The organism is Sphingobium sp. (genome assembly GCF_036170395.1).
Classification (GTDB): domain Bacteria; phylum Pseudomonadota; class Alphaproteobacteria; order Sphingomonadales; family Sphingomonadaceae; genus Sphingobium.
The window spans coordinates 1-47088 of record NZ_JAVHPD010000069.1 but is presented as its reverse complement, the minus strand read 5'-3'; the positions used below and the strand labels follow the sequence as shown (position 1 = coordinate 47088).

The 47088-nt window shown below is 66.4% G+C and carries 47 protein-coding genes and 2 tRNA genes; 40 read left to right on the top strand and 9 right to left on the bottom strand.

Features of this window, described 5'->3' with window-relative positions:
- Window positions 1-85 (bottom strand) — tRNA-Leu (locus tag V2B31_RS17165).
- A 229-nt stretch (window positions 86-314) separates the two neighbouring features.
- On the opposite strand from V2B31_RS17165, the gene zwf reads away from it, so the two are divergent.
- The 5 genes from zwf to V2B31_RS17140 all read left to right on the top strand — a co-directional run bounded on the left by zwf (window position 315) and on the right by V2B31_RS17140 (window position 5895).
- Entirely contained in the window at window positions 315-1778 is a 1464-nt protein-coding gene (zwf, locus tag V2B31_RS17160; RefSeq protein WP_026002580.1) for a glucose-6-phosphate dehydrogenase, read from the top strand.
- Window positions 1771-3612 (top strand): phosphogluconate dehydratase, encoded by a 1842-nt coding sequence (gene edd, locus V2B31_RS17155; RefSeq protein ID WP_286865222.1) that lies wholly within the window; start codon window positions 1771-1773, stop codon window positions 3610-3612. The genes zwf and edd overlap by 8 nt, the downstream gene beginning before the upstream one ends.
- 111 nt (window positions 3613-3723) lie before the next feature.
- Window positions 3724-4698, top strand: a complete 975-nt coding sequence (gene glk, locus V2B31_RS17150) for a glucokinase (protein ID WP_286865220.1) — start codon at window positions 3724-3726, stop codon at window positions 4696-4698.
- 2 nt (window positions 4699-4700) lie between these two features.
- Entirely contained in the window at window positions 4701-5324 is a 624-nt protein-coding gene (gene eda / locus V2B31_RS17145) for a bifunctional 4-hydroxy-2-oxoglutarate aldolase/2-dehydro-3-deoxy-phosphogluconate aldolase (RefSeq protein WP_286865218.1), read from the top strand.
- Window positions 5325-5382: 58 nt separating this feature from the next.
- Window positions 5383-5895, top strand: coding sequence for a hypothetical protein (locus V2B31_RS17140; RefSeq protein WP_017184182.1), 513 nt, complete (start codon window positions 5383-5385; stop codon window positions 5893-5895).
- Window positions 5896-6002: 107 nt separating this feature from the next.
- Here the strand turns inward: V2B31_RS17140 and V2B31_RS17135 are convergent, their stop codons facing one another.
- Together V2B31_RS17135 and hemB are read right to left on the bottom strand one after the other, a co-directional pair.
- A complete protein-coding gene (locus V2B31_RS17135; protein WP_286865216.1) occupies window positions 6003-6572 on the bottom strand; it encodes a gamma carbonic anhydrase family protein in 570 nt (189 codons plus the stop codon).
- Between the two features lies 1 nt (window position 6573).
- Entirely contained in the window at window positions 6574-7569 is a 996-nt protein-coding gene (gene hemB / locus V2B31_RS17130) for a porphobilinogen synthase (RefSeq protein WP_286865214.1), read from the bottom strand.
- Window positions 7570-7718: 149 nt separating this feature from the next.
- Between hemB and gloA2 the strand changes: the two genes are divergently transcribed.
- Window positions 7719-8105: an SMU1112c/YaeR family gloxylase I-like metalloprotein gene (gene gloA2, locus V2B31_RS17125; RefSeq protein WP_130752585.1), complete on the top strand. Its 387-nt coding sequence runs from the start codon at window positions 7719-7721 to the stop codon at window positions 8103-8105.
- A 6-nt stretch (window positions 8106-8111) separates the two neighbouring features.
- On the opposite strand, the gene V2B31_RS17120 is transcribed toward gloA2, so the two are convergent.
- Window positions 8112-9701, bottom strand: a complete 1590-nt coding sequence (locus V2B31_RS17120) for a M28 family metallopeptidase (RefSeq protein WP_287213741.1) — start codon at window positions 9699-9701, stop codon at window positions 8112-8114.
- 108 nt (window positions 9702-9809) lie between these two features.
- Here V2B31_RS17120 and V2B31_RS17115 point away from each other — a divergent pair, with 108 nt between their 5' ends.
- The 8 genes from V2B31_RS17115 to V2B31_RS17080 all read left to right on the top strand — a co-directional run bounded on the left by V2B31_RS17115 (window position 9810) and on the right by V2B31_RS17080 (window position 17443).
- Window positions 9810-10571, top strand: a complete 762-nt coding sequence (locus tag V2B31_RS17115; RefSeq protein WP_443022194.1) for a head GIN domain-containing protein — start codon at window positions 9810-9812, stop codon at window positions 10569-10571.
- Window positions 10523-11245 (top strand): GIN domain-containing protein, encoded by a 723-nt coding sequence (locus tag V2B31_RS17110; protein ID WP_287213738.1) that lies wholly within the window; start codon window positions 10523-10525, stop codon window positions 11243-11245. The genes V2B31_RS17115 and V2B31_RS17110 overlap by 49 nt, the downstream gene beginning before the upstream one ends.
- Before the next feature lie 65 nt (window positions 11246-11310).
- Window positions 11311-12075, top strand: coding sequence for a 4-hydroxy-tetrahydrodipicolinate reductase (gene dapB, locus V2B31_RS17105; RefSeq protein ID WP_286865207.1), 765 nt, complete (start codon window positions 11311-11313; stop codon window positions 12073-12075).
- Between the two features lie 17 nt (window positions 12076-12092).
- Window positions 12093-12734 (top strand): endonuclease III, encoded by a 642-nt coding sequence (gene nth, locus V2B31_RS17100; RefSeq protein ID WP_286865206.1) that lies wholly within the window; start codon window positions 12093-12095, stop codon window positions 12732-12734.
- Between the two features lie 100 nt (window positions 12735-12834).
- Window positions 12835-13212, top strand: a complete 378-nt coding sequence (locus tag V2B31_RS17095) for a hypothetical protein (protein ID WP_017184191.1) — start codon at window positions 12835-12837, stop codon at window positions 13210-13212.
- A 296-nt stretch (window positions 13213-13508) separates the two neighbouring features.
- Window positions 13509-13585 (top strand) — tRNA-Arg (locus V2B31_RS17090).
- Window positions 13586-13983: 398 nt separating this feature from the next.
- Window positions 13984-14967: an AAA family ATPase gene (locus tag V2B31_RS17085; RefSeq protein WP_017500486.1), complete on the top strand. Its 984-nt coding sequence runs from the start codon at window positions 13984-13986 to the stop codon at window positions 14965-14967.
- Window positions 14968-15112: 145 nt separating this feature from the next.
- Window positions 15113-17443, top strand: a complete 2331-nt coding sequence (locus V2B31_RS17080) for a S8 family peptidase (protein WP_017500487.1) — start codon at window positions 15113-15115, stop codon at window positions 17441-17443.
- Between the two features lie 3 nt (window positions 17444-17446).
- Here V2B31_RS17080 and V2B31_RS17075 read toward each other — a convergent pair whose 3' ends face one another.
- A complete protein-coding gene (locus tag V2B31_RS17075) occupies window positions 17447-18166 on the bottom strand; it encodes a DUF6602 domain-containing protein (RefSeq protein ID WP_017500488.1) in 720 nt (239 codons plus the stop codon).
- A complete protein-coding gene (locus tag V2B31_RS17070; protein ID WP_026109030.1) occupies window positions 18163-18918 on the bottom strand; it encodes a nucleotidyltransferase domain-containing protein in 756 nt (251 codons plus the stop codon). The genes V2B31_RS17075 and V2B31_RS17070 overlap by 4 nt, the downstream gene beginning before the upstream one ends.
- Before the next feature lie 751 nt (window positions 18919-19669).
- Here V2B31_RS17070 and V2B31_RS17065 point away from each other — a divergent pair.
- The 16 genes from V2B31_RS17065 (at window position 19670) to V2B31_RS16990 (ending at window position 33677) form a co-directional block, all read left to right on the top strand.
- On the top strand, window positions 19670-21799 hold the full coding sequence (locus V2B31_RS17065; protein ID WP_043090875.1) for a ParB/RepB/Spo0J family partition protein: 2130 nt from the start codon (window positions 19670-19672) through the stop codon (window positions 21797-21799).
- Window positions 21800-21978: 179 nt separating this feature from the next.
- Entirely contained in the window at window positions 21979-22458 is a 480-nt protein-coding gene (locus tag V2B31_RS17060; RefSeq protein WP_017502723.1) for an SRPBCC family protein, read from the top strand.
- Window positions 22459-22484: 26 nt separating this feature from the next.
- Window positions 22485-22628: a magnesium transporter gene (locus V2B31_RS17055; RefSeq protein ID WP_156440760.1), complete on the top strand. Its 144-nt coding sequence runs from the start codon at window positions 22485-22487 to the stop codon at window positions 22626-22628.
- Window positions 22629-22949: 321 nt separating this feature from the next.
- The gene (locus V2B31_RS17050) at window positions 22950-23249 is read left to right on the top strand and encodes a DUF736 domain-containing protein (protein WP_017502721.1); all 300 of its coding nucleotides are present in this window, start codon (window positions 22950-22952) and stop codon (window positions 23247-23249) included.
- Between the two features lie 315 nt (window positions 23250-23564).
- Window positions 23565-24671 (top strand): IS110 family transposase, encoded by a 1107-nt coding sequence (locus V2B31_RS17045; RefSeq protein WP_151884995.1) that lies wholly within the window; start codon window positions 23565-23567, stop codon window positions 24669-24671.
- Between the two features lie 461 nt (window positions 24672-25132).
- Entirely contained in the window at window positions 25133-25978 is an 846-nt protein-coding gene (locus V2B31_RS17040; RefSeq protein WP_017502719.1) for a DUF932 domain-containing protein, read from the top strand.
- Between the two features lie 245 nt (window positions 25979-26223).
- A complete protein-coding gene (locus V2B31_RS17035) occupies window positions 26224-26475 on the top strand; it encodes a hypothetical protein (protein ID WP_017502718.1) in 252 nt (83 codons plus the stop codon).
- Between the two features lie 139 nt (window positions 26476-26614).
- Window positions 26615-26878, top strand: a complete 264-nt coding sequence (locus V2B31_RS17030) for a hypothetical protein (protein ID WP_017502717.1) — start codon at window positions 26615-26617, stop codon at window positions 26876-26878.
- 158 nt (window positions 26879-27036) lie between these two features.
- On the top strand, window positions 27037-27813 hold the full coding sequence (locus tag V2B31_RS17025) for a DUF2285 domain-containing protein (RefSeq protein ID WP_017502716.1): 777 nt from the start codon (window positions 27037-27039) through the stop codon (window positions 27811-27813).
- Window positions 27814-27933: 120 nt separating this feature from the next.
- Entirely contained in the window at window positions 27934-28200 is a 267-nt protein-coding gene (locus V2B31_RS17020) for a helix-turn-helix transcriptional regulator (protein WP_017502715.1), read from the top strand.
- Window positions 28201-28206: 6 nt separating this feature from the next.
- On the top strand, window positions 28207-29100 hold the full coding sequence (locus V2B31_RS17015; RefSeq protein ID WP_017502714.1) for a replication initiator protein A: 894 nt from the start codon (window positions 28207-28209) through the stop codon (window positions 29098-29100).
- Between the two features lie 271 nt (window positions 29101-29371).
- The gene (locus tag V2B31_RS17010; RefSeq protein ID WP_017502713.1) at window positions 29372-29893 is read left to right on the top strand and encodes a DUF2840 domain-containing protein; all 522 of its coding nucleotides are present in this window, start codon (window positions 29372-29374) and stop codon (window positions 29891-29893) included.
- On the top strand, window positions 29890-30468 hold the full coding sequence (locus tag V2B31_RS17005; protein WP_017502712.1) for a S26 family signal peptidase: 579 nt from the start codon (window positions 29890-29892) through the stop codon (window positions 30466-30468). The genes V2B31_RS17010 and V2B31_RS17005 overlap by 4 nt, the downstream gene beginning before the upstream one ends.
- The gene (locus V2B31_RS17000; protein WP_017502711.1) at window positions 30449-30781 is read left to right on the top strand and encodes a DUF736 domain-containing protein; all 333 of its coding nucleotides are present in this window, start codon (window positions 30449-30451) and stop codon (window positions 30779-30781) included. Before V2B31_RS17005 ends, V2B31_RS17000 begins: the two co-directional genes overlap by 20 nt.
- A gap of 3 nt (window positions 30782-30784) precedes the next feature.
- Window positions 30785-31687: a lytic transglycosylase domain-containing protein gene (locus tag V2B31_RS16995; RefSeq protein ID WP_026109513.1), complete on the top strand. Its 903-nt coding sequence runs from the start codon at window positions 30785-30787 to the stop codon at window positions 31685-31687.
- Window positions 31688-31946: 259 nt separating this feature from the next.
- Window positions 31947-33677: a relaxase/mobilization nuclease domain-containing protein gene (locus tag V2B31_RS16990; protein WP_026109512.1), complete on the top strand. Its 1731-nt coding sequence runs from the start codon at window positions 31947-31949 to the stop codon at window positions 33675-33677.
- A gap of 48 nt (window positions 33678-33725) precedes the next feature.
- On the opposite strand, the gene V2B31_RS16985 is transcribed toward V2B31_RS16990, so the two are convergent.
- From V2B31_RS16985 to V2B31_RS16975, 3 genes are read right to left on the bottom strand one after another with little or no spacing between them, the layout of a single operon-like run.
- A complete protein-coding gene (locus V2B31_RS16985) occupies window positions 33726-34223 on the bottom strand; it encodes a PIN domain-containing protein (protein WP_017502708.1) in 498 nt (165 codons plus the stop codon).
- Window positions 34224-34226: 3 nt separating this feature from the next.
- Window positions 34227-36734: an HsdM family class I SAM-dependent methyltransferase gene (locus tag V2B31_RS16980; RefSeq protein WP_017502707.1), complete on the bottom strand. Its 2508-nt coding sequence runs from the start codon at window positions 36732-36734 to the stop codon at window positions 34227-34229.
- Entirely contained in the window at window positions 36731-37255 is a 525-nt protein-coding gene (locus V2B31_RS16975) for a hypothetical protein (RefSeq protein ID WP_017502706.1), read from the bottom strand. The genes V2B31_RS16980 and V2B31_RS16975 overlap by 4 nt, the downstream gene beginning before the upstream one ends.
- Window positions 37256-37496: 241 nt before the next feature.
- Between V2B31_RS16975 and V2B31_RS16970 the strand changes: the two genes are divergently transcribed.
- From V2B31_RS16970 to trbF, 10 genes are all read left to right on the top strand, one after another.
- The gene (locus V2B31_RS16970) at window positions 37497-39527 is read left to right on the top strand and encodes a conjugal transfer protein TraG (protein WP_017502705.1); all 2031 of its coding nucleotides are present in this window, start codon (window positions 37497-37499) and stop codon (window positions 39525-39527) included.
- On the top strand, window positions 39524-39943 hold the full coding sequence (locus tag V2B31_RS16965; RefSeq protein ID WP_017502704.1) for a CopG family ribbon-helix-helix protein: 420 nt from the start codon (window positions 39524-39526) through the stop codon (window positions 39941-39943). The genes V2B31_RS16970 and V2B31_RS16965 overlap by 4 nt, the downstream gene beginning before the upstream one ends.
- A gap of 140 nt (window positions 39944-40083) precedes the next feature.
- Window positions 40084-41070, top strand: coding sequence for a P-type conjugative transfer ATPase TrbB (gene trbB, locus V2B31_RS16960; RefSeq protein ID WP_048938180.1), 987 nt, complete (start codon window positions 40084-40086; stop codon window positions 41068-41070).
- Entirely contained in the window at window positions 41067-41402 is a 336-nt protein-coding gene (locus V2B31_RS16955) for a TrbC/VirB2 family protein (protein WP_007406001.1), read from the top strand. The genes trbB and V2B31_RS16955 overlap by 4 nt, the downstream gene beginning before the upstream one ends.
- Window positions 41399-41680 (top strand): VirB3 family type IV secretion system protein, encoded by a 282-nt coding sequence (locus V2B31_RS16950; protein WP_017503596.1) that lies wholly within the window; start codon window positions 41399-41401, stop codon window positions 41678-41680. Before V2B31_RS16955 ends, V2B31_RS16950 begins: the two co-directional genes overlap by 4 nt.
- On the top strand, window positions 41677-44166 hold the full coding sequence (gene trbE / locus V2B31_RS16945) for a conjugal transfer protein TrbE (RefSeq protein ID WP_026109713.1): 2490 nt from the start codon (window positions 41677-41679) through the stop codon (window positions 44164-44166). The genes V2B31_RS16950 and trbE overlap by 4 nt, the downstream gene beginning before the upstream one ends.
- Window positions 44163-44879 carry a P-type conjugative transfer protein TrbJ gene (gene trbJ, locus V2B31_RS16940; protein WP_017503598.1) on the top strand — a complete coding sequence of 239 codons (717 nt, stop codon included), beginning with the start codon at window positions 44163-44165 and terminating at the stop codon, window positions 44877-44879. Before trbE ends, trbJ begins: the two co-directional genes overlap by 4 nt.
- An 8-nt stretch (window positions 44880-44887) precedes the next feature.
- Window positions 44888-45190, top strand: coding sequence for a putative entry exclusion protein TrbK-alt (gene trbK-alt, locus V2B31_RS16935; RefSeq protein WP_017503599.1), 303 nt, complete (start codon window positions 44888-44890; stop codon window positions 45188-45190).
- On the top strand, window positions 45187-46572 hold the full coding sequence (trbL, locus tag V2B31_RS16930) for a P-type conjugative transfer protein TrbL (RefSeq protein ID WP_048938181.1): 1386 nt from the start codon (window positions 45187-45189) through the stop codon (window positions 46570-46572). The genes trbK-alt and trbL overlap by 4 nt, the downstream gene beginning before the upstream one ends.
- A gap of 6 nt (window positions 46573-46578) precedes the next feature.
- Window positions 46579-47088 (top strand): conjugal transfer protein TrbF (trbF, locus tag V2B31_RS16925; RefSeq protein ID WP_328280723.1); only part of this gene is annotated, 510 nt, incomplete at its 3' end.

Genomic DNA, 47088 nt, shown 5'->3' with positions numbered 1-47088 from the left:
TGGTGCGGGCGGTCGGAATCGAACCGACACTCCTTGCGGAACCGGATTTTGAGTCCGGCGCGTCTACCAGTTTCACCACGCCCGCACGGCCTGGGAGCCGCCAAATGACAAAATCCGGCTCCCTCGTCCAGCCGAAAATCAGTCCGGGCCATAATCATCGCCCAAAGCGCCACGCCCGCCAGACTTTCACCATGCGATAGCAAGCCGTTGCAGCATCGCCGCCGGGACGATAGCCTCCTTGCGCTATCATCCGCGCGCGCTATAAGGGCGTCATCGTGCAGATATAGATATGTTCAACGGAAAAGGACCATCCTTTGGCCGAATCATCTGCTACGTTCCTATTATTCGGCGCTACGGGGGATCTCGCGCGGCGGATGATCTTCCCTTCGCTCTATAATCTCCTGTCCGACGGGCTGCTGCCCGACGATTTCCTGATCGTCGCCTCCGGCCGGTCGGAACTGGACGACGACGCCTTTCGCGACGATGTCGACGCGGCGCTGCGCCAATTTCTGGCGGCCGACCGCTATGACAGCCAAGTCGCCGCCACCTTCCGCGCGATGATCTGCTATCAGCCGGTGGAGGCGGGCAATGCGACCCAGTTCGCCGCCCTTGCCGATCGGATCGACGGGCGGCTGGAACGCGGCCTGTCGGTCTATCTCTCCACCCCGCCATCGCTGTTCGCCCCCACGGCGCAGGGTCTGGCGGACGCCGGCCTCATTACTCCGCTGACCCGGATCGCGATGGAAAAGCCGATCGGCAAGGATCTGGCCTCCTCCAAACAGGTCAATGACGGCATCGGCGCACTGTTCGAAGAGGATCAGATTTTCCGCGTCGACCATTATCTGGGCAAGGAAACCGTCCAGAACCTGCTGGCGCTGCGCTTTGGCAATCTGATGTTCGAACCCTTGTGGAACGCGACCGGCATCGACCATGTCCAGATCACTGTCGGCGAAACCGTGGGCCTGGAAGGCCGCGTCTCCTATTATGACGGCGTCGGCGCGCTGCGCGACATGGTGCAGAACCATATGCTCCAGATTCTGTCGATCATCGCCATGGAGCCACCCGCCCGCATGGACCCGACCGCGGTGCGCGATGAAAAGGTGAAGGCGCTGCGCTCGCTGCGCCCGATGACCGCCGAAACCGTCAAGACGCACAGCGTGCGCGGCCAATATACGCCGGGCGCCGTGGGCGGCCAGATCGTCACCGGCTATGCCGACGAACTGGGCAAGCCCTCGACCACGGAAACCTTCGTCGCGGTAAAGGCCTATATCGACAATTGGCGCTGGCAGGGCGTCCCCTTCTACCTGCGCACCGGCAAGCGGATGCCGGAACGCCAGTCCGAAATCATGATCCAGTTCAAGCCGGTCCGGCACTCCATCTTCGGGCGGGACGGCCATGGATCGGGGCTTGAATCCAACACGATGGTCATCCGCCTCCAGCCCGAAGAATATATCCGCCTGACCATCATGTCGAAACGGCCGGGCCTTGAACGGCAGGTGCATCTCGACGAAGTGACGCTCGACGTCTCGCTGACCGCCGCCTTTGCCGGGCAGCGCCGCCGCATCGCCTATGAACGGCTGATCCTCGATCTTCTGGCCGGTGATCCCACCCTGTTCGTCCGCCGTGACGAGGTGGAGGCGCAATGGACCTGGATCGATTCGATCATCGACGGGTGGAAGGAAGCCAATATGAAACCCGCCCCCTATTCTTCCGGGAACTGGGGTCCATCCTCGGCCATTGCCCTTATCGAACGTGACGGAGCCAGCTGGCATGACTGAACTGAACCCCATCATCGCCAAGGTGACGGAACGCATCGTAAAGCGCAGCGCCAGGAGCCGCCGCCACTATCTCGACCTGATCGAGCGTGGCCGCGACGCTGGCACCAACCGCGATCAGCTAAGCTGCGGCAACCTCGCCCATGCCTTTGCCGCCAGTGGCGAGGACAAGCCGGTCATCCGCACCGGCGCGGCGATGAATATCGGCATCGTCACGGCCTATAACGACATGCTCTCGGCCCATCAGCCCTATGGCCGCTATCCCGAAGCGATCAAGCTGGCCGCCCGCGAAGTCGGCGCCACAGCCCAGGTGGCGGGCGGCGTCCCCGCCATGTGCGACGGCGTGACCCAGGGGCAGGCGGGCATGGACCTTTCGCTCTTCAGCCGCGACACGATCGCGCTGTCGACCGCCATCTCGCTGTCCCACGCCATGTTCGAAGGCGTCGCCCTGCTCGGCATCTGCGACAAGATCGTGCCGGGCCTGCTGATCGGCGCGCTGCGCTTTGGCCATCTGCCCACCATCCTGATCCCCGCCGGGCCGATGCCCTCTGGCCTTGCCAACAAGGAAAAGGTCCGCATCCGCCAGCTTTATGCCGAAGGGAAAGTGGGCAAGGACGAATTGCTCGAATCCGAAAGCGCCAGCTATCACGGCGCTGGCACCTGCACCTTCTACGGCACGGCGAACAGCAACCAGATGATGATGGAGGTGATGGGCCTCCACATGCCCGCCGCTGCCTTCGTCAATCCCGGCACGAAGCTGCGCCAGGAACTCACCCGCGCCGCGACTCACCGGCTGGCGTCGATTGGCTGGGCCAAAGACGGACAACCAAATGACGATTATCGTCCCTTGGGTCACTGTGTGGATGAAAAGGCGATCGTCAACGCCATCATCGGCCTGATGGCGACCGGTGGCTCCACCAACCATGCCATCCACCTGCCCGCCATCGCCCGCGCCGCCGGGATCAGCATCGACTGGACCGATTTCGCCGAACTCTCCGATGCCGTCCCGCTGCTCGCCCGCGTCTATCCCAATGGCTCGGGCGACGTGAACCATTTCCACGCCGCTGGCGGCATGAGCTATATCATTCGCGAACTGCTCGATAATGGCCTGCTCCATCGCGACATCATGACCGTCGCACGCGGCGACCTCACCGATTATGGCAAGGAACCAGTGCTGGAAAATGAAGCGCTCCAGTGGCGCGACGTCCCCGCCTCGCGCGATGAAAACATGCTCCGCCCCGTTGCCAATCCGTTCAGCGCCGATGGCGGGATGAAGCTGCTGGCGGGCAATCTGGGCCGCTGCGTCATGAAGGTCAGCGCCGTCGATCCCGCGCTTTGGACCATCGAAGCGCCAGCCGCGATATTCCACGATCAGGACGACGTCCTGCGCGCCTTCAAGGCGGGCGAACTGGAACGCGACGTCGTGGTCGTGGTCCGCTTCCAGGGGCCAAAGGCTAACGGCATGCCCGAACTGCACAAGCTGACCCCTGCGCTTGGCGTGCTACAGGATCGCGGGTTCAAGGTCGCGCTGGTGACCGACGGGCGCATGTCCGGCGCATCCGGCAAGGTGCCCGCCGCCATCCATCTTTCGCCCGAAGCCTTGGGCGGCGGCGCCATCGGCAAGCTGCGCGATGGCGATCTCGTCCGGGTCTGCGCGCAGAGCGGCGCCATCGACGCGCTGGTCGACGCTGCGACCTGGGACGCGCGCGACATCCCCGCCGCGCCGCCCCCGCCCTATGACACGGGCCGGGAGCTGTTCGCCCTGTTCCGCCATCATAGCGACCTGGCCGAACAGGGGGCGTCTCCCATTCTCGCCGCCATGGAAGCCGAACTATAATCTCCACCGTCATCCCGGCCAACGCCGGGATCTCTCTTCTGCTTGCGCCACGCAAAGGAAGAGGGATGCCAGCCTGCGCTGGCATGACGGACATAATGATAGGATGTCCTGATGACCAACATCATCGCTGCCGACATTGGCGGCACCAACGCCCGCTTCGCGCGCGCCTCGCTCGATGAAAGCGGCGTGCCGACGCTCGGCACGGTGCGCAAATATAAGGTCGCCGACTATTCCAGCCTGCAATCCTGCTGGGCCGCCTTCACGCAGGATGAGGCGGATAGCGGCGCGGGCGACCTGCCCGACGCCGTCTCCATCGCCTTCGCCACCGCCATTGGCCGCGACGTCATCAAGCTGACCAACTCCAGCTGGGTGATCCGCGCCGATACGCTGGCCGAGGATCTGGGCGTTCGCACGGTCAAGCTGGTCAATGATTTCGAAGCGGTCGCCCATGCCGTCTCTCGCCTTCCGCAAGACAATCTGCCCTTGCTGTTCGGCGAGGATCGCCCCTTCCCCCGCGATGGCGGCGTCACCATCCTTGGCCCCGGCACCGGCCTTGGCGTTGCGATGATCGCCTATGACAATGGCCATCCCCACGTGATCGCGACCGAGGGCGGCCATCTCGATTTCGCCCCGCTCGACAGTCTGGAAGAAAAAATCCTCGCCTATCTGCGCGACAAATTCCTGCGCGTTTCGACCGAGCGGATCGTGTCCGGCCCCGGCCTCAACAATATCTACAAGGCGATGGCGACGATCGGCCATCATCGCGTGATGTTGATGGAAGACCCGGAATTGTGGCAGGCGGCGCTGGATGACAGCGATGCCTTCGCCCGCAATGCGCTCGAACGCTTCTGCCTCTGCTACGGCTCGGTCGCGGGCGATCTTGCGCTGGCCCATGGTCCCCATGCCGTCGTGCTGGCCGGTGGCCTGACCCAGCGGATGCGCGATTTCCTGCCGCACAGCGGCTTCCACACCCGTTTCAAGGCCAAGGGCCGGTTCGAAAGCCTGATGGCATCCGTTCCGATCCGCCTGGCCGTCCATGATGAAATCGGCCTTTTCGGGGCCGCCGCCGCCTTCAGGGAGCAATGATTATGAGCGAATTGACCGTCGAACAAGTGATGGAGCTGGCCCCGGTGATCCCGGTGCTGGTGGTCGATCGGGTGGAGGACGCCCTCACCATCGCCCGCGCGCTCGTCGCCGGTGGCCTGCCCGCGCTCGAAGTCACGCTGCGCACCCCCGCCGCGCTCGACGTGATCCGCGAAATGAGCCAGGTGGAAGGCGCTGTCGTCGGCGCCGGCACCGTCCTCAATCCCGAACAGCTCGACGCCGCAATGGCAGCAGGCGCGCGCTTCGTCGTCAGCCCCGGCCTGACCGAACCGCTGGGCAAGGCCGCGATCGCCGCGAACATACCCTTCCTCCCCGGCACCGCCACGGCGGGCGACGTCATGCGCGGCATGGACATGGGCCTTACCCATTTCAAATTCTTCCCCGCCGAAACATCGGGCGGTCTGCCCGCGCTCAAGGCGCTTGCCGCGCCGCTGCACACCGCCCGTTTCTGCCCGACCGGCGGCATCACACTGGAAAGCGCGCCGACATGGCTGGCCCAGCCCTTCATCAAATGCGTGGGCGGCAGCTGGGTCGTGCCCAAGGGGCCGGTCGACGGCGCGAAGATCGAGCAACTGGCGCGCGCCGCCGCCGCCCTCCCGCGCGGATGATCGGGCGCGGGTGACGGGGCCATTGCGCGCCGTCACCCGCCACCCTAGATGCAGGTTCATGATGACCCGTCGGCTGCTGCCCTATCTCGCCCTGCTCCTGTCCGGCTGCACCGGCGGACAGCTGACCTATCCCTCGCTCGCCAAGCGGCCGATCGAGAGCGCCCCGGTCGCGCAGGCCGCGCCGCCCCCCGCCCCGGTCGCCGCCGACGCCCAGCTGACCGAGCAGATCGCCCGCTTCACAGCGCAGGCGGAAACCGGCCGGACCGGCTTCGACGCCGCCTATGCCAAAGCGGAAAAAGCCGCCCGCGCCGCATCGGGATCGTCCGTCTCCAGCGACGCCTGGGTCGCCGCGCAGGTCGCCATCAGCGCGCTGGAAACCGCCCGTAACGACAGCGTTTCCGCCCTCGCCAGCCTCGACACCCTCTACGTCAATCGCACCAGCGCCATTGCCGATGGCAAGGAAAGCGGCGGCCTCGACGCCCTCGACACCGCCCGCACCACGGCCCTCGCCATCGTCGACAGCCAGAATGACCGCATCGACGCGCTCAAGGGACAACTGGCCCAGCCCTAGGGCGGAATAAACCCCACTCCGTTCGTTTCGAGCGAAGTCGAGAAACCTGTGCGCGACGTTTCTCGACTTCGCTCGAAACGAACGGGTTAGGCTAGAGTCATCGCGCCCTAAACCGCGTCCACCGCTGCCTTATGCGCCCGCGCATAGTCGACATAGCGCGCCGCGCCACCGCTCAGCTTCTTCACCATCTCGTCGGACAGGTCGCGCATATATTTGGCCGGTCGCCCCGCCCATAATTGCCGCCCCGGCAGCCGCTTGCCCGGCGACAGCAAGGCACCCGCCGCCAGCATCCCGTCACTCTCGATCACGCAGCCGTCCATAACGATCGCGCCCAGCCCGACAAACGCCCGGTCCTCCAGCGTGCAGCCATGCACCATCGCCATATGGCCGATCAGCACATCATCCCCGATGATGGTCGGCCATCCTTCCAGCGGCCGGTCGATCCCGTCGCCGGGGCTGTCGCAATGGATCACCGTGCCGTCCTGCACATTGCTGCGCGCGCCGATCCGTATCCGGTTCACATCGGCGCGGATGACGCAATTATACCAGATGCTCGCATCCTCGCCGATCTCGACATCGCCGATGATCCGGCATCCCGGCGCGATGAAGGCGCTGGGGTGGATGACCGGCGTCTTGCCCTTGAACGGGACGATGCTGACGCCCGGATAATCGCTCATCTCAAGCTCCCAGCAGCCGCGCCGCATGCAGCGCATGATAGGTCAGGACGCCCGAACAGCCCGCCCGCTTGAACGCCATCAGTGTTTCGAGCACCAGCGCGTCGCGGTCCCCCGCGCCAGCGGCAGCGGCATGTTCGATCATCGCATATTCGCCCGACACCTGATAGGCGAACACCGGCACCGCGAACTGGTCCTTCACACGGGCGATGATGTCCAGATAGGGCAGCCCCGGTTTCACCATCACGCTGTCCGCCCCCTCGGCCAGGTCCAGCGCCACCTCGCGCAATGCCTCTTGCCCATTGGCCGGGTCCATCTGGTAATTTTTCTTGTCGCCCTTCAGCAAACCGCGCGATCCCACCGCATCGCGGAACGGGCCGTAGAATGCGCTCGCATATTTGGCGGCATAGGACATGATCTGGACATTGACATGGCCCCCGCCCTCCAGCGCCGCGCGGATCGCGCCGACCCGCCCGTCCATCATGTCGCTGGGCGCAATGATGTCCGCGCCCGCCGCCGCCTGATTGAACGACTGGCCGATCAGCACATCGACGGTCGCATCGTTGAGGACATAGCCCCCATCGTCCAGCAGCCCGTCCTGTCCATGCGCGGTATAGGGGTCCAGCGCCACGTCGGTCAGCACGCCGATGTCCGGCACCGCATCCTTGATCGCCCGGATCGCCCGGCACATCAGATTGTCGGGGTTCAGCGCCTCCGCGCCATCGTCGCTGCGCCGGTCGGCCTGCGTATTGGGGAACAGCGCCAGGCAAGGGATGCCCGCATCCCGCGCTTCCCGCGCCCGCGCGACGATGCCATCCACCGACCATCGCGACACGCCCGGCAGCGCCCCGATCGGCTCTTCCACCCCATCGCCCTCGGTCACGAACAGGGGCCAGATGAAATCGCTGGGCGACAGGCGATTTTCCGCAAACATCGCCCGGCTCCACGCCGAAGCCCGCGCGCGCCGCATCCGCAGCGCCGGATAGGAAGATTGGGTCATGGCGCGGGTCTAGGCGCGCGAAGCCGGGGGATCAAGCCAGAGTGATCGAAGACAGGTCAGCGCCCCGCTCCCCTCAACAGGAAGGCCGCTCCATCCCCCATTCCCCATTCCCCATTCCCCCGGGCCTGCCCCTGCGATAGAAGGCCCTCATGCGCGCCATCCACCATATCGCCGTCATCTGTTCCGACTATGCCCGCTCGCGCGCCTTTTACCGCGACATATTGCAGTTGCCGGTGATCCGCGAAGTATGGCGCGCCGAGCGCCAGTCTTGGAAGTGCGATCTTGACGCAGGCAATGCCCAGATCGAGCTGTTTTCCTTCCCCGACCCGCCTGCCCGCACCAGCCGCCCCGAAGCCTGCGGCCTGCGGCACCTGGCCTTCACGGTCGCCAATATCGATGCGGAAGTGGCGCGGCTCGACGCCGCCGGGGTCGCGTGCGAACCGATCCGGATCGATGAATATACCGGCCAGCGCTTCACCTTCTTCACCGACCCTGACGGACTGCCGCTCGAACTTTATGAGCAACCAGCGCCCTGACCGCCGCTACCTGGCAAAGCGCCGGAAGAAACTGTCCGCGTTCCAGGTCGGCTGCGCCGCGCCATTGGCCACGCGCAGCGTCACCGCCGTCACATAGTCGTTCAGCTTCGCGCTTTCGGCGGGCATTACCGGCTGGTTCAGATCGTCGAACGGCGAATGGTAGATATTCGCCCGCCACGCTTTTTCTACCGTCGCTTCGGGCGTCCCCGCCTTGAACCCATATTTGAAGAACAGCGCCGGTATGCCTTCGCGGATGAAGGCATATTGGTCCGACCGGATGAACACGTTGCGGTCGGGGAAGGGATCGGGCGTGATCGGCAGGTTCATCGCCGCGCTCACGGCCTGGGCTTCTGTGCCCAGCGAACTCTGGTCATAGCCGATCGGCGTCACGCTGGTCAGCGGGAAGATCGGCAGCGCCATGTCGAAATTCAGGTCCGCAATGATGCTCTTCTGCGGCACGGTCGGGCGCCGCGCGAAATAGCGGGAGCCCAGCAACCCCTTCTCCTCCGCCGTGACGATGGCGAACAGGATCGACCGTTTGGGCTTCACCTTGCCGGCTTTGAGCGCGCGCCCGATCTCCAGCAGGCTCGCAACCCCGGACGCATTGTCCAGCGCGCCATTATAGATCGCATCGCCCTTGATCGGCGTGCCCACGCCATAGCCGTCCAGATGCGCCGACAGCACGACATAGTCCTGCCGCAGCTTCGGGTCGCTACCGGGCAGCACGGCGATCAGATTGGGCGATGACAGGTCGGCCCGCGTCGCGCTCACCTGCGCCTTCAGCCGCAGCGCCAGCGGAAAGGACGGCACGGGCGCGGACGCATCCGCCGCCGCCACGATCGCGGCAAAATCCTGTCCCGACCCGGCAAACAGCATGTCGGACTTGGCCGGATCGAGCTGGGCGCTCAGGAACGGCGTCTGCGTGTCGCGCAGGCTGACATCGCTATAATAGAGCGCGGGCGCCCCCGACAGGGCGATCCGCCGTACCCACGGGATCTCCACCTGCCTGGGCGTCACCAGCGTGATCAGCCCCAGCGCGCCCTGCTCCGCCAGCCATTGCGACCGCTCCGAACGCGCATGGGATTTGAGCGCGCCCGACAGGGTCGCCGGACCACCCGACAGCACGACCACGATCTTGCCCTTCAGGTCCAGCCCGGCAAAATCGTCATGCCCCGCTTCGGGCAGATGCAGGCCATAGCCCGCAAACACCATTGGCGCGTCGACGCTTTCGGGCACCGGCCCACCCCCACCGCCGAAGATCAGGTCACCCGGCACCGCCAGCGGCATCTCCCCCTGCGGTCCCACCAGCGCCGCGCTGGACCTGTCGGACAGGATGCGCTGCTCCACAAACGCCACCGGCTGGCGATAGCCCTGCGTGCCAGCCGGTTTCAGCCCCATCGCCTTGAACTGCCCGATCACATAGTCCGCCGCCCGGTCATAGCCCGGCGTCCCGGTCCCGCGCCCCTCCATCGCATCATTGGCCAGCGCCTCGACATGCGCCCACCAGCGCGCGCCCTTGTCCCCCTCGCCCGCGGCCGGCGCGGCGCTGCCCGCCATCAACGCGATCAGGGATATGCCGAAGGAAAGGCCGCGCATGGTCGTGCTACTCCGTTCTAATCTCGTCTCTATCTTGCCTCATCCTGCCTGACGAACAAGGGGGCTTGGAACCGCTACCACGAGCGTGTATTACAATGGCAATACAGTATGGAGATGACGATGACCCGTTCCCCTTCCCTGTCGGCCCTGCTGCTTGCCGGGCTTGCCCTGTCGACCGCCGCCTGCTCGCGCCCTGCCGATGATGCCGCGCCCGCCGCGAAGGGCGGCGCGACGCAGGACTGGTCGACGCTCAAGGATTTCAACGCCATCGAAGCGACCGGCCCGGACGATGTCGCCGTGACGATCGGCGATGCCTATTCGGTCCGCGCGGAGGGCGATCCCAAGGCGATCGAAAGGCTCACCATCGCGGTCAAGGGCGACCGACTGGTGATCGGCCGCAAATCGGACGGCAACTGGGCCTTTGGTCGCAAGAATGACGATAGCGACGTCACCGTCCATGTCACCATGCCCGCCATCCGCGCCGCTGCGCTGACTGGCGCAGGCGACTTCACGCTCGACCGGGCGGAAGGCGACATGCTGGATCTGTCGCTGACCGGCGCTGGCGATTTCGCCATTGGCGCCGTCAAACTGCGCAGCCTCAAGACCGACATTACCGGCGCTGGATCGGTCAAGATCGCGGGCACCGCCGACTCAGGCGAACTCGCCATCACCGGCGCGGGGGACATCGACGCCGACGACCTCAAACTGGGCACGGCCAAAGTGTCGATCCTGGGCGCGGGCAACATCGCCTTTGCGTCGGACGGCGCGGTCGCTATCAGGATCATGGGGCCGGGCGACGTGACGGTGAAGGGCAAGGCGCAATGTACGACCAGTGGCACAGGACCGGGCGAGGCGCGCTGCGCGCCCTGATCGGCGCGACCATCCTGATCGCGACGCCCGCAGCGGCGGCGACCCGCGGCTATACCATCACCAGCTTCGACGCGATCCGGGTCGATGCGCCGGTCACCGTCATCGTCACCACCGGCGCAGGCGCATCGGCCCGCGCGGAGGGGGATCAGGCGCTGCTCGACCGGCTGAACGTCGCCGTGTCGGGCCGCCTGCTGATCGTCGGCATGACCCGCGCGCGGCCCGGTGAAAAAGGCGGCGGCGCGGCGACCCTGCGCGTCTCCACCGGCGACCTGTCCCGCATCGTCCTGACCGGCGGCGGATCGGTCGCGGTCAGCCGGATGAAGGGGCTGCGCGGGGACATTGTGCTGGGCGGCAATGGCGATGTGAGCGTGGCGGCGGTCGATCTCGACCGGATCGACCTGTCGCTGGCGGGCGGTGGCCGCGCGACCCTGGCCGGGCGCACCGGCGTCGCCAATATCCGCGTCTCCGGCCCCGGCGCAGTCGCGGGCGAAGGCCTGCGCGCGCGGCAGGCGACCCTTGCCAATGACGGGCCGGGCAGCATCGCCCTCAGCGCAGACGTCACCGCCAAAATCACCGCCACTGGCTCCGGCGACGTCACTATCACTGGCAAGGCCGCCTGCTCGGTCGACAATCGCGGCACCGGGCGCATTGCCTGCGGCGGCGACTCCTATTGAACGATAATGACAAAGCGCCGTCGCTCTGGCATCGGCCGCTACGACTGGATGCGAACGGGGCGAACATGACGACTATCGGGATTTTCGGGGCAGCAGGCCGCATGGGCCGCGCCATTGCGCAGGTTGCGGCGGACGCCGGCCTTGGCATAGCGGGCGGCACCGACCGCGACGGCGTTGGCGAGATCGCGCCGGGCATCGCCATCACCACCGATCCGCTGGCACTCGCCGAGCGCAGCGACGTGCTGATCGACTTCTCCGTACCGGGCGCCCTCTCTGTTCATCTCGATGTCTGCATTGCCGCCAACAAGCCGATCCTGATCGGCACCACGGGCCTTGAAGCCGTCCATCACGCCCTGATCGACGAAGCCGCCGCGATGATCCCCGTCCTCCAGACCGGCAACACGTCGCTTGGCGTCAACCTGCTCGCCGCGCTGGTGGAACAGGCCGCAGCGGGCCTTGGCGATGACTGGGATATCGAAATCGTCGAAATGCACCACCGGCACAAGGTCGATGCCCCGTCCGGCACCGCCCTGCTCCTGGGCCAGGCCGCTGCGCGCGGGCGCGGCATCACGCTCGCCGACCATAGCGAACGCGGTCGGGACGGCATCACCGGCGCGCGGGCGCAGGGCGCGATCGGCTTTGCGGCCCTGCGCGGCGGATCGGTCGCGGGCGACCATCAGGTCATCTTCGCAACCGAAGGCGAACGGATCGAAATCGGCCATCGCGCCGAAAACCGCACCATCTTCGCCCGCGGCGCGGTCAAGGGCGCGCAATGGCTGATCGGCCAGAGCGTCGGGCGGTACGACATGAAGGGCGTATTGGGCCTCTGACGCCCCTGAGCATCGTCATGAACAAGGCCCAGATCTTCGCCTTTTTCAGCCGCCTGGCCGAAGCCAATCCCGCGCCCGTGACGGAACTGGAATATGGCAATCCCTATCAGCTGCTGGTCGCGGTGACGCTGTCGGCGCAGGCCACGGACGTCGGCGTCAACAAGGCGACCCGCGCCCTCTTCGCAGACGTCACGACGCCGCAGCAGATGGTCGATCTGGGCGAGGATGGCCTCAAAGCCCATATCCGCACGATCGGCCTGTTCAATACCAAGGCGAAGAATGTCATCGCCCTCTCGGAAATATTGGTGCGCGACTTTGGCGGGGAAGTGCCACAGGATCGCGACACGCTGACCACCCTGCCCGGCGTCGGGCGCAAGACCGCCAATGTCGTCGTCAACACCGCCTTCGGGCAGGAAACCTTCGCGGTGGATACCCACATCTTCCGCGTCGGCAACCGCACCGGGCTGGCGCCGGGCAAGACGGTGCTGGCGGTCGAGGCGAAACTGGAAAAGCGCGTCCCCCAGCCCTTCCGCCGCGACGCCCATCACTGGCTGATCCTGCACGGCCGCTATATCTGCAAGGCGCGCAAACCCGAATGCTGGCGCTGCCCCGTCGCCGACCTGTGCCGGTTCAAGCCCAAGACCCCGCCGCCCGCCTGACCCCTGCTTGTTCTTCCTGCGTTCAGAACCGGTCGGCTAGGACGGTTTTCACAGTCCTGCGACGTCGATTCGTTCAAAGACGTCTCTAAGGAGAGAATATATGTCCGTCCGTTTCGCTTTGGGTTTTGCGCTGGCTCTGGCCGCCGCCCCCGCCATCGCCAAGACCACGCCCGACCCCTATGTCCCGACCGGCGCGAAGGCCATGGATTGCATTCCGCTAACCTCGATCCGCTCGACCAATGTTCGCGATGACCGCACCATCGATTTCATCATGAACGGCAATAAAATCTACCGCAACACCCTGCCCAACAGCTGCCCCAGCCTGGGCTTTGAGAAGCGCTTTTCCTACCGCACCAGCCTGTCGCAACTCTGTTCGGTCGATATCATCACCGTGCTGTGGAACAATGGTCCTGGCCTGCAACCGGGGGCCAGCTGTGGCCTGGGCAAATTCCAGCCGATGAAAAAAGCATCGAAATAAGATGGCCCGGCGGCGATTTTGCCGCTGGCGCGGACGAACGGCCTTTGCTAAGCGGCCTGTCTGACACGGCTCACCGGCCAGCGTCATGCACCCATAGCTCAGCTGGATAGAGCGTTGCCCTCCGAAGGCTCGCGTCCAACGCGAGAGCAGCGATTTTATACAGTATTTACGAGGGTTTAGGAGGACGGAAGAAAGGACGGACGAAAAAACTCACCAAATTCTCACCGCGCTCGGACTGTCGGATTCGATCGCGGATTGACCTACCCCGGCGCAAATCTTACGGCTCCAAGCCATACGCACCCATAGCTCAGCTGGATAGAGCGTCGCCCTCCGAAGGCGAAGGCCAGAGGTTCGAATCCTCTTGGGTGCGCCAAAACTCCCAATGAAATCAGTGAGTTAAGACTGTCGCAGCAGCCTTGGTGCGCCGCCTCTCGAAGTCCAAAACTCACCACGCTGGCGGCGGCGCGACGCGAAGCCCCTGCATTTCCGCGGAAAACTTGTCGAACCGAACTCACCACGCCCTTTCGCGGCTGTGATGATCCGATGGGGGCGTCCTAATTCCGGGCTGGATGAAACGCATGGTCATCGGCAATCGAGACCCCGCGGATTGCGGCCGGCCAAGCGGACCATCGACGCCGGCTAAATGCTGTGTTGGCGAAGGGCAGAGAGGGCAGTAACGACCCCTTGTACGAATTCGCGTTACACAGCGAATCACCGACGCTAGATTCCCGAAAAGTTCTCCAACCCGAGGCCGGAACATTGAACTGACCTATGACAACCGCGCGCCACATCGTTGCACTGCTGCAAAGCCATATAGACGGGGATGAGGACCGCTTCCTCTCCGTGGCGACGCAACTAGCCGCGCACGAGGCGAGGCAGGGTCATGGGAAGCTCGCGCAGGAACTGCGCGAGTTGGTCGATGCCGCCAAGGGCAAAAGCGCGACGGTGGCGCGGCGCGGAGCCGGCCCCGTGCCGTTGGCGCAGCCGAAGGGCGAACTCGCAGGGCTTCTGGAAGCCCGCTATTCCGATGTCCGGCTGTCCAGCATGGTGCTCAAGCCCGAACTTGATGAGCGGCTTGCGCGCGTCCTTCGGGAACAGCGCCAGCAGGAGCGGCTCCGCGCGCGGGGGCTCGCCCCGCGCCGCAAGCTCTTGCTTGTCGGCCCTCCTGGCGCAGGCAAGACAATGACCGCCGCCGCCTTGGCCGGTGAGTTGAAGCTGCCCCTTTTCACGGTTCTTTACGATGGATTGATCGGCAAGCTCATGGGCGAGACCGCCACACGGCTTCGGCTTGTCTTCGACGCCGTTGCCATGCAGCGCGGTGTATACTTCTTCGACGAGTTCGACGCGATCGGCGCGCAACGGGCCGGGCCGAACGACGTTGGGGAAATTCGCCGGGTGCTCAATTCCTTCCTCCAGTTTCTCGAAAATGACGATGGCCCGAGCCTCATCGTTGCCGCGACCAATCACCCCGAATTGCTCGACAAGGCGCTCTATCGACGGTTCGACGATGTCATCAGCTACGATCTTCCTGATCCCTCGGTTGTGCAGGGCATCCTCGAAGCCCGGCTCGCGACCTTCGATCTCAAGCCGATCGAATGGGCGCCTGTTCTCGAATCCGCCGCCCATCTCTCCCAAGCCGAAGTCGCCAGAGCTGCCGACGAGGCGGCAAAAGTCGCGGTGCTGGATGGCCACGATGGCGTGACGACCGCGACGCTGCTGACCGCTCTGACGGAGCGGCGCGCGGCCATCCTCTAAGCAACGAGGCCCGATGGCTGTACCTCCCCGCGACCGCCCCCATTTCCACGTCGAAGGCGGCGGCCAAAGCGAGGCGTACACGTCACCCCGCCTGGTCATCAGCGGCCTCCCTCCGGCGCGGGCGCGTGCCGCGCACGCTGCACGGTTGGAACAGGCAATCGGAACGGCGCTCGCCGCCGGCCGCCAACGGCTCGCAGAGCGGGAAGACGGCGTCGCCGAGGGCAAGCCAGGCTTCTATCTGGAGTTCGATATCCCCGTAGCCGAGCGCGCCGCAGTCGAAGCCTTGGAGAATAAGCCCAAGGCTATCGAGCTGGTAGCGGTTCGACCTACGGCGGAGGGCGACGAGATGGTCTCGGCCACTGTATTCGTTCCGGAAGCTGCTGCCGATTTCTTCGTCAAGAAGATCGAAGCCTATCGCGATGAGGAGACGCGCACCGGCAAGCCCAAGAACGAGGCCCTGATCGCTCGGATCGACGACATCAGGGTCGCGGTCGCACGCTCGCTATTTACCGATGAAGCGCAGCACTTTCCCGCCGACGGCCGTCAGGTGTGGTGGGAAGTCTGGCTTCGGGATGGCGGTCTCGCGATCTTCCAGTCTGTCGCCGCCAAGCTCGATGTCGCGATCAAGGAGCACGTCATCAGCTTTCCCGAGCGCGATGTCGCGTTGGCGCTCGCCGATGAAGCGACGATGGATCGGCTGATACGCAATTCCGACGCCGTGGCTGAACTGCGTCTCGCCAAGGACACTCCATCCCTCTTTCTCGAAATGCGCACGGTCGATCAGGCCGCTTGGGCGAACGACTTGGCTGATCGGATCGCACCGCCGCCCCCCTTGGCACCGGCAGTCTGCATACTGGACAGCGGAGCGACCCAGGCCCACCCCCTGCTCGCGCCGGGCCTCGATCCTGCCGATCAGCATAGCTACGACGGTGACTGGGGCGTCGGCGACAGCGCCTTCTGGAATGGTCACGGCACGTCGATGGCTGGCGTCGCGCTTTATGGCGATCTCGAAGCGGCGCTTTCCCACGGCGAGCCGGTCGCACTTGGTCATCGCCTCGAAACGGTGAAGATCCTGCCGCCAACCGGGCAGAACGAGCCGCGACTTTACGGAGCGATCACGGCCACCGGTATCGCTCGTGCCGAAGACCATGCTCCCCGTCGCCGGCGCGTGTTCTGCATGGCCGTGACCAGCGACGTCGGCTTGCGCCGGGGCCGGCCGTCCTCCTGGTCCTCGTCAATGGATCAGCTCTGCTATGGCGGCGGTGACAGGCGACGCCTGATGGTCCTAGCGGCGGGCAATCTTCGCGGCGACATCAATCCGGCCGACTATCCTGACCGCAACGACCTCGAAGAGGTCGAAAGCCCGGCGCAGGCTTGGAATCCGCTCGTCGTCGGGGCCAGCACCGACAAGATCACGATCACCCATCCCGACTATGACGGATGGACGCCCGTCGCCCCGGCCGGCGACCTCTCGCCGGCAAGCCGAACGTCGGCCATCTGGGATCGGCAATGGCCGATCCGTCCGGATGTCGTGTTCGAAGGCGGCAACTTCGCGCATGACGGTGCCAACCCGGCCTCGGCGATCGACGACCTCCAACTCCTCACGACCCACTATCGTCCCAACATGCGCCTGTTCGAAGCGTTCGGCGACACTAGCGGCGCTGCCGCGCTCGGCGCGAACCTCGCCGCCGGCGTTATCGCAGCCCGTCCGACACTCTGGCCGGAAACGGTGCGCGCGCTCATTGTCCATTCCGCCGAATGGACGCCGGCGATGCGCCAGCGCTTCGACGCGGCCGGCTCGCAAGCTCAGAAGCTGGCCATGCTACGCCGCTACGGCTGGGGCGTGCCTGACCTTGGCCGGGCGCTGATGAGCGCGTCCAACGACGCGACTTTGATGGTCGAGGACGCCCTGTTGCCATTCCGCAAGGACGGCTCGACGATCAAAACACGCGATATGAATCTGCATCGACTGCCCTGGCCGCGCGCCGAACTGGCTGCGCTTGGCGATCTCGATGTGGAGCTGCGGATCACCCTGTCCTATTTCGTTGAGCCCAATCCCGGTGAACGGGGCTGGACGCGGCGCCACCGCTACGCTTCGCACAATCTCCGCTTTGCGGTGAAGCGGTCGCTCGAAGGCTTGGAAGCGTTCCGGCAGCGGATCAACAAGGCGGCTCAGGACGAAGAGGCTGGCGCTGTCGGCGCTGCCGCGGGCGGTGACTCCTGGGTTCTGGGTACGATCCGTGACCGCGGTTCGATCCATAGCGACATTTGGCGTGGCAGCGCGGCCGCCCTCGCCGAGCGCGACGCGATCGGAGTCTTCCCCGTCAGCGGATGGTGGAAGGAGAAGCCTTCGCTCCAGCGCTGGGATCGTTCCGCCCGCTACGCATTGTGTGTGTCGATCCGCGCGCCCGAGGCCGACATCGACCTCTATACCGCCATCGCCAATCAGATCGCGGTCCCGATCCCGGCGGCTTAGCGGTCAGTCGAGCCAAGCGGCATAAGCGCCCACGTCGATCATCGGGACGGTCGCGCTCGCCTGAAGGCGGGAGATGAGGTCGAGCAGGAACCGCGTCGCCGCTCGCACGCCGACCTGCGCCTGCGAGCAACCGTCCGTGTCGCAGCCGAACACTCCGTGCGCTGCGACGCATCCGATATCGAGGCGGTGCTGCCCATCGAGCGCTGCGAGCGCATCGGTCAGCGGCTGGCCGAGCGGTGGATTCCATTCGCTCTCGAACGTGAGCAGTCCGCCGATAATGGCCGGCAATGGTCGCGGATCGTAGATGCCGCCCGCGTGCGGTATCGGCAGGCTCGTCCGATGGAGTGCGCGAACGCTGGCCACCTTGTCCGCCGCATAGGCGACATGCTGCGCATTGATCGCCTGCTTGGTCTCGAACACAGCATAGACGCTCTCTGCCGGTACGATGAACTGATCTTTGAAATTGAAGATAAAGGGCGAATATTGGCGATCGAAGATGACGATATCGATCTGGTGGCTGAAGGCGCCCTTGCTGTCGACCACATGTGCGCCGGCAGCGCGATACCGTTCGGGCAAATAGCCCTGCAATAGCTCCAGCCACACAGCTTCGCTGGCGTCACCCTTCGTTCCGCCGTGACCGAAGCTGCCGCGCGCGATGCCCAGCTTCGCTTCGATCTCGTCGTGCAGGCTTTGCAGCAAAGTTTTGAGGGACCATTCGGTCATTGCACGAAGCCGCTCCAATTGCCGCCCAGCGCAGCTTCCGCCAACCGCCGCACCGCTTGCTTCTCCGTGCCGGTGAGATCATCCGATATGACATTGTTTCCATTGGCGGGATCGATCACCCGTGCTGCAGTGAACTTGTCCCTGAGATACTCCAGCACCGTCACGACATTCTCCGCCAAGTCAGGCGATGTCCTCCCGCTCAAGGCTGCGATCACGGTCAGCTCAAGATAGAAAGATGGGAATTCGAGCCGCTTCTGGTTGCGCCACAGTTTCAGGAGCCGCGACTCGCGCTGATGGCCCGCCATGACGACGGTGTTGATATGTGTCGTCACATTTGTCTTCGTCCAGGTATCGGCCGTGCGCCGGTAGAGGCTGTGATCCGTCGTCCAGGCGGACTGCCGCTTGCCGGGGACGAGATCGACATCGAAGCCGCCGATCGTCGCGTTGATCGACGCATTCTGCCGCTTTGGCACATAGCCGGCGCCTGCAATGGCGTTGAAGAGCGAGCCGTAAATATCCTTCAAAGTCTCGGGCGTGTCTTCGTGCAGCGAAATGAAAAGGTCGATGTCAGTGCCGCTTCGGTTGGCCGTGCCTTTGGCAAACGAGCCGCTCGGAGAAATCGACAGTAAGAAACGGTTTGCCCATTGCTGAAGCACAGGCGCGATTATTGTCTGGACCTGCCGAACAGGTGAGAACGCGCTGGTATCAACGGCCTCCCTAGCCAGAATCGCGTTTAAGTAGGCGCTGCTCATCACATATGCCTAGCGCTGCAATCTTTCTCCCGGAAGCACCGATGCAACGGCAAGAATAGGTATGGCGTCGCTTGACGGGGTCCGTCGCGGCCAATCGGCTGCAATCCCATGACGCGGGCCGCGTGCTCCTCGATTTTTCCGCCAGGATCGACTACATGGAGCCCGTATCCCCCGGTGGTCCCTGCTTTGCATACCGCCGGGGCACTTTATTTCTAGCCACAGCCTGAAGCCTTCGCAACGCGCTTCCAGCGTGCGGATCGTGCTGTTTCCGTCTTCATCCCAAACGGTTTGAGGGGGAAAGCCTTCCCCTACCGTCGAGTCCCTGACAGGTCTCGCCGGACCCCTTCGAGCGGGGACACCCCGCAACGCCCCAGATAGCACGCGGGGATCTAGGGAGCGCACACTGGCGGCTGAAGCCGCGCAGGGGTCGCGCGTTTTTATCTGCCCGCGTTTGCACACTTGCTCTGGCCGGAGGGCGCGGCGACGGCTGGCCCCCAGGCCCGCGCGCACGCCGCCGCGCCGGCCGTCCGCCGCAAGGGTGCGTCGTTTGTGGCGCCGCGAGCGGCGCGGAGCTTGGGACTCCGCCCCTGGCGCACTTCGGAACGTCTTCCGCCCAGCTTCCTCCGCTTCGCTCCGTGCAGCCGGTTCCCCGCGAAGCCGTCCCTCCGTTTGCACCCCCGGTCTCGCCGACGGGCAGGGTTTCAGCGCGGCGCTTCCGCTGCGCGGAAACCTAAGCCCAAGGAGTAAGGAAATGACCAATACCATCGAAACCGTGGCGACCGAGCAGAGCGCGCAAGACGGTCAGACCGTGTTCGTCCCCCTGAACAAGCTCAAGAAGTCCCCGAAGAACGTCCGCAAGGTGCCGCATACCGACGAGTTCATTGCAGCGCTCGCCGCGTCCGTCGCGGCCAAGGGGCTTTATCAGAACCTCGTCGTCGAGCCGGAGGTGAAGAACGGCAAGCCGACCGGCTGCTATCTCGTCACCGCTGGCGAAGGGCGCAGGCTCGCCTATCTGCTGCGCGCCAAGCGCAAGGAGATCAGGAAGAACCACCTTGTCCGCTGCTGGCTCGACACCGAGAACGATCCGGCCGAGGTGAGCTTGGATGAGAACTACAATCGGGAGCAGCTTCATCCGGCCGATCAGTTCGAGCGCTTCCACGAGCTTTCCCGCGACAAGGGATGGGGCGCGGAGGAAATCGGCGCGCGGTTCGGCGTGTCGCCCGAGATCGTCAAGCGGCGGCTGCGGCTCGGCGCGGTCAGCCCGAAGCTGATGGACGTCTATCGGCAGGACGGGTTGACGCTCGACCAGTTGGCGGCGTTCGTCATCACCGACGACCATGCCCGTCAGGAGCAGGTTTTCGATAACCTGTCGTGGAACAAGGAGCCGTGGATCATCCGGCGCGACCTCACCGCGAGCAACGTGCCCGCGAGCGACCGGCGGGCCGTGTTCATCGGCGCCGATGCCTACGCCGAGGCCGGGGGCAATGTCATTCGCGACCTGTTCACCGAGGATGACGGCGGTTTCTTCGAGGATGCGGGCTTGCTCGACACGCTTGCCGTGGAGCGGTTGCGCGAGATCGCCGGGGAGATATTGGCCGAGGGCTGGAAATGGGCCGAGGCGAGTATCGACTATCCGCACGGTCATGGGATGCGGCGCTACTATCCGCAACCTGTTGGCCTGTCCGACGAGGACGAGGCGCGGCTGTCCGAGGCGGCGGCGGCACACGACGCCCTGATCGAAGGCTATGACTCCTACGAGGACATGCCCGAGGACGTGGCGGTGAAGGCGCAGGCGTTGAGCAACGAGATCGACGCGATCAGCGCCAAGCGCTCGGCCTACGATCCCGCCATCATCGAGCGTGGCGGCGTGTTCGTCTCCCTCGGCTCCAATGGCGAGGTGAAGATCGAGCGCGGCTATGTCCGCGCCGAGGACGAGCCGCAGCCCGAGGTTGCCACCGAGGACGAGGGCGATGACATCGCGGAGGACGGCGAAGCCGTGGAGGACGACGAGGACGCCGACGAGGAAGAAGAGGTGGACGAGGCCGACGCGGGCAAGCCCATTTCGGACAGCCTCGTTCGTGACCTCACGGCCCACCGGACGCTCGGCCTCCGTCTCGCGTTGGGCGCGCAGCCCGACATGGCGATGGTGGCCCTCACCCACGCGCTGGTGCTGGACCTGTTCTATCATGGGTTCGGCAAGTCCTGCCTCGCCATCACCGCCAAGAGCGAAGACATCGCCAGCCATGCCGAGGGCATCGCGGACAGCGGCGCGGGCGAAGCGCTCGCGGCGCGGCACGATCAATGGGGCGCGCAGCTTCCCGACGATACGGCGGACCTGTGGCCGTTTCTCGCGGCGCTGGACGGCGACAGCCGCACCGAGCTTCTGGCGCATTGCGTGTCGCTCACCGTCAATGCGGTGAAGGTGCCTTGGGAGCGTTCCACCGCCCGCATCGAGGCGGCGGACGGACTGGCCAAGGCCGTTGACCTCGACATGACCGCGACGTGGACCGCGACCGCCCGCAGCTATTTCGGGCGCGTCACCAAGGCCCATATCGGGCAGGCCGTCAGCGAGGCCGTTTCGGTCGAGGCAGCCGAGCGCATCCTGCCGATGAAGAAGGCGGACATGGCCGACGCGGCGGAGCAGCTTGTCGCCGGGACGGGCTGGCTTCCCGTCCTGTTGCGCGCGCCGGAGGGTGAACCCGAGGCGGTGGAGGCGGAGGATTTCGCAGCGGACGCGCAGCCGTCCGAAGCGGAGGCCCCCGACACCGAAGCGCAGGACGGCGCGGACGCCGTGGCGCAGCCGACCGGGATCGAGGCGGACGCCATCGCGCCGGAACCGGAGGACGAGGGTCAGCCGCATTATGCGGTTGCGGCCGAATAGGTGACGGGCCGGGACCGCGCGAGCGGTTCCGGCCTTTCCCTTCGTGAAGGCCGGATAATTCGCGGCCGCGCTCTTGTCCGGGCGCGGCCGCTCTGGCGTTCAGGAAAAATGCGCTCGCCGGGCGTGGCCCGGCTCGCGATGCGTTGGCGGCTGGCCCCGCTTCCCGCTAATCATCCGGCATGGCGATAGCATCGGACAGCGCGCGAATCGACACGGCCTCACGCACGATCCTGGCTCCGCCGCGCGACATCTTCCGGGCCATGACCGACGCCGAATCGGTGGCGTCCTGGCGGCCGCCAAAGGGGATGCACGCGCGCATCGAGTCGTTCGACGCACGCGCTGGCGGCGGCTATCGCATGGCCTTCATCTATGACGATCCCGCGCCCGGCGTGGTCGGAAAGTCCTCCGAACGGGAGGACCGCTTCGCCGGCCAGTTCGTCGAGCTGCTCCCCTACGAGCGCATCGTGGAAGATGTGGTGTTCGCTTCCGACGATCCTGCCTTCGCCGGAACGATGCGGGTGACGACGACGCTGACGCCCGTTGCCGATGGCACCCGCGTCACCATCCTCTGCGCGAACGTGCCGCCGGGTATCAGCGCCGACGACCACCAGGCCGGAATGGCATCGACGCTGCGCAACCTCGCCGCCTTCATCGAATAGCGCTGGCCGAATGGGCCAGTCCGACGGTGGCTGATCGGATGCTCCAGACGCGCTTGGGCTTCGATCCGGCGAGCGCGACCGCGCCGTTCGTCGCCACGCTGGTCGATGTCACCGGGATCGTCATTTATTACTGCGTCGTCCTGCTCATTCTCCAAAGCACGCTTCTCTGATGTGATCGGTTCGCCTTGGCGCGACATGAGGTGGCGTCAGGGATGCCGCAACGTCGTCTTCCCCGCATCTGCTCTCGGCACGCCGCCACACGGCCTCTGAAAAGGCTTGTCTGGCCGAGGTCCGCCTGCCTCCCCGCAACGGCGTCGCACGGCTTTTTTCCGCCGCCGGCCCTGCCGGCTTTGCATCGCGAAGCAAAAAAGCCGTCCGCCACCGCCAGCCACTTCGTTCCGCCCTTCGGGTGCAGGTCAGTCGTCCCCCGTCCGGTCGACAGCCATCGAGGCCGCAATGGCGTGGTCCCGAGGCAAGAAAGGACTGACGATATGATCCGCGGCATCTTCACCACCACCAATCGCGGCTACACCGGCGAAATCCGCTTCTTCGGCACGCGCGAGCAGGTCGAGCTTCGCCCGATCGACGGCAAGGACAATGACAAGGCTCCCGACTTCCGCATCGTGGCGGCCGACGACGAGCGCATCGAGTTCGGCGCCGCCTGGAAGAAGACCAGCAAGGAGCAGCGCGATTACGTCTCGTTCAAGCTGACCCTTCCCGGCGGCACGCCGGTCTATCTCCGGCTGTTCGAGAACGAGACCACTGGCGACTACGAGCTGGTGTCCGACTGATCCCACCGGCGCCCCGCCACACGGCGGGGCGCACCTTCTCCAGCCTCCGAAAAAGCGACCGGGGGCCATGCGTGATCGTATAGCCCGGCCGGCTTCCGGCGGATGGCGCTGAGAACCTCGCAGTCGACGGCTGCCGCCGTTCATTCCTCGGCGCGACGTTGCGCGCTCGCGCCCCCGAACGCCGCGAGCCGCAGGCCCGTCATGCGTCGCCGGGGCGGCGCGGTTGCTTAGTCCGTATGTCCTTTTCCGCCGGCGCTGCGCCGTCGGCCGCAGGATGCTGCATCTTCAGTCGATGCAGCACCATCGGAGGAAGGCATGGGCACGCTCTATATCGGCCTGGACGTTCACAAGGTCAGCATCTCGGTCAGTATTGCAGAGGATGGCCGGGACGGCGCCGTCCGGTTCTTGGGTGAGATTCCCAACACGCCAACAGACGTCGCCAAGCTGGCCAAGCGGCTGGCGAAGGACGGGAGCCGGTTGGAGTTCTGTTACGAGGCCGGCTGCTGCGGCTACGGAATCTATCGGCAGCTGACCGAGCTTGGTCATGGCTGCACGGTCGTCGCGCCGACGCTGATCCCGCGGAAGCCGGGGGATAGGGTGAAGACCGACCGTCGCGACGCCCAGAAGCTAGCGGTGCTCCATCGGTCGGGAGATCTCACGCGGGTGTGGGTGCCCGATCCTGTGCATGAAGCCATGCGGGATCTCGTGCGAGCCCGGCTTGACGCCGTGATGGCGTTGATGCGGGCCCGCCAGCAGCTCTTGGCGTTCCTCCTGCGCCATGGGCGCACCTACGAGAAGGGCAAGAATTGGACTCAGCGCCATCGCGTGTGGCTGGCGGGCCAGGTGTTCGACCAGCCCGTCCACCAGATCGTCTTCCAGGACTATGTCGAGGCGATCTTCACCGCTCAGGATCGGCGCGACCAGCTGGTGGCGCGGATCACCTCGCTCATCCCGACTTGGTCGATGGGCGCCGTGGTCGAGGCGCTGCGTGGGCTTCGCGGCCTGGATACGATCTCGGCCGTCACCTTCGTCGCCGGCATTGGCGACCTCAGCCGGTTCGATAGTCCCAGCCAGCTCATGGCCTATCTCGGCTTGGTCCCCTCGGAGCGCTCCAGCGGCGATCACGTCCGTCGCGGCGGCATCACCAAGACCGGCAACGGCGAGGCGCGGCGGATGTTGGTGGAAGCGGCCTGGAGCTATCGCTACCCGCCGCGCGTGGCGCAGGAGAAGGTGGAGGTGCTGGTGCGCCTGCCCAAGCCCGTGCGTGACATCGCCTGGAAGGCCCAGGTCCGGCTCTGCGACCGCTATCGGAAGCTCACCCATGCGGGGAAGAAGCCCACGGTGGTGGTCACTGCCATTGCCCGTGAACTGGCAGGCTTTGCCTGGGCGATCGGACAGCAGGTCAAGCCGGCCGCGCCCTGAGGCGCCCACGCCCACCGGGCTGTTCGGCCGGGGGCGGGATGGAGGTCAGGGTGATCCTCGAGAGCCCCTTGGGCCAGCCTTTGGCTGACGCCCGTGCTTAGTGAGAGGCAGCCCGCGACGACACACGTTCATGCGGTACCCAACCCGCGTATGGAAGTCTGATCGACCGTCGCCTTCGCCATCCCGCCTTCGACCCAACAGCAAGACCAGACAGCCCATCTCCGCGCCTGCGGCGCGGAGATGTTTTCTCACGTCTAAGCACTTGCAAAAGGACATGGAGGGGCTCTGCCCCCAGCGCCCTTCGGAGCGGCTTCCGCCCAGCTTCCTCCACGCTTCGCGTTCCGTGCAGCCGGTTCCCCGCGAAGCCGCCCACTCCGGTTGCACCCCCGGTCTCGCCGACGGGCAGGGTTTCAGCGCGGCGCTCCGCTGCGCGGAAACCCAAGCCCACGGAAGGAAAGACCATGAGCATCCACCACCTCGCCACCCGGTTCGGCCGCAACGCCCATCAGATCAGCGGGCGCGAGCCGCTCGACAACGAGGCGCTCTATCGCCACGTCCCATCCATCTTCGCCAACGAGGCGCACGACAGCCGTTCGGAGCGCTATGTCTATGTCCCGACCATCGACATCGTGGAGGGGCTGCGCCGAGAGGGATGGTTCCCGTTCTTCGCCGTCCAGTCGGTCCCGCGTGACGGCAGCCGCCACGGCCACGCCAAGCATATGCTGCGGCTGCGCCGGGACGGAGGCATCGGCAAGCCCGAGGCCGCCGAGGTCATCATCGTCAACAGCCATGACGGGACTAGCGCCTATCAGATGTTCGCCGGGATGCTGCGGTTTGTCTGCACCAACAGCATGATCGCGGGCGAGCGGTTCGAGGAAGTCCGCGTGCCGCATAAGGGCAATATCCAGCACGACATCATCGAAGGCGTTTACACCGTGGCGGAGGACTTCCCCCGGCTGATCGACGCCAGCGAGACGATGAAGGAGGTTCGGCTTTCCGAAGATGAGCAGCGCTTGCTTGGCGAGGTCAGCCTTGTCGCCCGCTATGGCGATGATGAAAGCCCGCTTACCCCCGAGCAGATCATCGAGCCGCGCCGTCACGAGGATCGGGACAGCAGCCTGTGGACCACCTTCAACGTGATACAGGAGAACATCATTCGGGGCGGGCTGCATGGCAGCAAGCGCAATGCCGAAGGCCATATCCGTCGCAGCCGTTCGCGACCGATCAACGGCATCGACCAGAATGTGACGCTCAACCGCGCGCTCTGGACGCTGGCCGAAGGGATGCAACGCCTCAAGACAGGTTGACGCCCATTGCCGCAGGGCTGGACCGTCCGGCCCTGCGGCTTCGCTTCCTGTCGCCGGCATAACGCCGCCGACTCGGATGCCCGTATCGGCAGCGGCCGCGCGGCCCGATGGTCCGCGCGGCCGCTGGAAAAGGCGCGCTCGCCGGACGTTCGCTCGGCTCGCGTTTGTCGGTTCCCCTTATACCAAGGCGACTATAATAGTCGTTTTCATGGCGCATAGGCCCGGCCTCGTGAACGTGATCGCGTATGATCACTTCCCGCCAGGTGCGGGCCGCTCGCGCGCTTCTCAATTGGACCCAGGAGATGCTTGCCGACGAGGCCCTTGTTGCGTTGACTGCGCTCAAACGTCTCGAATCCGAGAATAACCTGCCCGTGCGCGAAGATACCCGCCATCAGGTGGTCAAGGCGCTGGAGGACGCAGGCATCGTCTTCCTTGATTCGGAACGCGGCGAAGGCGTCATGCTGGTGCGCGGCGCGGCAGAGAAATCGAGGAAGTAATGGGCGTCGATGTTCGCTTTATTATGCTCTCAGCATCGTGCCGCCATAGCGAAGACAGTGTAATTGCTTCGGTCCATTATGGTGTATAGCCTGCCAATCTGCGGGCGCAGGGAGCAATTGCTGAAAGCGAAGCGAGGCAATGGCCATAACTGCTTTCGAGGACAGCGCGCCTGATGCGCCGCACGTCACCGAGTATGACGAACGCCATCACCGCACCTACTGGCGACTGTTAGACGCGGCAGCGGAAAAAGCCGATTGGCGCGAGGCCGTGCGGATCATTTTCGGGATTGACCCGGAGAGGGAACCCGAACGCGCCCAGTTGGTCTACGACTCCCATCTTGCGCGCGCGAGATGGATGTCTGAGACCGGATATCGCCATTATCTACGTCCATCTGGCTCATAACGACCATTCTGTCAGCATCGCAAAAGCGCAGAAATCAGGCCAAATCGCTGACTTGAATCGGCTATGCGCCCACCCATTCGGCAGGGCTTCTCCATGCCCCCGCGACTGAGAAAATCTTCCAACGCGCTCCGCAGAGGGCCATGCTTGGGAGGGTCTCGATGCCGCCTGAGAAGGACTGGCGCGCGCCCCCGGACGAGGCCGGGGACGACGCGCTGCAATATTCGGATATCGCCATCGGCTATCTCAGCCGCAACGTGCGCTATCGCTCCGACTACCGCCGTGCGCTCGGCCGCGTGAAACGCGGCACGATCTCCGCCGACAATGCGACCGCCAACCTCGTGCAGCGCTGGGGCATCAGCTACCACGCCGCCCCCGGCTCGGCCTTCGACCGCAAGCTGGCGGTCGCGCGCCCAGACCTGTCGCCGGCCAGCATCGTCCTCGCGCCCGCGCTTGCCGGAATCGGCGCGCAACCTCTCGACATGCGAGCGCTCGGCGACGTTCGCGCGCGGATCAGGATGGGCGACTTCCTTCATATCATCCTCGCCGATCCCGATGGCGACGAGCATCTTTGCATGTGCGGTCCGTGTCACGGACCGATGGCCGTGATGCTGCCGATCGGACCTAACCCCTTCGCACGCCTCGCGTCGGTCGAGCGCCTGTGCCGCCGCCTCAACGGCATGGCGGCCGGCCCGCCAGCGTGGCGCCCGCCGCCCTTCCGGCGCCTGCACCTCGTCACCTTGCTGCAAGTGCTCGACGGCCACCAGGCAGGCGCCACTCAACGCGAGCTGGCCGCCTCGCTGATCCATCGCAGGGTCCGCCGCTACAGCGCCGCCGAATGGGTTGAAAGCAAGGAGCGCAAGCGCGTCCGCCGCTGGCTGGCCGAAGCCGTCGAGCTGCGGGACGGCGGCTATCTCCGCCTGCTGCGCGGCGGCTGACAGGGGACATTGCCGCTCCCCTCGGCGCTGTCCCTTCTCCGCGCCGGGGTCATTTCGCCAGGATCACCTCCTGTCCGCCGGACCCCTTTTTCGGGGCCGGCCATCATCAGGAGGATCATCATGGCCGAGCCTGTCGCCGCCACAACGCCACGCTATCTCAAGACGCCCGACGCGGCGATCCATCTCGGTCTCTCGGCCCGCACGCTGGAGAAGCACCGCTGCTACGGCACCGGCCCGGTGTTCCGCAGGCTCGGCGGCCGGATCGTCTATGCGATCGACGACCTCGACTCCTGGGCCGCGCTCGGCACCCGCCGCTCGACCTCCGATCCGGGCAACGGCGTCGTCTATCCCGCCAAGCGCCTCCCCACCGATTGCGTGCGCCGCTGAGCGCCGATGCCCACTGCACGCTCCCTCTCCGGCCGGTCCAGCGCCGAGCGCACGCAGCTTGAGCTGTTCCGCTCGGTCCCCGGCGACCTTGCGGCCCGCGACGCGCAGGACTTGATGGCCTGGCCGTTCTTCAGCCTCGCCAAATCCCGCCGCACCGCGCCCATCGACTTCCGCATGGGCGCGACGTGGATCTCGGTCGAGGCCGTGCCCGAGCATGGCATGGCGACTATTTGGGACGCCGACGTGCTGATATGGGCGGCGAGCCAGCTCATCGAGGCGCGCGACGCCGGACGGCCGACCTCGCGCCTTATGGTGACGACGCCGCACGAGATACTGGCGTTCACCCGGCGCGGCACCGGCAAGGCGAGCTACGAGCGGCTGAAGGCCGCGCTCGACCGCCTGCAATCCACCACCGTCGCCACCTCGATCCGGCAGCAGCACCAGCGCCGCCGCCATCGTTTCTCGTGGATCAACGAATGGCGCGAGCTGGCGGACGGCAACGGCCGTGCGCTCGGGATCGAGCTGATCCTGCCCGATTGGTTCTATGCCGGCGTGCTCGACCGCGCGCTCGTGCTGACCATCGACCGCGCCTATTTCGACCTGACGGGCGGCCTCGAACGCTGGCTCTACCGCATCGTGCGCAAGCATGGCGGACGGCAGAGCGGCGGCTGGAGCTTCGACGTTCCGCACCTTTACCTCAAATCCGGCGTGCTCTCGCCGCTGCGCCGGTTCGCGTTCGAGCTGCGCGCCATCGTCGCGCGCCAGCCGCTCCCCGGCTACGTCCTCACGCTCGAACATGCGCTCGGCCGCGACCGGCTGAACTTCGCTCCCGTCCCCGTCGATCCGTTCGACGCCGCCATGCGCCGCGTCGGCCTCAAGCCTGTGGAGAACTGGCCATGAGGTTCGGACTATCGGGAACAGCCGGATTCGGACGATCAAGAACGCCGGACACGGACTTTCGAGAACGCGCGGGCCTCGCAAACCCGCAGAAATCCTCGCGGAATCGCACCACTTCTAACGGTGCTAATAGAAAAGAATCCTTCGGATTCTTGCTAACGGCGCGCGCGGCTGTGGACAGCGCGGCCTTGCTCGCCGGCTCGACGCTCGCGCAGCGGCCAGGTCGCCGCCCTCGCACCGCCCCCGTCGCGAGCCTCATCCCCGGAGACCTCCCATGATCGACGATCAGCCCCCCGCCGTGCGCGGCGGCGGCGCGTTCAGCGCGCTCGCCCGCGACGGCCTCACCCATGTCGAGCTGACCTGGATCGAGAAGAAGCTGGAGCACTGGATACGCTTCGGCCGCGTCGCCCAGGACCGCATCCTGACCCGCCGAACCCGCGTGGTCGGCTTCCGACCGGGCGCCGTCTTCGCCTTCGTCCGCTGGGCGTCGAACGACTTCGGCACGATCGTCTCGCGCATCGACGTGGTGCGCGCGGTCGCGGCCAACGAAGCCTACACGACGTTGCCGTTCGTGCGGCCGGGCGGGGACATCCTGCTCAAGATCGAAGGCTGGCCCAAGGTCCAACAAGTGCTCGCGGCGATCGACGCGGTGGAGGCGGCCGGCGTCGATCCCTGCGACGCGGCGGCCGACCATTGGCGCCACGTCCACAACCGCATCGCCGTCGGCCAGCCGTCGCGCCTCTACACGATCGAGCGCCATCACGCCTGGCTCAAGCGCCGGGAGATCGAGGGATGACACGCCGCCGCTACGTCATGGCGACGGCCATCGCCGCATCCGCCTTCGCCGCGGCGTTCGTCGCTATCGCCGTCGCCAATCCGCTCCCGCGCGCCATCTGGAACGCCAGCGCCAGCGCGCCCATCGGCCTCTACCGCATCCATCCCGACCGCGATCCCGCCATCGGCGCGCTGGTCGCCGTCGCGCCGCCCGAACGGCTGGCGCATTGGCTTTCGACGCGCGGCTATCTGCCCGAGGGTGTGCCGCTCTTGAAGCATGTCGCGGCTAAAGCCGGGCAGCGGACATGCCGGATCGGCGATGCGGTGAGCGTCGATGGCCGGCGCGTCGCCATCGCCCGCGCGCGTGATGGCCAGGGCCGTCCGCTTCCGGTCTGGCAGGGGTGCCGCACGCTGCGATCGGGCGAGCTGCTGCTGCTCAATCCCGCCCATCCCGACAGTCTGGACGGCCGCTACTTCGGCCCGCTGCCGGCTTCCGCCGTCATCGGACGCGCGACGCCGCTCTATCTGCGCGCGCCGTCCCCATCGCCTTCCACCCCCGAAGCCAAGGAGATCGGCCATGCAAACCAATATCTTTGAATCCACCGCCGACGGCTATGCCGGCCGCGTCCGACTATTCGGTATCAACGAGGCGATCGTGCTTGTCGCGCTCGATCCGAGCGACGCCGAAAATGCGCCCGACTACCGCGTCCACCTCGACGACGAGGATGGCCCCGAGGTCGGCGGCGCGTGGAAACGGGTCGGCGAACGTGCCGGCGACTATATCGCGTTGGAGATCGACAGCCCGCTGTTCCCGGCGGCGTTCCGGCCGGTGCTGTTCCGTGCCGATGATGATGGACGGACGTTCAGGCTGTCGTGGAAACGCCCCCGGCCCCGCGACGATCGGAGCTGATCAGTGCCTTCCCCGATCATCCCTCTGTTCGCGGAAAGACCGCCTCATCCCTCCGTCCCGCTCGGTCGCAGGCCGGCCGGCGCGCGCAGCGAAGGTCAAGGGCGGCCCTCGGCCGGCGCTTCGCGCGCACCCTTTACCGGAGCGAGCACGCTGGCAGGCTGGCGGCGGAGCCGGGGCGTGTCGGCCGCCTTGCTCGCGGTCCTGCTGCTGCTCGCACCGAGCGCTGCGCCCGTCGCCGCGCGGGCGCAGGACGCGCCCGCCGAGAGAGCGGCCGCGCGCCATCCCTATGCCGCCCATGTCGCCGACGCAGCAGGGCGCTTCGGAATCCCCGAACGCTGGATATGGGCGGTCATGCGCGTCGAGAGCAACGGCGATGTCCGCGCCGTTTCGTCGGCCGGAGCGATGGGCCTGATGCAGATCATGCCCGCGACATGGGCCAGCCTGCGCGCACGCTATGGGCTTGGGGCTGACCCCTACGACGTGCGCGACAACATCATGGCGGGCGCGGCCTATCTGCGCGCGATGCACGACCGCTACGGCAACGCGACGGCGATGCTGGCAGCCTATAACGCGGGGCCGGGCCGCTACGACGAATATCTGTCGCGCGGTCGTCCGCTGCCCGTCGAGACCCGCGCCTATCTCGCAAAGCTGGCGTCGATCACCGGTGGTTCGGACGACACTCGGCTTGCCGCCGCGCCGCTGCCCGATCCCTTCGCTTGGCGCCGCGCTGCGCTGTTCGCGGTGCGGCCGGGCGCGGTTTCGCCTGCGCCGCGATCCGCCGATCGCACGGTATCCCAGGTGCCGCCGGAAGGGCCGGCCGACGACCGCGCCGGGCTTGTCATGGCCGATGCCGCGTCTCCCTCCAACGGCCTGTTCGTCCCGCTTTCCGGGCGGCCTCCGCCGTGAGCGGCTTTCGCGCGCTCTGGCGGGTTTCGGCGCAGGCTTTCGCAGCGCCGGAAGGGAGCAGGGCTGTCTTTCTGAAGGGGGAAGGTCGAGGGCAAGATAAAGGGCGGCAATGTGCGGAGCCCCTGCGCCTCGGTTGTGGCCTTGATTCTCAAGGCTTTCGGGCATTGCTGCGCAATGTGTGCGGAAATCCCGCACTGTGCGGCGCTGGCTGGAAACCAGCAGCGCGCAGGGTTTGCCGCACATTGCGGCCTGTCCCGGCATGAGCCGCGACGACGATTTCCGCCTCCGGCCAGGCCGTATCCGCTCGCGCGGTAGCCAGCGGGCGCTGCCGATCATCGTCCAAGCGCTCGCCGCCGCGCAGCGGGCCGGCGGCCATGTCTCGCGCCGCGGCCAGATCGTCGCGCCGGGCCGCTCGACCTTCGGTCGGGGCCGCGTGGCGAGCGTCCGCGCGACCCATCGGCTCGGCCACCGATCGCGCCAGGTCATCGTCAAGGCGCGCGTGGTCCGGCATGGCGGCCGCGCCTCGCTCGCGGCTCATCTCAACTACCTGCAACGCGATGGCGTCACCCGCGACGGCGAGCGGGGCGTGCTGTTCGGCGCCGACGCAGACGGCCTCGACCGCAACGAGTTCGCCGCCCGCTGCGAGGACGACCGGCATCATTTCCGGTTCATCGTCTCGCCCGAGGATGCCGAGCAGATGCGCGACCTCAAGGGTTTCACCCGCGAGCTGATGACCCGCATGGAAAAGGATCTCGGCACCCGCCTGGACTGGCGGGCCGTCGAGCACTGGAACACCGACAATCCCCACATCCACATCATAGTGCGGGGCGTCGGCGAGGACGGGCAGAACCTCATCATCTCGCGCGACTATATCCGCGAAGGGATGCGGGCGCAGGCGCGCGAGATCGTCACCCAAGAACTCGGCCCGCGCACCGACCTTGAAATCCGGCAATCGCTGGAGCGGCAGATCGAAGCCGAGCGCTGGACCGAGATCGACCGCGACCTGTCGCGGACCATGCAGCGCAACGGCCTGATCGACATGGCGCCCGAGCCCAGCGTCCGGCCGGACGGCGACCATGTGCTGAGGATGGGACGGCTGCGCAAGCTGGAGCGGCTCGGCCTCGCCAGCGAGATCGCGCCCGGCCAGTGGACGTTGGCCGGCGATGCCCAGGCGGCGCTGCGCGAACTCGGCGAGCGCGACGACATCATCAAGCGAATGCACAAGGCGATGAGCGACCGCGGCATCGACCGGGGCGCCGGCAGCTATGTCCTCGACGCCGATCCCGCTCAGCCCGTTATCGGCCGGCTGGTCGATCGCGGCCTGCATGACGAGCTGACCGGCAAAGCCTATGCGATCGTGGACGGGATCGACGGCCGCACCCACCATGTCCAGCTTCCCGACATCGAGGCGACCGGCGATTGCCGGCCCGGCGCGATCGTCGAGCTGCGCCGCTTCGAGGACCGGAAAGGCCGGCAGCGGGTGGCGCTGGCCGTGCGCTCCGACATGGACCTTGAGGCGCAGGTCCGCGCGCCGGGTGCGACCTGGCTCGACCGGCGCAACCTGTCAGGCGACGGCCATGATCTCGGCGGCGGGTTCGGGACCGAAGTGCGCGCCGCGATGGAGGCCCGCGCCGAGCATCTCGCCGACGAGGGGCTCGCGCGGCGGCAGGGACAGCGGATCATCTTCGCGCGCAACCTGCTCGACACGCTCCGCCGCCGCGAGCTGGACGCGGCCGCCAAGGACTTGTCGGCCGAGATCGGCCAGCCGCACGCGCCGTCCAAGGCCGGGGAGTATGTCGCGGGCACGGTGCGCCAGCGGATCACGCTCGCCTCGGGGCGCTTCGCCATGATCGACAATGGCCTGAGCTTCCAGCTCGTGCCCTGGTCGCCCTCGCTCGACCGCCAGATCGGCAAGCACATCTCCGGCGTCATGCGTACGGGCGGCGGGGTAGATTGGTCGTTCGGGCGCGGCCGAGGGCTGGGCCTTTAGCGGAAGGGTTTGGGGCCGAGAGCGAGCTGAAGCAAAAGAAGGAGTCGCTCAGACGAGAAGAACGCGAAGGTCCGGAACCACCGGCGCAATCACTTGAGTGAAATCCCGGTCGGAGGTGACGACGACATAGTTTCGTTCAAGCGCTTGTGCCGCAATCCAGAGATCATTCTCATCGATCTGCAGAAGCTGGCCGCTCACACGATCGGTCCAGGCCTCGACCCAGCGTGGAATACGGCGCCTGATGTCGATCCGCGCCAGCGCGACGCTCGATTTAACGGTCGCGAAGGCATCTGCCGTGTGCCGTGTGACTTCGGCCAACGGGTGTGCCTCGGTGCTGACGAGGCACGCTTCAATGTGCGTGAGCGGCTGGCTTGCGGCGCGCGCGAGCGCTAACCCGAACCTGAGCTCGCCGACCGTTACTACCGATACGAGCTGCGCGGCTTGCGCCGGTAAGTCGGCGACTGCCTGGCGGACGGCGATATGATTGGGCCTCCGCGCGTCATAGAGCACGGACACAAGGTTCGTATCGAGCAGATAGGTGTCCATCCGCTACTGGACGTAGCGCCTGAGCCGCTCAACCTCGTGCTCCGGTGCCGGCGTGAAGACTTCGAGCGCCCAGGCGCCAGTGTTTTCGCGTAGCAGCGGGCCGACATATTCGTGCAGCGGGAGGTAGGCGGTAAAGTCCTCTGGGAACCAGCCCTTGAAGGTATGTGCGACACGCCGTTCAGCTTCATGTCCACGAAACGCTTCGAGCAATCGTCGCTCCAGACGAGGAGGCAGATCGAAGGCCTTCAAGAGCTGCGCGTCGATATCGATCAGCAACCCTTCCAACCGCTCGTCGATCTCGGGCGTGCGTAGCGCATGGGCTGCGGCGGCGCCAAGCGCGTCGCGGTAGCGCCACACTGCGGCGACCACGTCACCAAGCGCGCCCCGCTTTGGCAACGGCAGCTGCTTCATAACAACATTGGTGAGATGCTGGTTCGAGGCCCGCTCGAGGACGAAGGCGCTCGCCAGCGGGCTGTTGATCAGCGCTTCGATCGCTTCCACTGGCAGGTCTGATGTGGTCGGCCAGATGCCAAAGAACGCCTGCGACGGCACGAGCCCGCTCGCGTCTAGCGCGCCATCCAGCCGCCAGGGGCCACGCGACCGGCGCGCCACGTTGACCAGTATTTTGGGTTTGTCCCAGGCGCGCGTGAGTGGACCGAACCGATATGCGGATTCCTCGCGCATATCGACGAAGCCGGTCGTGGTGATACTAAATTGAAGAAGCGAGTCCGCGGGCTTGAAAATTCCTCTGGCAAAGCCCTCCCGAGGAACTGCGCTCCAGCCGGCAGACTGGCTGATCCACTGAAGGCCGCGATGAACTTCGGCTTGACCACCAAGCACGGGATAGTCCGCCAGATATTCCCAGACCTCGTCGAGCGCACCAATCCAAAGGTCCCCCGAACATACCAGCTTGGTGCGGCGGCGCTCGGTGGTGACCTTACCCGTCATGAGAAAATCCGGACGGCCTCGGTCGGTGACTTCGACGGAGCGCAACTGGCTCGGAAGATTCTTCGCATCAGCGTCGCGCTGGCCGGTGGCGATGATCACGGCCGCCTCCAGCCCGGCACGCTGAAAGATGCGGTCAGGAAGCGATGTCAGCTCGATCCGGTCATATGTGTCAGCGAGCAGCTGGCGCAGTTCGCCATATTGCTTCTGGCGGAGAAAGCCTTGCGGCAAAACGAAACCCAGCGCTTGGGGCTTGGCTTCGATGAGCGTCCGCAGCACCGCCATCGGCTTCGAGAACGACTTTGCCGCCATCTCGGGATAGCGCTGGCGCTCTTCGCTGTCGAAGTCCTCCCAGGGTGGGTTGCACAGGACGATGCGCTTGCCAGCGGCATCTGCTCGAAGCGCGTCTTTCTCGAACAAGTCCTTGGATGCGATTTTCCAGCCATTTGCGTTGGGGTAATCAGCAAGGATCAGCGATAGCGTCGCGACTTCACAGGCGAAGCTGTCGAGTTCCGCACCGCTGATCCGCTTGACGAGAAAAGCGTGCCGCTCCTCGCCGGTGAGCGTATCGGGAAGCTGATCGCGCAGGTGCCGCAGTGCCGCGACGAGGAACATACCCGCGCCAGCGAACGGCTCGTAGATCGTTATGTCCTCAAGATCGAAGCGGCCGAGATCGAGTTGGCCAACGACATATTCAGCCACTTGTCTGGGGGTAGAGTGCGTGCCGAAGCGTTTGCGCGTGTCAGCCGTCACCAGCGTGTTTTCGTAAACGAATGCCAAACTGTCCGACGAAATGTTCCGGAAGGTGATGGCGCCGCGAAGCGTCGTCCATGCAGTCTCCACGGCCGACGACGGAAGGGCATCGACCGCGGGCCGCAGCATATGATCGAGATGATAATAGGTCTCGATGCCGGCGAGCACATCGCGCACCGGCGCATGGGTCCATGATGTCGCGTCAGGATGCTGGCGATCGATCAGGATTTTGGCGGCAAGGAGCCTGAAGGTGGTGCGGAAAACCGCTTCTTCGCGTTGCGGATCGTCGATCCCGGACAGCAGTTGGGCAATGACTTCGCCGAGCAGCCGATCGAGCTTCACTTCGATCTCATGTTCGATCGCCGGCATCAGTCCCAGATCGACGAAGTCGAGCTGATAGGCCGTCTGGGTCTGGGCCAGCGACTTGGCGCGGTGAACCGCGTGTGGGTTCCAATTGTCGGCATTGCGCTCGAACAGCGCGTCCAGCTGGTCGAGCGGAACCCGTTCGCTCAGACGTGGCTTGCCTTCCGCGCCGACCCGCCAGACCCCGACATCTTCAGGGCTGATCGAGAACAAGATCGGCGCACCGAGCGCCCGGCGGCGTAGCACGGCGTCCGCATCGTGCGTGCCGGTAATCACGCCAAAGGCGGCCGAGCGATAGGATTCGGGAACTTGTGTGAACGCGGCAAGTGCGACGCACTGTTCCTCGCCCGCCTCCGACAGCACATCGGCGAAGCTATAGTCGTGGATGAGCGATTCCGGTCGATAGCCGATCGCACGCAGTCCCGCTTCGATTCTGGCGAGCGCGGTCACGCCGCGTCACCTTCGGCAGTGCGCAGCATGATGCCGCCCTCTGCGTCAGCCGGCGCTTCGCTTCGGCGCAATCCCACCGCCGGAAAGAGAGGGAGTTGCGCGATCGGCTCGGAGACGCCGAAGCCCTGCGACAGCGCCTCAAGATGGGCGTTGAGCCGAAGCAGGATTGCATCCTGGTCGGCCGGCAACGGATCGCTACCACCGAGCAGCGCACAGCTATCGAGTCCAAAGATAACGAGCCGGTGGTTCCACAGGCCCGGAAAGGACCGGCCGTTCAATAGCTCGCGTGCGCGAAGCAGCAGGTCGCGATGGACTTGGAGTTCGACATGGAACCGGCTGCGCATAACGACGGCGAGCCGGAGCAACAGCACTGTCTGCCAGCCGAATTGAGCCTGCTGACCCTGGCGTGATGCCGGGACGTCCGGATGAATGAGCCTGCGCCGCACGGTCCATTCGCGCAGCTGATCAGCCGAAAGCCCGGTCAGCTTCAGGACATCCCGCGATCCGATTAGACGCACCATTTTTCTCCGGTTCGGGTATGATGCCCGAACTTGGATCGGGTATCATACCCATTCTGGTTGGTAAAGCACCTTGTTCTCGATCTGTCCGCTCTGATAGCGCGCGACATACGGGACCGTTCAATCGATCACCGTCGAAAACATAGCAGACTAAACTACGCTACTCCCTGTATTTCTACGCTAGACTTCCCTCAACAATAACAGTGACTTGATTTGATGTCCGGTACGCATCGACCTCGGTGCCATGTCGGCAACCAAAATCCTTTGGGGTCAGGTCTTCACGGTCTTCCTGATCGTGCTCGCAGCCATTTGGGCCGCGACGCAATGGACGGCCGCAGCGCTCGCCTATCAGCCCCAGCTTGGGGCGCCCTGGTTCATGCTCGGCGACTGGCCGATCTATCCGCCGCCGGCCTTCTTCTGGTGGTGGTTTTCGTTTGACGCCTACGCGCCGGAGATATTCCAGACCGGCGCGTTCATCGCTGTGTCGGGCGGGTTCGCCGCGATCGTCGTCGCCATCGGCATGTCGGTCTGGCGTGCGCGCGAGCTGAAGAACGCCGAGACCTATGGCTCGGCGCGCTGGGCGACGCGCGGGGAGATCGCCGCCGCTGGGCTGCTGGGCGACAGCGGCGTCATGCTCGGTCGGCTCGGGCGCGACTACCTGCGCCACGACGGCCCCGAGCATGTGCTGTGCTTCGCGCCGACCCGGAGCGGCAAGGGCGTCGGCCTGGTCGTGCCGACGCTGCTCACCTGGCCGGGCTCGGCGATCGTGCATGACATCAAGGGCGAGAATTGGCAGCTCACCGCCGGCTTTCGCGCCCGGCACGCGCGGGTGCTGCTGTTCGATCCGACCAACGGCGCGTCGGCCGCCTACAACCCCCTGCTCGAAATCCGCAAGGGCGCCTGGGAAGTGCGCGACGTGCAGAACGTCGCCGACGTGCTGGTGGACCCGGAAGGTTCGCTGGAGAAGCGCAACCACTGGGAGAAGACCTCCCATGCCCTACTGGTCGGCACGATCCTCCATGTCCTCTACGCCGAGGCCGACAAGACGCTGGCGGGCGTCGCCGCCTTCCTGTCCGATCCCCGCCGCCCGATCGAGAGCACGCTATGGGCGATGATGACGACGCCGCATTTGGGGGAGGCCGGCGTCCATCCCGTCGTCGCCTCGGCCGCGCGCGAGCTGCTCAACAAATCGGCCAACGAGCGATCGGGCGTGCTCTCGACCGCCATGTCGTTCCTCGGCCTCTATCGCGATCCCGTCGTCGCGCAGGTCACGCGCACCTGCGAATGGCGCATCAAGGATCTGGTCGAGGGCGAGCTGCCGGTCACGCTCTACCTCGTCGTGCCGCCCAGCGACATCTCACGCACCAAGCCGCTCATTCGCCTCATCCTCAACCAGATCGGGCGCCGGCTCACTGAGGACCTGAAGGCGCGGCAATCGCGCCACCGGCTGCTGTTGATGCTCGACGAGTTTCCGGCGCTCGGCCGACTCGACTTCTTCGAGAGCGCGCTGGCGTTCATGGCCGGCTACGGCATCCAGAGCTTCCTCATCGCCCAGAGCCTCAACCAGATCGAGAAGGCTTACGGGCCGAACAACGCGATCCTCGACAATTGCCATGTGCGCGTGAGCTTCGCCACCAACGACGAGCGCACCGCCAAGCGCATCTCGGACGCGCTCGGCACCGCGACCGAGATGCGGGCGATGAAGAACTACGCCGGCCACCGGCTTTCGCCCTGGCTCGGGCATTTGATGGTGTCGCGCTCTGAGACCGCCCGCCAACTCCTCACCCCCGGCGAGATCATGCAGCTACCGCCCGACGACGAGATCGTCATGGTCGCGGGCATCCCGCCGATCCGGGCAAAGAAGGCCCGCTACTTCAAGGACCGGCGGTTCACGCAGCGGGTGATGTCGCCGCCTGACATGAATGTCGGAGGCGGCCCGCCGCGCCCCGACGACTGGAGCGGCCTGGCGCCGATCGAGGCGCCGCCGATGCCCGAGCCGATCGAGCATGAATCGCCCAAGAAGCCGATGAAGAAAAAGGCCGCCAAGAAGGCGGGTGCTGAGGACGATGCCGCGAACGGGGACCTGCGCCGCGAGCCGGCGCTGGAGCCCCACATCGACATCGCGCCGACGCCCCGGCCCGCGCCCGCCAACGAGTTCGAGCTGGACGAGCCGGACCCCGATAGCGATGCGGCGCGGCAGGCGACGGTGCGCCGCCAGATGCAGCGCGTGGCCCGGCAGGCGTCGCTCGATCCCGAGGACGGCATCGAGCTATGAGCACCAAGACGCCGCTGTCGGTCTATCTTGACCCCGAGCTGATGCGCGCGCTCGCCGCCTATGCCGACCGCAGGGACAAGTCCCGGTCGCTGATCGCCGAGGCGGCCATCGCATCCTTCCTGTCGCCCGACGCCGACGAGCAGCGCGAGGCCGCCATCGCCAAGCGTCTCGACAAGCTGGACCGCCGCATCACCCGGCTGGAGCGCGACACGGGGATCGGTGTCGAGATGATCGCGCTGTTCGTGCGCTTCTGGCTGTCGAACACTCCGCCGCCGCCCGAGAGCGAGCGGGCCGCGATGCGTCGCCAGGGCGGCGACCGCTACGACGCCTTCATGGATGCGCTCGGCCGCCGACTCGCGAAGGGTTCGAAGGTCAGGCAAGAAATTGGCGAGGACTTTCCGCTCCAAGAAGAATGAGCTGACTACGCCAGTTCTTGTATCTCTACGCCAGACTACGACGACCACATTTACTTATTGAAGCACGGTCTTTTCTGCCTCTCTTGATGTGCCCCTGACGCCGGGCGGCGGCTCGCCCGGCCCTCATCAGGGGCTTTTTTTTGACCGTCCATCCGATCCGTTCCGAGGCGAAGACACGCGGCGCGCGGATGCTGCGCACGGCGCTCGGCCCGTCGATCGCGGCCTGGCTCGACGATGCCGCCGTCATCGAGGTGATGCTGAACCCGGACGGCCGGCTGTGGGTCGATCGGCTCGGCGAAGGCATCAGCGACACCGGCATGAAGCTGGCCGCCGCGGACGGCGAGCGCATCGTTCGCTTGGTCGCGCACCATGTCGGCGTCGAGGTTCATGCCCGGTCCCCGCGCGTCTCGGCCGAGCTGCCCGAAGGAGGGGAGCGGTTCGAGGGGTTGCTGCCCCCCGTCGTCGTCGCGCCCGCCTTCGCGATCCGCAAGCCCGCCGTCGCCGTCTTCACGCTCGATGAATACGCGGCGGCCGGGATCATGTCGCCGGCCGAGGCCGCGGCGCTGCGTGATGGCGTCGCCGCCCGCGCCAACATCCTCGTGGCAGGCGGGACCGGCAGCGGCAAGACCACGCTGGTCAATGCGCTCCTGGCCGAAGTCGCCAAGACCACCGACCGCATCGTCCTGATCGAAGACACGCGCGAGCTTCAGTGCGCCGCGCCGAACCTCGTCGCCATGCGGACCAAGGATGGCGTCGTCACGCTGTCCGATCTCGTGCGGTCCAGCCTGCGGCTGCGCCCCGACCGCATCCCCATCGGCGAGGTGCGCGGCGCCGAGGCGCTCGACCTCCTCAAAGCCTGGGGCACTGGCCACCCCGGCGGCATCGGCACCATCCACGCCGGGACCGCGCTCGGGGCGCTGCGCCGCATGGAGCAGCTCATTCAGGAGGCCGTCGTCACGGTTCCCCGCGCGCTGCTCGCCGAGACCATCGACCTGATCGCCGTGCTGGTTCGCGACGGGCACGGTCGCCGCCTCGCCGAGCTGGCTCGCGTCGAGGGGATCGACGCCGAGACCGGCGATTACCGCCTGACCCCCCTCGCACCCCCCAACCTCGGAGACGCACCATGATCCATGCCCTTCGGCATGGCGCACGCCGCGCCATGCTCGCCGCCACCGCCAGCGTCATCGCGCTCACCATCTCGGCGCCCGCCCACGCGGGCGGGTCGTCGATGCCGTGGGAAGCCCCGCTGCAATCCATCCTCGAAAGCATCGAGGGGCCGGTCGCGAAGATCATCGCGGTCATCATCATCATCGTGACCGGCCTCACCTTGGCCTTCGGCGACACCTCGGGCGGCTTTCGCCGGCTGATCCAGATCGTCTTCGGCCTGTCGATCGCCTTCGCCGCGTCGAGCTTCTTTTTGTCGTTCTTCTCGTTCGGCGGCGGGGCGCTGATCGCATGACGGGCGCGGCCGATCCCGTCGAGCCGATCGCCGGCTTCTATGCGCCGGTCCATCGGGCGCTGACCGAGCCGATCCTGCTCGGCGGCGCCCCGCGCTCGCTCGCCATCGTCAACGGCACGCTCGCCGGCGCGATCGGCCTCGGCCTTCGCCTCTGGATCGCCGGGCTGGCGATTTGGGCAATCGGTCATGCGTTGTCGGTTTGGGCCGCGCGCCGTGATCCGCAGTTCGTGGACGTGGCCCGGCGGCACCTCCGCTATCCGGCGTGGATGCGGCCATGATGGGCCTGCGCGAATACAGGAATCGCGCCGCCCACCTGGCCGACTTCCTGCCCTGGGCCGCGCTGGTCGGCGAGGGCGTCGTTCTCAACAAGGACGGCAGCTTTCAGCGCACGGCGCGTTTCCGTGGCCCCGATCTCGACAGCGCCACACCCGCCGAGCTGGTCGCCACCACCGCGCGGCTCAACAACGCGCTCCGGCGTCTCGGCTCGGGCTGGGCGATCTTTGTCGAGGCGCAGCGCAGTCCCGCGCTCGACTACCCCGATTCCGATTTTCCCGATTCGGTCTCGGCGCTCGTGGACATGGAGCGCCGCGAACAGTTCCGCGAGGAAGGCGCGCATTTCGAGAGCGCCTATTATCTCACCCTGCTGTGGATGCCGCCGGCCGAGGAAGCGGCGCGCGCGGAAGGGTGGCTCTACGAGGGCCGGTCCACCAGCGGCGTCGATCCGTGGGAACTGCTCAAGGGCTTCGCCGACCGCAGCGACCGCGTTCTCAATCTGGTCGAGGGCTTCGTGCCCGAGGTCCGCTGGCTCGATGACGGCGAGACGCTGACCTACCTGCACAGCACCACCTCAACCCGCCGCCAGCGCGTGCGCGTGCCGGAAACTCCGATGCACCTCGACGCGCTACTCGCCGACGAGCCGCTGACCGGCGGGCTCGAACCGAAGCTCGGCGAGCACCATCTGCGCACGCTCACCATCGTCGGCTTCCCGAGCGTGACCTTCCCCGGCCTGCTCGACGAGCTGAACCGGCTCGCCTTCGAGTATCGCTGGTCCACCCGCGCGCTGATGCTCGACAAGACCGACGCGACCAAGCTGCTGACCAGGATCAGGCGGCAATGGTTCGCCAAGCGCAAATCGGTCGCGGCCATCCTCAAGGAAGTCATGACCAACGAGGCGTCCACGCTGCTCGACAGCGACGCCTCGAACAAGGCCGCCGACGCCGACACCGCCTTGCAAGAGCTGGGCTCCGACTATGCCGGCATGGCCTATGTCACCGCGACGGTGACGGTGTGGGACGGCGATCCCGCCATTGCGGCCGAGAAGCTGCGGCTGGTCGAGAAGGTCATCCAGGGCCGCGACTTCACCGTGATCCCCGAGGGGATGAACGCGATCGAGGCATGGCTGGGGAGCCTGCCCGGCCACACCTACGCCAACGTCCGGCAACCGCCGATCTCCACCATCAATCTCGCCCATCTGATCCCCCTGTCAGCAGTATGGGCGGGGCCGGAACGGGACGAGCACTTCGGACAACCCCCCTTGCTCTATGGCAGGACCGAAGGCTCGACCCCGTTCCGGTTTTCCCTTCACCCCGATGGCAGCGATGTCGGCCACACGCTGATCGTCGGCCCGACCGGCGCGGGCAAGTCGGTGCTGCTCGCGCTAATGGCGATGCAGTTCCGCCGCTACGAGAACGCCCAGGTCTTCGCGTTCGACTTCGGTGGCTCGATCCGCGCCGCCACGCTGGCGGCGGGCGGAGACTGGCAGGATCTCGGGCTGTCCGACGACGGCGACGGCAGCGTCCAGCTACAGCCGCTCGCCCGTATCGACGATCCGGCCGAGCGCGCATGGGCGGCCGAATGGCTGGCGGCGATCCTCGCCAGCGAAGGCGTCCCCGTCGATCCGCAGGCCAAGGAGCATCTGTGGTCGGCGCTCGGCTCCCTTGCCAGTGCGCCCGTGCCGGAACGCACGCTGACCGGGCTCGCGGTTCTGCTCCAGAGCCAGCAGCTCAAGCAGGCGCTCGCCCCCTATTGCCTTGGTGGACCGTGGGGCCGGCTGCTCGATGCCGAGGTCGAACGGCTCGGCGAAGCGTCGGTGCAGGCGTTCGAGACGGAGGGCCTGGTTGGCGGCGGATCAGCCGCCTCCGTCCTGTCCTACCTGTTCCACCGGATCGAAGGCCGGCTGGACGGCTCGCCGACGCTCATCATCATCGACGAGGGCTGGCTGGTTCTCGACACCCCCGACTTCGCAGCCCAGCTCCGCGAATGGCTTAAGACCTTGCGGAAGAAGAACGCCAGCGTCGTTTTCGCCACGCAGAGCCTGGCCGACATCGAAACCTCTAACATCGCGCCGGCCATCATCGAGAGCTGCCCGACGCGCATCTTCCTGCCGAACGAGCGCGCCGCCGAGCCGCAGATCGCCGCCATCTACGAACGGTTCGGCCTCAACGCTCGCCAGATCGAAATCCTCAGCCGGGCCACGCCCAAGCGCGACTATTACTGCCAGTCGCGGCGCGGCAACCGGCTGTTCGAGCTGGGGCTAGGCGAGGTCGCGTTGGCCTTCGCCGCCGCGTCTTCCAAGACCGATCAGCTCCGCATCGCCGAACTGGTCGAGACCCACGGCCGCGAGCGCTTCGCCGCCGAATGGCTGCGCCATCGCGGCCTGGCCTGGGCGGTCGATCTTCTTCCCGAACCCCAACTCGATCCGCTGGCCGGTCGCCGGGAAGATGCCGGCCAGCTCCCCCTTGCCTTGAAGGACACGACCCCATGAAACCCAATATCCTGCGCCGCGCCATGCTGGCCGGCGCCATCGCCACATCGAGCATGATCGGCATCACCGCCGCCACGCCGGCGCACGCTCAGTTCGGCGGGATCGTCTATGACCCGACCAATTATGCGCAGAACGTGCTGACGGCCGCGCGGTCGCTCCAGCAGGTCAACAACCAGATTCAGCAAATCCAGCAGCAGGCGACCAGTCTCGTCAACGAGGCGCGCAACCTGGCTTCGCTGCCGTTCAGCTCGCTCCAGCAGTTGCAGCAGCAGGTGCAGCGCACCCAGCAGCTTCTCGGCGAGGCGCAGCGCATCGCTTATGACGTGCAGAACGTCCAGCAGGTGTTCAACGGCCGCTACAAGGGCGCGGCGCTCACCGGCACCCACGCGCAGATGGTCGCCAACGCCAATGCCCGCTGGGAGGATAGCGTCGGCGCCTTTCAGGATGCCTTGCAGGTGCAGGCCGGCGTCGTCGGCAACATCGAAGGCGCCCGCACGACGATGTACAGCCTGGTCTCGGCCAGCCAGTCGGCGACCGGCGCGCTCCAGGCGACGCAGGCGGGCAACGAGCTCCTCGCGCTGCAATCGCAGCAGCTCGCCGACCTCACCGCCGCGGTCGCGGCGCAGGGCCGGGCGCAGGCGCTGCAATCCGCCCGCCAGGCGGCCGAGGAGGCCGAAGGGCGCGAGCGGTTCCGCCGCTTCATGGGCAACTGAGACGCCCGATGTCGCGCACGGCGAAGATCGCAGGGGTGGCGGCGCTGGCCGGGCTGATGATGACGGTGGCGATCGTCGCCGCCGTCCAGCCCGATGAGCCTGCGCCCGCGCCCCCGCTCTTCCTGCCGGCGGACGAAGGCCAGGCCAGGCTCGCCCGCGAGCTGGATCGCTGCGCCTCGCTCACCAAGCCGGATAGTGGCTGCGAGGCGGCCTGGGCCGTCAACCGCCGCCGCTTCTTCCGCCAGGACGAGCCCCCGCCCGAGATCGAGCGCGGCAGCGACACGGCGCCGGATGAAGGCACCCGGCCATGAACGACACCGGCGTTATCGACAATTTCCTCAACATCTTCACCGGCTACATCGACTCAGGCTTCGGCCTGCTCGGCGGCGAGGTCGCGTTCCTCTCGACCACGCTGATCGCCATCGACGTAACGCTCGCCGGCCTGTTCTGGGCCTGGGGCGCGGACGAGGACGTGCTTCAGCGCCTCGTCAAGAAGACGCTCTACATCGGCACCTTCGCTTTCATCATCGGCAATTTCTCGCTGCTCGCGACCATCGTGTTCGAGAGCTTCGCCGGGCTCGGCCTCCAGGCCAGCGGCGGGGCGATGACGATCGACGAGTTCATGAAGCCCGGCACGATCGCGGCGAAGGGGCTCGAAGCCGCCAAGCCGCTGCTCGATGCGGCGGGCCAGTTCTCCAGCCTTTGGGCCGTGTTCTCCAACCTCGCGCTGATCCTCGTGCTGCTGCTCGCCTGGGTGATCGTGGTGCTCGCCTTCTTCATCATCGCCGTGCAGGTCTTCATCACGCTGATCGAGTTCAAGCTGGTGACGCTGGCCGGCTTCGTCCTGCTGCCCTTCGCCTTCTTCAACAAGACCGCCTTCATGGCCGAGAAGGTGCTGGGCCATGTCGTCTCGACCGGCATCAAGGTGCTGGTGCTCGCCGTCATCACCGGCATCGGCACCACCTTGTTCAGCCAGTTCACCGGCGCTGCCCTCGGCCCCGCGCCCGACATCAATCAGGTCATGGCCATCGCGCTTGCCGCGCTGTCGCTGCTGGGCCTGTCGATCTTCGGCCCCAGCATTGCGAACGGCATCGTCTCGGGCGGCCCGCAGCTCGGCGCGGGTACGGCGGCCGGGACCGCGCTGGCGGCAGGCGGCGCGCTGATCGGAGGCGCCGCCGCCGCACGCCTTGGCGTGGGCGCGGCCGGGTCCGCAGTCGGTGCGGCCGGCCGGATGACCGGCGCCGCCGCGCGTGGTGGCGCTCAGATGGCAGGCGGTGCCACCAGCGCCTACAGCCTCGGCTCGTTCGGCAAGAGCGGTGCAGGCGCTGTTGCGGGCGGCATGGCCGCTGTCGGCCAAGCGGCGGCGGGAAGCGCGGCGAACGCCGTCCTTTCGCCCTTGCGCAAGGCGGCCGCCAAGGGCGGCGAGGCGATCAAGTCCAATTTCCGCTCCGGCGCCCGTGCCGGATTCACCGCAACCGGCGGCACGATCACCGGCGGGCCGGCATCCGCCGCCCCGGCGGCTGCAACCGCTGGCGGTTCCGCGTCGGCCGGCGCATCCGCCCAGCCTGAATGGGCCGCCGCGATGAAACGCCGCCAGGCCGTCAGCCACGGCGCGACCGTCCTCGCCCACACCATGAAGGCTGGCGACAGCCACGGCGGCGGCGCCGGTCCCGACATCAAAGAGAAGGACTGACCTCCCATGTTCCGACGCCCCACCATCCGCTACGGCCAGACGCCCGAACCCACGACACCCTATCAGCGCGCAGCCCAGCAATGGGACGACCGCATCGGCTCCGCGCGCGTGCAGGCGAAGAACTGGCGCCTCGCCTTCTTCGGCGCGCTGGCGCTCTCGGGCGGCCTTTCCGCCGGTCTCGTCTGGCAATCGGCGCGTGGGCATATCGTGCCCTGGGTGGTGCAGGTCGATCGGCTCGGCGAGGCCCAGGCCGTCGCCCCCGCCGAGGCGGGCTATCGCCCGACCGATCCGCAAATTGCGTTCCATCTCGCCCGCTTCATCGAGCAGGTCAGGGCGATCCCGGCCGATCCGGTGATCGTCCGCCAGAACTGGCTGCGCGCCTACGACTTCACGACCGATCGGGGCGCGGTGGCGCTCAACGACTACGCCCGCGCCAACGACCCCTTCGCCAATGTCGGCCGGGTGCAGGTCGCGGTGGACGTGTCGAGCGTGATCCGGGCATCGCCCGACAGCTTC

Bases quoted from the DNA above. Each gene is read 5' to 3' on its own strand.
- V2B31_RS17110 (WP_287213738.1), top strand. From the start codon at position 10,523: ATGTACGACCAGTGGCACAGGACCGGGCGAGGCGCGCTGCGCGCCCTG.
- V2B31_RS16985 (WP_017502708.1), bottom strand. From the start codon at position 34,223: ATGGACACCTATCTGCTCGATACGAACCTTGTGTCCGTGCTCTATGAC.
- V2B31_RS17140 (WP_017184182.1), top strand. From the start codon at position 5,383: ATGATGACCCGTCGGCTGCTGCCCTATCTCGCCCTGCTCCTGTCCGGC.
- V2B31_RS16950 (WP_017503596.1), top strand. From the start codon at position 41,399: ATGACGGGCGCGGCCGATCCCGTCGAGCCGATCGCCGGCTTCTATGCG.
- V2B31_RS17060 (WP_017502723.1), top strand. From the start codon at position 21,979: ATGGCGATAGCATCGGACAGCGCGCGAATCGACACGGCCTCACGCACG.
- edd (WP_286865222.1), top strand. From the start codon at position 1,771: ATGACTGAACTGAACCCCATCATCGCCAAGGTGACGGAACGCATCGTA.
- V2B31_RS17015 (WP_017502714.1), top strand. From the start codon at position 28,207: ATGCCCACTGCACGCTCCCTCTCCGGCCGGTCCAGCGCCGAGCGCACG.
- V2B31_RS17030 (WP_017502717.1), top strand. From the start codon at position 26,615: ATGGCCATAACTGCTTTCGAGGACAGCGCGCCTGATGCGCCGCACGTC.
- V2B31_RS16970 (WP_017502705.1), top strand. From the start codon at position 37,497: ATGTCGGCAACCAAAATCCTTTGGGGTCAGGTCTTCACGGTCTTCCTG.
- V2B31_RS16975 (WP_017502706.1), bottom strand. From the start codon at position 37,255: ATGGTGCGTCTAATCGGATCGCGGGATGTCCTGAAGCTGACCGGGCTT.
- V2B31_RS17025 (WP_017502716.1), top strand. From the start codon at position 27,037: ATGCCGCCTGAGAAGGACTGGCGCGCGCCCCCGGACGAGGCCGGGGAC.
- V2B31_RS17070 (WP_026109030.1), bottom strand. From the start codon at position 18,918: ATGAGCAGCGCCTACTTAAACGCGATTCTGGCTAGGGAGGCCGTTGAT.
- hemB (WP_286865214.1), bottom strand. From the start codon at position 7,569: ATGACCCAATCTTCCTATCCGGCGCTGCGGATGCGGCGCGCGCGGGCT.
- nth (WP_286865206.1), top strand. From the start codon at position 12,093: ATGAACAAGGCCCAGATCTTCGCCTTTTTCAGCCGCCTGGCCGAAGCC.
- glk (WP_286865220.1), top strand. From the start codon at position 3,724: ATGACCAACATCATCGCTGCCGACATTGGCGGCACCAACGCCCGCTTC.
- trbL (WP_048938181.1), top strand. From the start codon at position 45,187: ATGAACGACACCGGCGTTATCGACAATTTCCTCAACATCTTCACCGGC.
- gloA2 (WP_130752585.1), top strand. From the start codon at position 7,719: ATGCGCGCCATCCACCATATCGCCGTCATCTGTTCCGACTATGCCCGC.
- V2B31_RS17020 (WP_017502715.1), top strand. From the start codon at position 27,934: ATGGCCGAGCCTGTCGCCGCCACAACGCCACGCTATCTCAAGACGCCC.
- V2B31_RS17000 (WP_017502711.1), top strand. From the start codon at position 30,449: ATGCAAACCAATATCTTTGAATCCACCGCCGACGGCTATGCCGGCCGC.
- V2B31_RS17040 (WP_017502719.1), top strand. From the start codon at position 25,133: ATGAGCATCCACCACCTCGCCACCCGGTTCGGCCGCAACGCCCATCAG.
- eda (WP_286865218.1), top strand. From the start codon at position 4,701: ATGAGCGAATTGACCGTCGAACAAGTGATGGAGCTGGCCCCGGTGATC.
- V2B31_RS17035 (WP_017502718.1), top strand. From the start codon at position 26,224: ATGATCACTTCCCGCCAGGTGCGGGCCGCTCGCGCGCTTCTCAATTGG.
- V2B31_RS17050 (WP_017502721.1), top strand. From the start codon at position 22,950: ATGATCCGCGGCATCTTCACCACCACCAATCGCGGCTACACCGGCGAA.
- trbJ (WP_017503598.1), top strand. From the start codon at position 44,163: ATGAAACCCAATATCCTGCGCCGCGCCATGCTGGCCGGCGCCATCGCC.
- V2B31_RS17115 (WP_443022194.1), top strand. From the start codon at position 9,810: ATGGAGATGACGATGACCCGTTCCCCTTCCCTGTCGGCCCTGCTGCTT.
- V2B31_RS17095 (WP_017184191.1), top strand. From the start codon at position 12,835: ATGTCCGTCCGTTTCGCTTTGGGTTTTGCGCTGGCTCTGGCCGCCGCC.
- V2B31_RS16990 (WP_026109512.1), top strand. From the start codon at position 31,947: ATGAGCCGCGACGACGATTTCCGCCTCCGGCCAGGCCGTATCCGCTCG.
- V2B31_RS17065 (WP_043090875.1), top strand. From the start codon at position 19,670: ATGACCAATACCATCGAAACCGTGGCGACCGAGCAGAGCGCGCAAGAC.
- V2B31_RS17135 (WP_286865216.1), bottom strand. From the start codon at position 6,572: ATGAGCGATTATCCGGGCGTCAGCATCGTCCCGTTCAAGGGCAAGACG.
- trbK-alt (WP_017503599.1), top strand. From the start codon at position 44,888: ATGTCGCGCACGGCGAAGATCGCAGGGGTGGCGGCGCTGGCCGGGCTG.
- V2B31_RS17085 (WP_017500486.1), top strand. From the start codon at position 13,984: ATGACAACCGCGCGCCACATCGTTGCACTGCTGCAAAGCCATATAGAC.
- V2B31_RS17005 (WP_017502712.1), top strand. From the start codon at position 29,890: ATGACACGCCGCCGCTACGTCATGGCGACGGCCATCGCCGCATCCGCC.
- V2B31_RS17120 (WP_287213741.1), bottom strand. From the start codon at position 9,701: ATGCGCGGCCTTTCCTTCGGCATATCCCTGATCGCGTTGATGGCGGGC.
- V2B31_RS17045 (WP_151884995.1), top strand. From the start codon at position 23,565: ATGGGCACGCTCTATATCGGCCTGGACGTTCACAAGGTCAGCATCTCG.
- trbE (WP_026109713.1), top strand. From the start codon at position 41,677: ATGATGGGCCTGCGCGAATACAGGAATCGCGCCGCCCACCTGGCCGAC.
- dapB (WP_286865207.1), top strand. From the start codon at position 11,311: ATGACGACTATCGGGATTTTCGGGGCAGCAGGCCGCATGGGCCGCGCC.
- V2B31_RS17010 (WP_017502713.1), top strand. From the start codon at position 29,372: ATGATCGACGATCAGCCCCCCGCCGTGCGCGGCGGCGGCGCGTTCAGC.
- V2B31_RS16955 (WP_007406001.1), top strand. From the start codon at position 41,067: ATGATCCATGCCCTTCGGCATGGCGCACGCCGCGCCATGCTCGCCGCC.
- V2B31_RS17075 (WP_017500488.1), bottom strand. From the start codon at position 18,166: ATGACCGAATGGTCCCTCAAAACTTTGCTGCAAAGCCTGCACGACGAG.
- V2B31_RS16965 (WP_017502704.1), top strand. From the start codon at position 39,524: ATGAGCACCAAGACGCCGCTGTCGGTCTATCTTGACCCCGAGCTGATG.